This is a genomic window from Halorhodospira sp. 9621 (assembly GCF_022228055.1).
Classification (GTDB): domain Bacteria; phylum Pseudomonadota; class Gammaproteobacteria; order Nitrococcales; family Halorhodospiraceae; genus Halorhodospira; species Halorhodospira halophila_A.
Map to the genome: position 1 here is coordinate 1 of NZ_JAJNRD010000001.1, position 56624 is coordinate 56624.

Annotated in this window: 49 protein-coding genes, 2 tRNA genes and 1 riboswitch (1 of these 52 running past the window's edge); of the genes, 35 read left to right on the plus strand and 16 right to left on the minus strand. The window is 66.7% G+C overall.

Going from position 1 to position 56624, the window contains the following annotated elements:
* From LRF89_RS00005 to LRF89_RS00025, 5 genes are all read left to right on the plus strand, one after another.
* Positions 1–1957: DNA methyltransferase (locus LRF89_RS00005; RefSeq protein WP_338018507.1), on the plus strand; the 1957-nt coding region annotated here is incomplete at its 5' end.
* Positions 1958–2170: 213 nt separating this feature from the next.
* Positions 2171–3049, plus strand: coding sequence for a hypothetical protein (locus tag LRF89_RS00010; protein WP_238636389.1), 879 nt, complete (start codon positions 2171–2173; stop codon positions 3047–3049).
* A complete protein-coding gene (locus LRF89_RS00015; RefSeq protein ID WP_238636390.1) occupies positions 3049–3681 on the plus strand; it encodes a hypothetical protein in 633 nt (210 codons plus the stop codon). The genes LRF89_RS00010 and LRF89_RS00015 overlap by 1 nt, the downstream gene beginning before the upstream one ends.
* Before the next feature lie 495 nt (positions 3682–4176).
* Positions 4177–5034 carry a hypothetical protein gene (locus tag LRF89_RS00020; protein ID WP_238636391.1) on the plus strand — a complete coding sequence of 286 codons (858 nt, stop codon included), beginning with the start codon at positions 4177–4179 and terminating at the stop codon, positions 5032–5034.
* Positions 5035–5057: 23 nt separating this feature from the next.
* A complete protein-coding gene (locus tag LRF89_RS00025; RefSeq protein ID WP_238636392.1) occupies positions 5058–5828 on the plus strand; it encodes a DUF3825 domain-containing protein in 771 nt (256 codons plus the stop codon).
* 1083 nt (positions 5829–6911) lie between these two features.
* Here LRF89_RS00025 and LRF89_RS00030 read toward each other — a convergent pair.
* From LRF89_RS00030 to LRF89_RS00040, 4 genes are all read right to left on the minus strand, one after another.
* Entirely contained in the window at positions 6912–7067 is a 156-nt protein-coding gene (locus LRF89_RS00030) for a hypothetical protein (protein WP_238636393.1), read from the minus strand.
* Positions 7064–7192: a hypothetical protein gene (locus LRF89_RS13440; protein WP_274522046.1), complete on the minus strand. Its 129-nt coding sequence runs from the start codon at positions 7190–7192 to the stop codon at positions 7064–7066. The genes LRF89_RS00030 and LRF89_RS13440 overlap by 4 nt, the downstream gene beginning before the upstream one ends.
* Positions 7193–7967: 775 nt before the next feature.
* Entirely contained in the window at positions 7968–9122 is a 1155-nt protein-coding gene (locus LRF89_RS00035; protein WP_238636394.1) for a site-specific integrase, read from the minus strand.
* 92 nt (positions 9123–9214) lie between these two features.
* Positions 9215–9289 (minus strand) — tRNA-Val (locus LRF89_RS00040).
* A gap of 121 nt (positions 9290–9410) precedes the next feature.
* Here LRF89_RS00040 and gltX point away from each other — a divergent pair.
* Positions 9411–10829 (plus strand): glutamate--tRNA ligase, encoded by a 1419-nt coding sequence (gene gltX / locus LRF89_RS00045; RefSeq protein WP_201167075.1) that lies wholly within the window; start codon positions 9411–9413, stop codon positions 10827–10829.
* Positions 10830–10892: 63 nt separating this feature from the next.
* Positions 10893–10968, plus strand: a tRNA-Ala gene (locus tag LRF89_RS00050).
* An 85-nt stretch (positions 10969–11053) separates the two neighbouring features.
* Here the strand turns inward: LRF89_RS00050 and LRF89_RS00055 are convergent.
* The gene (locus LRF89_RS00055; RefSeq protein ID WP_238636395.1) at positions 11054–11596 is read right to left on the minus strand and encodes a CIA30 family protein; all 543 of its coding nucleotides are present in this window, start codon (positions 11594–11596) and stop codon (positions 11054–11056) included.
* Between the two features lie 202 nt (positions 11597–11798).
* Between LRF89_RS00055 and LRF89_RS00060 the strand changes: the two genes are divergently transcribed.
* The 4 genes from LRF89_RS00060 (at position 11799) to recD (ending at position 21494) form a co-directional block, all read left to right on the plus strand.
* A complete protein-coding gene (locus LRF89_RS00060; RefSeq protein WP_201167079.1) occupies positions 11799–12176 on the plus strand; it encodes a thiol-disulfide oxidoreductase DCC family protein in 378 nt (125 codons plus the stop codon).
* Between the two features lie 75 nt (positions 12177–12251).
* Positions 12252–15746: an exodeoxyribonuclease V subunit gamma gene (recC, locus tag LRF89_RS00065; RefSeq protein WP_238636396.1), complete on the plus strand. Its 3495-nt coding sequence runs from the start codon at positions 12252–12254 to the stop codon at positions 15744–15746.
* Positions 15733–19455, plus strand: coding sequence for an exodeoxyribonuclease V subunit beta (gene recB / locus LRF89_RS00070; protein WP_238636397.1), 3723 nt, complete (start codon positions 15733–15735; stop codon positions 19453–19455). Before recC ends, recB begins: the two co-directional genes overlap by 14 nt.
* Positions 19452–21494: an exodeoxyribonuclease V subunit alpha gene (gene recD / locus LRF89_RS00075; protein ID WP_238636398.1), complete on the plus strand. Its 2043-nt coding sequence runs from the start codon at positions 19452–19454 to the stop codon at positions 21492–21494. The genes recB and recD overlap by 4 nt, the downstream gene beginning before the upstream one ends.
* 234 nt (positions 21495–21728) lie before the next feature.
* Here recD and thiC read toward each other — a convergent pair whose 3' ends face one another.
* Positions 21729–23339, minus strand: coding sequence for a phosphomethylpyrimidine synthase ThiC (gene thiC / locus LRF89_RS00080; RefSeq protein WP_238636399.1), 1611 nt, complete (start codon positions 23337–23339; stop codon positions 21729–21731).
* Positions 23340–23428: 89 nt separating this feature from the next.
* Positions 23429–23533, minus strand: a riboswitch (TPP riboswitch).
* A gap of 74 nt (positions 23534–23607) precedes the next feature.
* On the opposite strand from thiC, the gene LRF89_RS00085 reads away from it, so the two are divergent.
* Together LRF89_RS00085 and LRF89_RS00090 are read left to right on the plus strand one after the other, a co-directional pair.
* Positions 23608–24876 carry a glycerate kinase type-2 family protein gene (locus LRF89_RS00085; protein WP_238636400.1) on the plus strand — a complete coding sequence of 423 codons (1269 nt, stop codon included), beginning with the start codon at positions 23608–23610 and terminating at the stop codon, positions 24874–24876.
* A gap of 93 nt (positions 24877–24969) precedes the next feature.
* A complete protein-coding gene (locus LRF89_RS00090) occupies positions 24970–25299 on the plus strand; it encodes a 4a-hydroxytetrahydrobiopterin dehydratase (RefSeq protein ID WP_201167095.1) in 330 nt (109 codons plus the stop codon).
* Here the strand turns inward: LRF89_RS00090 and moaC are convergent.
* Together moaC and gpmA are read right to left on the minus strand one after the other, a co-directional pair.
* On the minus strand, positions 25296–25811 hold the full coding sequence (gene moaC, locus LRF89_RS00095) for a cyclic pyranopterin monophosphate synthase MoaC (protein ID WP_201167097.1): 516 nt from the start codon (positions 25809–25811) through the stop codon (positions 25296–25298). The two genes, LRF89_RS00090 and moaC, sit on opposite strands and share 4 nt — an antisense overlap.
* 28 nt (positions 25812–25839) lie before the next feature.
* Complete coding sequence (gpmA, locus tag LRF89_RS00100) at positions 25840–26532, minus strand: 2,3-diphosphoglycerate-dependent phosphoglycerate mutase (RefSeq protein ID WP_238636401.1); 693 nt, start codon at positions 26530–26532, stop codon at positions 25840–25842.
* 139 nt (positions 26533–26671) lie between these two features.
* Between gpmA and LRF89_RS00105 the strand changes: the two genes are divergently transcribed.
* From LRF89_RS00105 to LRF89_RS00125, 5 genes are read left to right on the plus strand one after another with little or no spacing between them, the layout of a single operon-like run.
* Positions 26672–27148 carry a CYTH domain-containing protein gene (locus LRF89_RS00105; RefSeq protein ID WP_201167104.1) on the plus strand — a complete coding sequence of 159 codons (477 nt, stop codon included), beginning with the start codon at positions 26672–26674 and terminating at the stop codon, positions 27146–27148.
* Entirely contained in the window at positions 27133–27678 is a 546-nt protein-coding gene (locus tag LRF89_RS00110; RefSeq protein WP_201242493.1) for a L,D-transpeptidase, read from the plus strand. The genes LRF89_RS00105 and LRF89_RS00110 overlap by 16 nt, the downstream gene beginning before the upstream one ends.
* Positions 27679–27704: 26 nt before the next feature.
* Entirely contained in the window at positions 27705–28745 is a 1041-nt protein-coding gene (gene nagZ / locus LRF89_RS00115) for a beta-N-acetylhexosaminidase (protein ID WP_201242494.1), read from the plus strand.
* A 50-nt stretch (positions 28746–28795) separates the two neighbouring features.
* The gene (locus LRF89_RS00120; RefSeq protein ID WP_201242495.1) at positions 28796–29389 is read left to right on the plus strand and encodes a hypoxanthine-guanine phosphoribosyltransferase; all 594 of its coding nucleotides are present in this window, start codon (positions 28796–28798) and stop codon (positions 29387–29389) included.
* Entirely contained in the window at positions 29389–30120 is a 732-nt protein-coding gene (locus LRF89_RS00125) for an S-methyl-5'-thioinosine phosphorylase (protein ID WP_201167117.1), read from the plus strand. Before LRF89_RS00120 ends, LRF89_RS00125 begins: the two co-directional genes overlap by 1 nt.
* Before the next feature lie 71 nt (positions 30121–30191).
* On the opposite strand, the gene LRF89_RS00130 is transcribed toward LRF89_RS00125, so the two are convergent.
* The 5 genes from LRF89_RS00130 to LRF89_RS00150 form a co-directional block, all read right to left on the minus strand.
* Positions 30192–30893 (minus strand): CsiV family protein, encoded by a 702-nt coding sequence (locus LRF89_RS00130; RefSeq protein WP_201167127.1) that lies wholly within the window; start codon positions 30891–30893, stop codon positions 30192–30194.
* Positions 30894–30982: 89 nt separating this feature from the next.
* Positions 30983–34426, minus strand: a complete 3444-nt coding sequence (gene mfd, locus LRF89_RS00135; protein WP_238636402.1) for a transcription-repair coupling factor — start codon at positions 34424–34426, stop codon at positions 30983–30985.
* 4 nt (positions 34427–34430) lie between these two features.
* Positions 34431–34817: a DUF4870 family protein gene (locus tag LRF89_RS00140; protein WP_201167132.1), complete on the minus strand. Its 387-nt coding sequence runs from the start codon at positions 34815–34817 to the stop codon at positions 34431–34433.
* Between the two features lie 64 nt (positions 34818–34881).
* Positions 34882–35760 carry a carbon-nitrogen hydrolase gene (locus LRF89_RS00145; protein WP_238636403.1) on the minus strand — a complete coding sequence of 293 codons (879 nt, stop codon included), beginning with the start codon at positions 35758–35760 and terminating at the stop codon, positions 34882–34884.
* Positions 35757–36869, minus strand: coding sequence for an agmatine deiminase family protein (locus LRF89_RS00150; RefSeq protein ID WP_201167136.1), 1113 nt, complete (start codon positions 36867–36869; stop codon positions 35757–35759). The genes LRF89_RS00145 and LRF89_RS00150 overlap by 4 nt, the downstream gene beginning before the upstream one ends.
* A gap of 124 nt (positions 36870–36993) precedes the next feature.
* On the opposite strand from LRF89_RS00150, the gene sfsA reads away from it, so the two are divergent.
* Genes sfsA through lolD form a run of 3 tightly spaced genes read left to right on the plus strand, consistent with a single transcriptional unit; the run spans position 36994 to position 39677 of the window.
* Entirely contained in the window at positions 36994–37719 is a 726-nt protein-coding gene (gene sfsA / locus LRF89_RS00155; RefSeq protein WP_201167138.1) for a DNA/RNA nuclease SfsA, read from the plus strand.
* Between the two features lie 4 nt (positions 37720–37723).
* Complete coding sequence (locus LRF89_RS00160) at positions 37724–38968, plus strand: lipoprotein-releasing ABC transporter permease subunit (protein ID WP_238632611.1); 1245 nt, start codon at positions 37724–37726, stop codon at positions 38966–38968.
* Entirely contained in the window at positions 38961–39677 is a 717-nt protein-coding gene (gene lolD, locus LRF89_RS00165; RefSeq protein WP_201167141.1) for a lipoprotein-releasing ABC transporter ATP-binding protein LolD, read from the plus strand. Before LRF89_RS00160 ends, lolD begins: the two co-directional genes overlap by 8 nt.
* Before the next feature lie 3 nt (positions 39678–39680).
* Here the strand turns inward: lolD and LRF89_RS00170 are convergent, their stop codons facing one another.
* Positions 39681–40241, minus strand: coding sequence for a DUF2062 domain-containing protein (locus tag LRF89_RS00170; RefSeq protein ID WP_201167143.1), 561 nt, complete (start codon positions 40239–40241; stop codon positions 39681–39683).
* 155 nt (positions 40242–40396) lie between these two features.
* Here LRF89_RS00170 and LRF89_RS00175 point away from each other — a divergent pair, with 155 nt between their 5' ends.
* The 7 genes from LRF89_RS00175 (at position 40397) to LRF89_RS00205 (ending at position 47723) form a co-directional block, all read left to right on the plus strand.
* On the plus strand, positions 40397–42487 hold the full coding sequence (locus LRF89_RS00175) for a ComEC/Rec2 family competence protein (RefSeq protein ID WP_238636404.1): 2091 nt from the start codon (positions 40397–40399) through the stop codon (positions 42485–42487).
* 63 nt (positions 42488–42550) lie between these two features.
* Positions 42551–43183: a MotA/TolQ/ExbB proton channel family protein gene (locus tag LRF89_RS00180; RefSeq protein WP_201167161.1), complete on the plus strand. Its 633-nt coding sequence runs from the start codon at positions 42551–42553 to the stop codon at positions 43181–43183.
* Complete coding sequence (locus LRF89_RS00185; RefSeq protein WP_201167163.1) at positions 43180–43602, plus strand: ExbD/TolR family protein; 423 nt, start codon at positions 43180–43182, stop codon at positions 43600–43602. Before LRF89_RS00180 ends, LRF89_RS00185 begins: the two co-directional genes overlap by 4 nt.
* A gap of 10 nt (positions 43603–43612) precedes the next feature.
* Entirely contained in the window at positions 43613–45433 is a 1821-nt protein-coding gene (msbA, locus tag LRF89_RS00190) for a lipid A export permease/ATP-binding protein MsbA (RefSeq protein ID WP_238636405.1), read from the plus strand.
* Positions 45434–45437: 4 nt separating this feature from the next.
* The gene (lpxK, locus tag LRF89_RS00195; RefSeq protein WP_201167165.1) at positions 45438–46421 is read left to right on the plus strand and encodes a tetraacyldisaccharide 4'-kinase; all 984 of its coding nucleotides are present in this window, start codon (positions 45438–45440) and stop codon (positions 46419–46421) included.
* Complete coding sequence (gene kdsB, locus LRF89_RS00200) at positions 46418–47194, plus strand: 3-deoxy-manno-octulosonate cytidylyltransferase (RefSeq protein ID WP_201167166.1); 777 nt, start codon at positions 46418–46420, stop codon at positions 47192–47194. The genes lpxK and kdsB overlap by 4 nt, the downstream gene beginning before the upstream one ends.
* Before the next feature lie 58 nt (positions 47195–47252).
* Complete coding sequence (locus LRF89_RS00205; protein WP_201167169.1) at positions 47253–47723, plus strand: low molecular weight protein-tyrosine-phosphatase; 471 nt, start codon at positions 47253–47255, stop codon at positions 47721–47723.
* Positions 47724–47790: 67 nt separating this feature from the next.
* Here LRF89_RS00205 and rne read toward each other — a convergent pair whose 3' ends face one another.
* A complete protein-coding gene (gene rne / locus LRF89_RS00210) occupies positions 47791–50601 on the minus strand; it encodes a ribonuclease E (RefSeq protein ID WP_201167172.1) in 2811 nt (936 codons plus the stop codon).
* Between the two features lie 409 nt (positions 50602–51010).
* On the opposite strand from rne, the gene LRF89_RS00215 reads away from it, so the two are divergent.
* Together LRF89_RS00215 and LRF89_RS00220 are read left to right on the plus strand one after the other, a co-directional pair.
* Positions 51011–51988, plus strand: a complete 978-nt coding sequence (locus LRF89_RS00215; RefSeq protein WP_201167175.1) for an RluA family pseudouridine synthase — start codon at positions 51011–51013, stop codon at positions 51986–51988.
* Entirely contained in the window at positions 51985–52935 is a 951-nt protein-coding gene (locus LRF89_RS00220; RefSeq protein ID WP_201167178.1) for a S49 family peptidase, read from the plus strand. The genes LRF89_RS00215 and LRF89_RS00220 overlap by 4 nt, the downstream gene beginning before the upstream one ends.
* A 111-nt stretch (positions 52936–53046) precedes the next feature.
* On the opposite strand, the gene LRF89_RS00225 is transcribed toward LRF89_RS00220, so the two are convergent.
* Positions 53047–53628, minus strand: a complete 582-nt coding sequence (locus LRF89_RS00225) for a Maf family protein (RefSeq protein WP_201167181.1) — start codon at positions 53626–53628, stop codon at positions 53047–53049.
* A 92-nt stretch (positions 53629–53720) separates the two neighbouring features.
* Between LRF89_RS00225 and LRF89_RS00230 the strand changes: the two genes are divergently transcribed.
* The 5 genes in view from LRF89_RS00230 to fabD are tightly spaced (at most 58 nt apart) and all read left to right on the plus strand, a layout consistent with a single transcriptional unit that may run on beyond the window.
* The gene (locus LRF89_RS00230) at positions 53721–54236 is read left to right on the plus strand and encodes a YceD family protein (RefSeq protein WP_201242508.1); all 516 of its coding nucleotides are present in this window, start codon (positions 53721–53723) and stop codon (positions 54234–54236) included.
* 50 nt (positions 54237–54286) lie between these two features.
* Positions 54287–54466, plus strand: a complete 180-nt coding sequence (gene rpmF / locus LRF89_RS00235; RefSeq protein WP_201167188.1) for a 50S ribosomal protein L32 — start codon at positions 54287–54289, stop codon at positions 54464–54466.
* A gap of 58 nt (positions 54467–54524) precedes the next feature.
* The gene (gene plsX / locus LRF89_RS00240; protein WP_238636406.1) at positions 54525–55556 is read left to right on the plus strand and encodes a phosphate acyltransferase PlsX; all 1032 of its coding nucleotides are present in this window, start codon (positions 54525–54527) and stop codon (positions 55554–55556) included.
* Entirely contained in the window at positions 55553–56524 is a 972-nt protein-coding gene (locus LRF89_RS00245; protein ID WP_238634816.1) for a beta-ketoacyl-ACP synthase III, read from the plus strand. The genes plsX and LRF89_RS00245 overlap by 4 nt, the downstream gene beginning before the upstream one ends.
* Positions 56525–56557: 33 nt before the next feature.
* Positions 56558–56624, plus strand: partial view of an ACP S-malonyltransferase gene (fabD, locus tag LRF89_RS00250; protein ID WP_201167194.1) — the 5' portion only. The gene runs 887 nt beyond the window's last position; the window shows 67 of its 954 coding nt (coding positions 1–67); the start codon lies at positions 56558–56560; its stop codon lies off the right edge, out of view.

A 56624-nucleotide genomic window follows, 5' to 3' on the forward strand; every position in this document is an offset into this window, starting at 1 on the left:
CGTAGAGCACCTATTGAATGAGCATGGGGAGCCGGTCACGATTTGGGATGGTACGACCAAGCCCTCGCCGGTCACGGGTGAGCCAATCCCCGATGAGAACTGTCGCAGTCCCGTCTACCGATACATTAACCCTCGCCGAGGTGAATGGCCGGATTCGGAGTTCATTGTTGGCAATCCGCCGTTTATCGGAAACAAGCGGCTAAGATTCGCTCTGGGTGATGGTTATGTAGAGGCCCTGCGATCCGTTTACGAGGATGCAGTCCCTGAATCGGCGGATTTTGTAATGTACTGGTGGCACATCGCAGCCGAGAAGGTGAGGTCACGCAGCTCATCTCGCCTTGGATTGATTACAACCAATTCACTTTGCCAGCCGTTCAACCGCCGCGTAATAGAGAGGTACGTTACCGGAAAAAATCCGATAGCGCTTAGATTTGCCGTACCCGATCATCCGTGGGTTGACAGTGCCGATGGAGCTGCGGTCCGCATCACCATGACTGTGGCCTCGCCAGGGCCCTCTCACGGCAGTCTTTGGCGTGTTGCGGACGAGCGCCATAGTAGTGGGGAGGGCCCGGGAGTTTATTTCGAGGTCCGCCAGGGCCTTATTCATCCAGACCTGAGTATCGGCGCCAATTTAGCTGCCGCGCGCGCCCTGCGCGCCAACCAGAATTTGAGCAGCCGGGGTGTCATCCCCCATGGCGCCGGATTTATGGTGACCCCCGAGCAGGCCGTGGAGTTGGGCCTGGGCAGCCGCCCCGGTGCTGAGCAGTATATCCGCCCCTATCGCAATGGTCGTGATATTACACGCAGCCCGCGCGGCGTAATGGTCTTAGACCCCTACCCGTTGTCACGTTCCGAACTCAAGGGATCGTTCCCTGAGGTCTATCAATGGCTCCTGGACCATGTGAAGCCGGAGCGAGATCAGAACAAACGTCGCACCTACCGGGAGAAATGGTGGACTTTTGCAGAGCCCAGGAAAGAATGGCGGCGAATAATAGAAAACGTACCAAGATATCTCGCCACGCCCCAGACTGCAAAGCATCGATTTTTTGTGAATTTGGGCGCTGAGGTGCTGCCTGATGATAAACTCATTGCCATAGGGCTTACTGGCGCTGAGTATCTTGGCATTCTCTCATCCAGAATCCACGCTCTGTGGGCGCTATCAGCCGGAAGCCGTCTGGGCGTGGGCAACGACCCAGTGTACAACAAAAGCTCATGTTTCGATGCATTCCCCTTTCCGCACCTTGAAAGCCACATTGAAGAAGAGATCCGAGCTATCGCTGAGCGCCTGGATGCGCACCGCGCCGAGCGTCAGTGCGAACACCCCGGCGTCACGTTGACGGGCATGTATAACGTCTTGGAGAAAAACCGTGCTGGGGAGACACTGACGAAAAAGGAACGCACGATCCACGAGCAGGGTCTGGTCACGGTACTTGGGGAGCTACACGATGAACTCGACCGGGCAGTATTCGAGGCTTATGGCTGGGGCGATCTCGCAGACGTGCTAGTGGGTCGTCCCGGTGCAACCACGCCGCGCTCGGACAAGCCCGAAGACCAAGAAGAAGCCGAGCAGGAGCTACTGCAGCGCCTCGTAGACCTCAATGCCCAGCGGGCCGCTGAGGAGGCACGCGGGCATGTGCGCTGGCTGCGTCCTGAGTTTCAGGCGCCAGACGAGGCGGGTGACCAGACGAGTGAGAGTAGCGGGCACGAGGCGGACCAGACCGAGTTGGCGACGGTATCAACCACCGCAGATACGGCGGGCAAGAAGCCGACCTTCCCGAAGAATACGGGTGATCGCATCCGGGCGGTTCGCCAGGCTCTTGCGGAAGGTCCCCAGACCACTGACAGCATCGCGGCCCGCTATACGCACCGGCCTCGCAAGGCCGTCCAGGCTGCCCTAGAGGCCCTCGAGGCTATCGGTATGGCGAGCCATGAGGGGGAGCTGTGGTGGGAGACCTAAAAAGAAGCATAGGGTGCTGCTCCATCGGCAAGTCCGGCAATTTTATACCAAGAAAAGAAACTTGACCAAATGATCGGCAGTGACTCAGGCCTCTTTTCTCCCCTGCGCTATAAAGAACAGACTCTACGTAGATCTACGTAGTCGCGATTCTGTGTATACCATGTTTCGACCACAGAACTCTAGTGTTATCTGGCAAACCTCGGGGGGCGTGATTTGGAGCGAAGACTAGTCATTGAATTCGAAGGCGTGCTCGCCCCTGACAATCGGGTCACTGTGCGAACGCTGACGAAAACGTTATCCCCTGTGCAACGAGCAGTCGACTGTATCGTCTACTACGAGCACTTCGGCGTTGTTCGGAAGTTCTCGATTTTACCCCGTGACTTCTACGACAGCGCCGATTTATATCTAGGTGCGCCTGAGGCTAACTGCGTTAGTGTTCCCCTGCTCAAGGAAAAGGGGCGCCAAATAACCCAAAGGTTGCGCAACTTTCTCGAGACACCCTACGCCAAGGCGGCAGAGGAGGTTCAGCCGCCTTCGCCGCTTAGCCGAGATATCGTCAATGCTCAAAACAATATTGCTCACGACAACGTCGAAACCACAACCCATGAAAAGCTGGTGGAGCATAAAGAGCAGCGAGAGCGAGAGTACATCGAAGCGAAGGTTGTAGAGCAGATAAATAAGTCACTCTCGCCCATCAGATCTTCTTCCGTTGGCGGAGATGACTATATTTCCTTGGAAACCTTCGACGAAGCGGGGACGACTCGGTTCGAATTCTCGCCCGCCCGCGCCAAGCGGTTCAACTCAATTGCCACAAATAAAAGGCTAGGACCGATTGCCTTCTTCGAAGGTACCCTGCACGGTCTGCTCGAGAACAACAGTCAAGTCTTCCCTTTCGTTGGTGAGTTCAGGAGTAACGCCACGGGAAGGAAGCACAATCAAAAGCTCCTTATCCCGCATGAGGAGCTAGCATTTAAGTTGAGCCCTGCCAATTTGACGAAGAAAACGATCCAATTCTATGCCGCCCCGCTCACCAGTTATGGCGCCTTTGATGAAGTTCGCGGTGACATCGTTCTAATCCAGGTGGTTAACTAATGCTCAAGGAGCGCCTCCTTGCTCAAGTCGACCGTGTCATAGGGCCGCGTCTGCGGTTTTGGCGCCTCATGTCCTTCTCGGTGGTCGTGGTGCTGGAGGGTATGGCGCAAGCTAGCGTGACCGTCTCCGAGGCCAGCAGGTGGCCTACTGCACAGGGCATAGAAAACGTGCTGGGGCTCGTGGGTGATATGCCCCTTGGGCATCTGGTGCTGATATTCGTTGCCGTTTTTTTTATTGGCCCAAAGGTTGCGGCGCTTCTTCTGTCACAGGGCGCGGCCTGGGCTATGGCATTCGCTGAACCAATGTTTGACACCCTCTACAGCAGAATGACCAGCGACAGCGAGCAGCCTACTGCTGAAGAGTTAGGGCGATGGATCCGCTGCAAACACGAGGCCTTACGCTGGGCGGATGCTATAGTCGACGCCTTCGAGATGGCGGTTGTGCTAGGGCTCTGGGTAGTTTGGCCAGGCTCCGTGATAGAGTTTGGCGTGATAGGGCTTCTCTTAGCATTCGCGGTTTTCGTTGTAGTGTGGCTCTGTGCCGCCTACTCCTTGAACTACCTCATCGTCACCCGTGTGGTTCCATGTGATCTGCTTCAGCAGAAGCACGCTGAGTGCGGTCGAGACGCGTGACATGGCATCGTAACCGAACAGTACGCTCGGAGCCGAGGCCAGCAACCTAGCACGGCTCAGCTTCGTCGTTGGGCACCCTGGGAGAGCATATCATTGACGGTCGGATTTCGAAGCCACAAACAGACCGCTTCGCCAATCGTATGAATCACAGCCGTCTGTAGCAGGGTAGCACCTGGCGATCTTGCCCCACGCGACCACATTTTGCTCAGGGGCCGAATGACATGACGGGCCATTCAGCACATAACCTTGGAAAACGCTACGCGGGAGTAGAGGGGTTTGAAATCAGGGCGCCTATGGGTACTGTGGTATGGACGCGTGCCTTAGGTTGACGGATAGGTACGGCCTCAACAGAGAGCTAGCCAAAGTTAGACCGGGAAAGGGATCCCCACCAAATGCCCTGTATTGGCTCAGGCCTCCCTTGCGCTCCGCTATCCAGAATTAGCTTAAGCCCGGGAATGCCGATTCCGTAGTTACCGCCTTTAGCTATGAGAAAAAATGACAGATATAAACAAACTGAAGTCCGTCAAAAAACTAAAAGAACGGCTTGTATTGCATCTGCCGTATGCTCCGAATAACAGAGAATCCAAGGAATATCTCTTGTCGTTAGACGTTGGAGACGTCGTCCATATCTATGACTTTTGGCGAAAGCGGCTAATTGAACCCCGGCCTAGGGAGGTTGTAGTAAGCTGCAGGGTCAGAAATAGTGGTGCCTATATCCGAAACAAGAGCAAGATAGAAGAACTGTTTAAGCGGGTGCGTAGTGGTCTGGATATAAGTGGCTATCTCTCCAACAAAGCGCATAAAGCTACCTTTGATGTGGACGAATTCAGGAATAGCGGCAGTTTTAACTCCTTCCGGGATGATATTTTAATATGTGAAGGTTTTTATCATATACACCTTGAAGAGCGCCCCAATAGAACTGATGAGGTTTTGATCGTCTACATAACACCACGCCTGTTTGAAGTTGTTCAGGTTGCTAAACATAACCTATTCGACAAAGACCCTGCCGCACTGCTGGAATACAGGGAGTTCGTAAAAGATTTTTTGCGTTCTAAAATCCCTGCAGGTGGGGTAATCATTGGGGGTGCGGGTGGCGGGATACAGAACCTTGCAGGAAGCTCGATTGAATCTACGTTTAGGCAAATCAAGGTGAGAAAAATAATCCAAAATGTTGAGATCAATAACGGCGGGATTGATACTTATGTGAAGTGCCTTTATAGGTATTTCGAGGAGAGGGCGCCAAAATACGTCAAACCCGAGTGGCAAATCGTCAACAGAGAACTCGTGATTTATGACAAAAAGAACAATACCATGTTTAATGAGGATAGGCTGTCGCTAGCGTTAGCACCCTAGTCGGAACAAAAAAAGGAGTAAAAATGCCTGAATGGCCGGATAATTTTCATGATCTAATATTCTTTCCTCGAGTCGATGAGCATATCGACGCGTTGGCGGCCTTGGCCGAACCGGAGGAGTGGAATTATCAAAGTCGTAAATCGGAGCATAGTAAGCCGATCCTTTATAACTATGTAAAATATACATACAAAAGGCTTGCAGAAGAAGAAAAAATTGCAATAGCCGACAATGAGCGTGCTTTGACGTTTAATACTGGACTCGTTACTCCCTCCCAGGAGCCGCTGTATTGTTATTGTACGCCGAACAATATGGAAGACACACAAACACCTTGGCACTTTGTTGGATGGAAGCGCCAAGGAGAGCGCGTTCTTTCTGCATTTTCCGAGCTCCCGGAGATGGCACATTACTTCGAGGACCCAAAAGTGCTTGTCCTGGATCCCAGAAAAGAAATTCGAACAAATGTAGAGCATGTTGTCGAGGATAATCGTCACCGTTTCCCCGAGCCGTATAGGTCCATGGATTCTTACGCGCTTCAAACGTTCTTGAAAGGTTCTATTGATAATGCCAAAGAACGTGTTAAGAGAAACTACAAGACGGCTATCCCGCAATATTACCGTGGCCGAGTTCAATTAATGCTTCCACTTTGCATCGGTAGCCCAGAGGTCGCCGATCTCGCCTTAGTGGTAGAAGATCACGGCGACTTCTATCGGGCATCCACGTGTCTCACCTTGGAAATGGCATACAACAACGCAAGACAACTAGCGAGGCCTGATCGGGACTGGTTGAGGCCGTGAAGAGGCTCTAACAAAAGTTTCAACACGGACCGACGTTCTGCCCTGGCGCTCGAGAGCGGGGTAGTTACGTAAGAAGTACCTGGGTTGTGTATTCCAATGGCTAAAGATATATCGCGACCAAAGATTAGGCTTATAAAAAAATTCAACGGAGAGGTTAGGCGCGCGCGACATCTGGAAGATCTAATAATCCGCCGAGGGTACTATACGAAAAAAGGGCGGAAAGGGCCGTTCCGCAGGCTCCGCGTGACGGAGCAGCGCGATATTGCAGAGTACATAGCGTTTGAGGCAGCAACCGGATTTGAACACTTTTCGCGCGAGGTGTTTATTTTGGCTGCCCGAAAGCAGTTTGGAGTACAGCCATCACGAGCTGAGTATATTATGGGAACGATTGACCGAGGGCTCAACGGCGTCAATGGCTGGGGAGCCCCAGCACAGGTCAAAAAGAGAGCGAATGCACTATTTGGCCGACGTCATTTTATCGCGAAACTCGACAGTGAGCTTCCGCGAGGTTGCTATGATGTGCTACTCCACGCGCACAAGATTCGAAACCGTATCGCTCACCAAACCGGCCGGCAGTCGCCAAAAATGGTGAACACATACAACTATGTGGGTGTACCGCCGGGGACCCGGAGCGGTCTGAGTATGGGTAGGTTATTGCTTGACTATTCCGCGCCAGCTCCTGTGGAACGGCAGTTATTGAGGGCAATACTATGCTCGTATCGGGCATTCAGCGCGCTAGTGGCGAAGAGGCTGTAATCTAACTGACCACTCAAGCGAACGCGGCAAACGGTGTAGATCAGTGAGAAGGTCACAAGGTGGGCGTATCGATGGCCTGTTCAGGGATTGCGTCGAGGTTGGCAGTCGATTGAGTATATCGGTTCTCGTTGAAGTGAACACGCGAGCAGCGGCCATGACCGCCGATGAGAAAGTAGGGTGAAGGCTCAAGGAGCGCTTCAGGGGGGGGGGGGGTAAGGTGCACCGTCGCTAGAGCGTCCCGCAGGCCCATTCGCGTAGCGCGGTCCCGATGATGGATCCGACGACGGGGAAGACGAGGAACACGGCCAGGCCGATGCCGGCAATCTGTTAGAGGTAGTGCCGGTGGGTGAGGGCGTGGCGCCGCTTGCCCAGCGCATCGAGGCCCATGAAGGTAGCGAGCCCCACGGCGAAGGCCGGGATCACGGTGGCGGCGGTCAGCGCCCAGGCTAGGCCGTCATCAAGGATGCAGTCGACCCCGGTCATAGGCCAACCATCAGGCCGAAGACCAGCGCCAGGATGAGGACGTTGAAGAAAGCCATCCGGCCGGGCCGATCCTCGTTGACCCACATATTCCAGATGATGAAGCCAACCACAACGAGGAACTCCATGGCGTCCTCCTGGTGGTGCGTGAGGCGTTGTGTAGGCGGGAGCTACCCTTGAGGATAGGGCCCGTTGCGGGGAAAATCTTCTGCAATACGCGCTCGTAGGTTATTGATTCCAATGGGTCGCAATGGGACATTTTGGACCATTTTTAAGGTCAGAAAAGGACCGTAAGCGCATGAGTGATAAGGATAAAGGTAGGATAATTTTAGTGTGCATGGGCAATATCTGCCGCTCGCCGACCGCGGCAGGGGGCGCGCGGTCTCTACATCGGTGATCTGCGTCCCTGACACGTCGATCTACGCGGCTTCGAGGCCTACGATCTGATGCCTGGCCATGGATGGATAAGTCGAACCTAGGCATCGTCCAGGCCGATTCCCCGCCTAAGCACGCGGACAAGCTCGGGCTCAGGCTCGATGTCATCGAAAAAGCCTCGCATTGGCTGATCGATGGGGTCCGCCTTCCTTCGATCCCCTGGCCTGCGACTCAGTCCCGCACGCCGAAACTAGTCGAAGCTGGGTTAGTGTGCATTCCGGCACCGTGGCCGATGATTCTGCAATCCGTCTCGGAATTGGTCACGACCATCTGAAATAAGCGCTGAGATGGGGAGGTGTGCCTCTGCCCCCACATTCGGGCGTCCAAAGCGCGTTGGAGCAGTGCATCTCCCCTGTAAGTACCCTCTCACCTCGAAGACAGCCATCGACGATCAGCTCAGTTCCGAGCCCTCAGCGGCCTCGATCGCACCCTGCTGGTGGGACGCGGAGAGCGCTATAGCACAATTCTCTAGATGCGCGGGGATTGCCCTGGTTGGCTGGATGTCGCCGCCCCGGTGAGCGCCGGATCATGGGCGGCCATCCGCTCCGCCAGTGTGGCCGCGTTCATGTGAGTGTAGCGTTTGAGCATTCGAAGGTCCTTATGACCTGTGACGCTGCTGACTTCCATCACCGAGAAGCCGCGCTCGAAGAGTCTGGATGTGGCCTCGTGGCGGAGGTCATGGAACCGCAGGTCATGAAACATTCGTGGATCAGGGGCGATTCCCGTGGCGGCGCAATCGAAGTCGTAATTGGCTCTCGCTCGCTTGCAAGCTCTTTTCCAGGCCTTCTTGATGGTTTCGCCATCAAACGGGAAAACCTTCCCCTCGCTCGACCGCGGAATGGTGGAGAGGGTGCTCATGACGCGCGGGGAGAGTGGAACGGATCGTGTCTCGCCGTTTTTCGAGTCGAGGATGGTTGCAACCCGGGTGTCTTTATCAATCGTGGACCAAGTCAGCTTGACGATCTCGCCTTGGCGCATACCGGTTTCGAGGGCAACGATGACTACCGCTTCGAGATAGGCATTGCGGGTGGGGGGATTATATCGGCCACGCTGCGGGGTCGGGCGGCATGCCTCGAGGATGCGCTCTTCTTCACCGGGCAACAGGCGGCGCGTGCGGGCGTTGCTTGAGTTGCCGCGTTTGGGTCTCCTCGCCCGAGCCACAGGGTTCTCCGGGAGCGTGTAACCCCACTCGTTGCGGGCATGTTCGATGACCTGCTGCAGGAGCCCTCGTTCACGGCGCACCGTGTCTTCTTTGACGGTTTGCGCGCGCTGTTCGAGCCAGGCGGCAACGTCCGAACTGCGCAAGTCAGCGAGCGCGACATCCCGAAGCGGATTGCAGCGCTCCCAGGCGGCCAGCCGGTAGGACTCTGCTTCGGCTCCCTTGTGTTGGGGCGAAACCTGCTTCCGGTAACGAGCGAAGAGTTCGCCGAGGAGCACCGTGGACGACGCCTTCGTATCAATGTACCGCCCGGCCCGCATCTCAGACTCGGTCTTGAGGGCCCACTGCTGAGCATCGGTCTTGCGATCAAAGGTGGCGGTGCGTTGAGGGTACCCCTTGATGCGTACCTGCACGTGATAGATGGACCGCCCGGAGGGCCCGGGGCGCTTTCGAATCGTTGCCATGGTGAACTACTCCCGCTGTGCCATAGGTGTGCCAAAAGAACCTATGGGGGAGTAGGGAGGGATGTGCAGGCGAGCTAAGCTGCTGATTTATTTGGTGGGCGGCGCTGGGATCGAACCAGCGACCCCTGCCGTGTGAAGGCAGTGCTCTCCCGCTGAGCTAGCCGCCCAACTCTTGAGCTGCGCAGTGTACCGGCGCCGTCTCCCTTCGTCAAATGGGGCGCGTGGGCGGTGGTGCATTTGGTAGCATACGCGCCTTCAGCACGGGGAGAAGAAGGAAGACAGGCCACCATGACCATGATCCGCACGCGTTTCGCGCCCAGCCCGACAGGCTACCTGCACATCGGCGGTGCCCGGACCGCTCTCTACTCCTGGCTGCACACCCGCCGTCACGGGGGCCGGTTCGTGCTGCGGATCGAGGACACGGATCGCGAGCGCTCCACGCCGGAGGCGGTCAACGCCATCCTCGAGGGCATGGCCTGGCTCGGGCTCGATTACGACGAGGGCCCCTTCTACCAGACCGAGCGTTATGACCGGTATCGCGAGCACCTGCAGACGCTGCTCGACTCCGGGCAGGCGTACTACTGCTACTGCACCAAGGATCGGCTGGAGCGGCTGCGCACCGAGCAGCAGGCGCGCAAGGAGAAACCGCGCTACGACGGCCGGTGCCGGGATCTGGATGGGCCGCCTTCCGAGGACGTCGCCGATGAGCCGGTGATCCGCTTCCGCACGCCGCTGGAAGGTCACGTGGTGGTCGAGGACGCCATCCGCGGCAAGGTCCAGTTCCTCAATTCGGAGCTCGATGATCTGGTCATCGCACGCGGCGACGGCTCGCCGACCTACAACTTCACCGTGGTGGTCGATGACCTGGAGATGGGGGTGACGGATGTCATCCGCGGTGATGACCATCTGAACAACACGCCGCGCCAGATTCACCTCTACCAGGCCCTGGGGGTCGAGCCGCCGCGCTTCGCCCACGTGCCCATGATCCTCGGTGAGGACGGCAAGCGCCTGTCCAAGCGCCACGGCTCGGTCAGCGTGCTGCAGTACCGCGACGAGGGGTATCTGCCCGAGGCGCTGCTCAACTACCTGGTGCGGCTGGGCTGGTCCCACGGCGATCAGGAGGTCTTCGGTGTTGAGGAGCTGATCCAGCTCTTTGACATCAACGACGTCAACCACTCGGCGTCGACCTTCAACCCCTCCAAGCTGCAGTGGCTCAACCAGCAGCACATCATGCGCGCGGCGCCGAATCACATCGCCCGCCACCTGGGGCCGTTCCTCGCCGAGCGGGGCGTGGACCCTGCCGAGGGGCCGTCGCTGGAGGCGGTGGTGCGCACCCAGCAGGAGCGCGCCAAGACGCTGGTGGAGATGGCCGACAACAGCCTGTTCTTCTACCGCCGCCCGGAGGCCTACGAGGAGAAGGCCGCGCGCAAGAACTTCAAGGAGGGCACCGCCGAGATCCTCGAGCACTGCCAGCACCTCTTTGTCGGGCTGCCGAGCTGGGATGCCGAGTCGATCCACGGGGTGGTCACCGAGGCGGCCGAGGCCTTCGAGGTGAAGATGGGTAAGGTGGCCCAGCCGATTCGGGTGGCGGTCTCCGGCGGTGCCGTCTCGCCGCCGATCGATGCCACGCTGGAGCTGCTCGGGCGCGAGGAGACCGTGGCGCGGCTCAGCGCGGCCGTCGACTGGGTTCGAGAGAATGTGGGGTAAATGGCTCCGAGGGGTGTTGACGACCCCCGGGGCCATCCCTAGAATACGCACACATAACGCAACGGGGCCATAGCTCAGCTGGGAGAGCGCCTGCATGGCATGCAGGAGGTCGGCGGTTCGATCCCGCCTGGCTCCACCAAACAAGCAGGGCGATACAGTCCTCCGCAAAGCCCCGAGTCGGTTTCCGGCTCGGGGCTTTTCTTTTTTTGGGCGCCCGCCGCGGCTCAGGGGTGGGCCGCGCTAAGCTCCAGCCGGGCGACCTCCACCCGCGCCTCGAACGCTGCCCCGTAGGCCACCACGGCCACCGACGTGAGCCGTGCCGGATCGAGGTCCGCCTGCAGTCCCCGTGGTTCGAAGGCCGTGAAGGGGACCACGACCTCCTGCCAGTCTTCCGTGACGGCCAAGGGGGCGCGGTAGTGCTGCCACGGTTGGTGGGTGTCGGCGCTTCGCACGTGCAGGTAGTACGGGCCGGGCGTTCCGCGCACGGTGACGCCGAAACCCGACCATGCGGAGGCGTCGAAGCTTTCACCGGATGGGGCGAGGGGCAGTCGGCTCTGGATGAACCCGCCGTTGTTCTCGAGCCGGACCTGGCCGCTGAGCCGGAGGGCCGGCCCCCGGTCCGTCTCGACGATGCCGGCGTGCATGTCCGAGCGCCCGCCCATGACCCGGTCGGTGAACCCTTGCCAGGCGGTGCCGATCGCCGCCCGGCCGTCCGCGGCCGTGAAGTCGTCGAGCAGATAGGCGGCGGGTGATTCCGTTCCGGACATGGCGGGCTCCTTCCGGGGCTGGATGGCTGCGGGCCAGTGGTCCGCGATGGTGATCTCAGCTTATCCGCGGGCGTGGCCGATGGCCAGGGTGGCCCGGCGGCCCTCGGCGCGCCGGCAGGGTAGATGCCCCGTGTTTTGTGGGCTGTCTGATGCTAGGCTGAGATCTAGAATTGTTCCAGACAAACACGGCGAGGAGCCCACGATGACCGCATCCACCACACGACCGGTCGTATTCTTTGATGGGCAGTGCCCCGTCTGTAGTCGCGAGATCGGCCTCTATCAGCGCCTGGATACCGCCGGAGCGGTGGAATGGCGCGATCTGCACGCACCGGGGGCGCTCGACGACACCGAGCTGACGTGGGATCAGGCCATGCAGCGCTTCCACTGCCGGGACGCCGATGGCGTGATGCGCAGCGGCGTGGACGCCTTTGCCCTGGTCTGGTCCTATCTTCCCTACTGGCGTTGGGCGTCGCGGGTCGTGCGCGGGCTGGGGCTGGTCAGGCCCATGGAGCCGCTTTACGATTGGTACGCACGCCGTCGCTACAGCCGGAGCTGCTCGGTACAGGGGGACTGCCGCTAGGCGGAGGGGCCTGGACCGCACCCGGGTGGGGCAGGCGCGGGTGCGTGTTTAGACTCCGGCGGAAAGGAGCCCCGCTTGGCGGCCGAGGAGCCCATCGAACCTGGTTTTCTGACCATCCATGGCAATCGCCTGGAGGACCTGCGGCAGGTGGCCGTGGAGTGGGTGCAGCGCCACCCGCTGGCACCACTCGAGGACGAGGTCTTCCTGGTCCAGAGCAATGGCATGGCGCAGTGGTTGCGCCTGGCGCTGGCGCGACACCCGGAGGCGGAGCAGGGCGGTTGCGGGATCGCTGCGGCGGTCTCGATGCAGCTACCGGCGCGCTTTCTCTGGTCGGTCTACCGCGCGGTCCTCGGCCCGGAGGGCGCCCCGCGCGAGTCGCCCTTCGGCAAGGATCCGCTCCTCTGGCGGCTGGCCCGCCTGCTCCCCGCACTCGGTGATCAGCCTGGGTTTGAACCGCTGCGCGGCTTCCTGGCCGACGACCCGGATGGGCGCAAGCGCTACCAGCTCGCGGCACGCATCGCCGATCTCTTCGATCAGTACCAGGTCTACCGTGCGGACTGGTTGGCGGACTGGTCGCGGGGCGAGGACGTCTGCCGCGATGCGCGGGGACAGGCACGCGATCTGGCCGAGACGCAGCGCTGGCAGGCCTCGCTCTGGCGCGCCGTGTGCGCGGAACTGGCCGAGGTGGCGGGTGAGGCGGGCCAGGCCACGGTCCATCAGCTCTACCGCGAGCGCATCGCAAGCCTGGACACCGCGCCGGCCGGTCTGCCGCGGCGGGTGATCGTCTTCGGCATCTCGTCGCTACCGCGCCAGACCCTGGAGGCGCTCCAGGAACTCTCGCGTTTCGCCCAGGTGCTCGTTTTCGTCCACAACCCCTGCGCCTTCTACTGGGCGGATATCATCGCCGATAAGGATTTGCTGCGTGCCGGCCCCGGGCGGCGGCCGCGCAAGGCCGGCATGCCCGAGGTGCTGGAGGCGGAGGAGCTGCACAACCACGCCCACCCCCTGCTCGCCGCCTGGGGCAAGCAGGGCCGCGACTACATCGGTCTGCTGGACGCCCACGAAGACCCCCAGGCCCATCCCCACCGGGCCCTGGCCCAGGCGGGCGAGCGCATCGATCTCTTCAGTAACCCGGAGACCGGATCGCTGCTCGGCCAGCTCCAGGACGATATCCTCCAGCTGCGGCCGCTGGCCGAGACCCGGGAGGTCTGGCCGGCGGTCGGGTGCGAGGATGCGTCGCTGCAGTTCCATCTCGCCCACAGCGCCCAGCGCGAGGTCGAGGTCCTCCATGACCGGCTGCTTGCCGCATTCTCGGAGGATGCGTCGCTGCGCCCGCGCGATGTGATCGTGATGGTGCCGGATATCGACGCCTACGCCCCGCACATCGAGGCCGTCTTCGGCCGTTTTGATGCCAACGATGCGCGCCATATCCCCTATACGGTGGCCGACCAGGGCGAGCGCGGGCTGGATCCGCTGCTCATCGCCGTGGAGCAGCTTCTGAGCCTGCCCGAGTCGCGCTGCGGGCTGAGTGACCTGCTCGATCTGCTCGAGGCGCCGGCGCTGCGCCGGCGCTTTGGGATCACCGAGGCGGATCTGGCCACCCTGCACGGTTGGGCGGAGGAGGCCGGGGTCCGCTGGGGGCTCAACCGCGATCAGCGCGCCGGGTTGCAATTGCCCGAGGGGCTGGAGCAGAACACCTGGCGCTTTGGCCTGCGCCGTATGCTGCTCGGCTACGCCGTCGGCGCCGGCGAGGCGTGGTCCGGGGTCGAGCCGTATGCGCAGGTGGGCGGGCTCGACGCCGCCCTCGTCGGGCGTCTCGAGCGGCTGGTCGGTGCCCTGGAGGCCACCTGGGGTGAGTTGCGCGCGGAGGCCACCCCACAGCAGTGGGGCGAGCGGCTGCAGCGGCTGCTGGGGACCTACTTCGAGCCCTCCGGCGAGGGAGAATCGTTGACCCTGGAGCGGCTGCGCGATGCCCTGGAGAAGTGGCAGCGGGACTGCGAGAGCGGGGCGTTCGCCGAGCCGCTGCCGCTGAACGTGGTGCGCGAGCATTGGCTGCAGGCGCTGGAGGATACGCGACTGAGCCAGCGCTTCCTGGTCGGGGCGGTGAATTTCTGCACCCTGATGCCCATGCGCGCGATCCCCTTCCGCCACGTCTGCCTGCTGGGGATGAACGATGGCGACTACCCGCGCAGCCCCACGCCCCTGGATTTCGATCTGATGGCCGACGATTACCGGCCTGGGGATCGCTCGCGCCGCGAGGACGATCGCTACCTCTTCCTCGAGGCGCTGCTCTCGGCCCGGGATCGGCTTTATATCAGCTGGATCGGACGCAGCGTACGCGATAACGAGCCGCGTCCGCCCTCGGTGCTGGTTGGTCAGCTGCGCGATCACCTGGCCGCCGGCTGGCGCCTGGCCGACGATGAGCACGGCGGCGGTCTGCTCGAGGCGTTGACCGTCGAGCACCCGCTGCAGCCGTTCAGCCGCCAGAATTTCCAGACCGACCCCTCGGCGCGCCACTACACCTACGCCCGCGAGTGGTGGGCGGCCCATCAGGGCGATGAGAGCGCGTCCGAACCTCTGGTCACGACGCTGCCCGAGCGGCCGGTGGAGGAGCCGCCGGCGCCGGTCACGCCCGAAACCTTGGGGGCGCTGCTCAAGCAGCCCGTACAGACCTTCTTCAACCGTCGCCTGGGGGTCCATTTCGACGACGATCCGCTGGCCAGTGAGGACCAGGAGCCCTTCGGCCTCGACGGGCTGACCCGCTGGCAGATGCGCGAGGCGCTCTTTCTGGCCGGGCGAGAGGCCGCCGGCGATCCCGAGATGCGCCGCGAACGCCTGGCCGCCGAGGCGCAGCGGTTGCAGCGCACCGGCGCGCTGCCGCTGGGCCCGGCCGGCACCGTCTGGGCCGAGACGCTCCAGCTCGAGGCCGATGAGCAGCTGGAGCGCTACCACCGGCATCTGGCCACCTTCGCCCAGGAGCTGGAGCCGCTGCAGCGGCTGACGCACCGCCACGGGGATTGGCAGCTGGAGGGCGGGGTGGATGGGATCCGCAGTGATGGGCAGCGGCGTGTGCGCCTGACCCACCACCTCAGCCGCCTGGCGGTCAACCGCCGGGAGGTGCACTGGCGCTTTGACCTGCTGGCCGCACCCTGGGTCACCCACCTGATGGCCAACGCGGCCGGCGAGCCGCTGACGACCGTGGTCGTCGGGCACGACCTCGACGTGGCCCTGGCGCCGCTGGAGCCGGGGCAGGCCGGCGAGCACCTGAGCCAGCTGCTTGCTGGCTGGGCGCAGGCGCAGCGCCGGCCGCTGCCGGTGCCCTGCCAGCCAACCTGCGCCTGGCTGACCGCGCAAAACGAGGAGCGCGGTGATCCGGCGGCCGCGGCCGAACGGGTCTACGTCGGCGATAACTACACCCGGGCGGCCGCCGACGCCCACGACCTGCGCGCCTTCCCGCGGGCGGCGGACTGGCTGGAGGATGAGGGCTTCCCGGTCTGGCGCGAGGCGCTCTACGCGCCGCTTTTGCGGGCGGTCCAGGCGTACACGGAGGACGGCGATGGGCACGGCTGACGACGCTAGCGCGCTCGAGCCGCTGCGCTTCCCGCTGCAAGGGTCGCGGCTGATCGAGGCCAGCGCCGGGACGGGCAAGACCTACACCATCGCCGCGCTCTACCTGCGCCTGGTCCTCAACCACGGGGGTGAGGCCGCGTTCGGGCGATCGCTGACCCCGCCGCAGATCCTCGTGGTGACCTTCACCGAGGCGGCCACCCGCGAGCTGCGCGAGCGCATACGCAGCCGCTTGGCGGAGGCGGCCGCGGTCTTCCGGGATCCGGAGCAGGCCGCGGAGGTGGATCCTTTCCTCGATGGGCTGCTGCGGGCGTATCCGCAGCACTCGGAACGGGCCCAGGCCGCCCGGGTGTTGGAGCTGGCCGCCGAGTGGATGGACGAGGCGGCCGTGGCCACCATCCACGCCTGGTGCTATCGGATGCTGCGCGAGCACGCCTTCGACAGCGGCAGTCTGTTCACCCAGGATCTGGAGACCGACCCCGGCGATCTGCTCGCCGAATCGGTCCGCGATTACTGGCGGACCTTCGTCTATCCCCTCGACCCGGCGGCCTTCCAGCTCTTCCGGCACGCGGTGGGCGCGGCGGACCCGGATGCCCTGCAGCGGGCGCTGTCGCGCCTGATCGGCGCCGATGAGGAGTTCGTCGACGACGCGGACGGCCGCCTGCTCGAGCCCCACGGCCTGGCCGAGCGCCTGGGCGCCTGGCACGAGGCGCTGGAGGCGATCAAGGCGCCCTGGCGCGAGGAGCGCGAGGCGGTGGAGGCCGAGTTCCTCGATCTGCACCGCCGGGTGCTCAACGGCAACAAGTACAGGAACCCGCACCGGTTGCTTGAGCGCATGGCGGCCTGGGCGGACGATCCGGCCCAACCGGTGCCTTTGAATGATCAGGGCAAGCCCGACCCGGGTCTGCTCGAGCGCATGAGCGCCGCCGGCCTGGCGGACCCGTCGCGACACAAGAAGGGCCAGAGCCTGCCGGCCTCGCTCCATCGCGCCTTCCAGGCGCTGGATCGCCACGCGGAACTGGATGCACCCGGGGTGGCGATCCTGCGCGCCGCCGCCTGCTGGATCACCCGGCGCTTCCAGGCCGAGCAGCGCCGCCGGGCGCAGCTCGGTTTCCAGGATCTGCTCACCCGGCTGCGCGATGCCCTGCGCGGCCCCGGCGGCGCCCGTCTGGCGCAGACCATCCGCAGCCAGTTCCCGGTGGCGCTCATCGACGAGTTCCAAGACACCGACCCGGTCCAGTACGAGCTCTTCGAGACGGTGTACCGGATCACGGACAACGACCCCGGGCTGGGGCTGTTCCTCATCGGGGATCCCAAGCAGGCGATCTACGGCTTCCGCGGGGCGGACATCCACAGCTACCTGCGCGCCCGGGCGGCCACCGCGGGGCGGCACTACACGCTGCCGCGCAACTTCCGCTCCAGCGAGGCGCTGGTCGGCGCGGTCAACCAGCTCTTCGCCCGGGCCGAGGAGAGCTGGCCCGCGGGCGCCTTCGCCTTCCGGGGTGGCCCCGGGGGCGGGTTGCCCTTCCACCCGGTGCAGGCCCAGGGGCGCGCCGAGTGCTTCGAGGAGGCGGGGGCGGAGCACCCGGCGCTGAACCTCTGGTGCCACGACCCCGGCGTGTCGGTGGCGAAAAACGCCTACCTCCCGGTCTACGCCGAGGCGTGTGCCGCGCGCATGGTGGCGTTGCTCAACGGCGGTGCGGCGCGGCCGGCCGTCACCGGGTTCCGCCACCCGGACGGTCGCCTGGAGCCGGTGCGCCCGCGGGATATGGCGGTGCTGGTGCGTGATCGCCACGAGGCGCGCGCCATCCAGGAGGCGTTGGCCGCCCGTGATGTGCGCAGTGTCTACCTCTCTGATAACGACTCGGTGCTGGCCACCGCCGAGGCCGACGATCTGGTGCGCTGGCTGCGCGCCTGTGCCGAGCCGACGGATGAGGGCCTCGTACGGGCGGCCCTGGCCACGCCCACCCTGGGGCTGGCCCTGAGCGAGCTCGACCGGCTGGTCACCGATGAGCTGGCCTGGGAGCGGCGCATCGAGCAGTTCGGCGGGTATCGCCGACTCTGGCGCAGCCGCGGGGTGCTGGCGATGCTCCACCGCCTCCTGCACGACTTCGGCGTGCCGCAGCGGCTGTTGGCCACCGGCGGCGGCGAGCGCTCGCTGACCAATCTGCTCCACCTCGCCGAGCTGCTGCAGCAGTGGGCGCGGGAGCACGACGGTGAGCAGGCGCTGATCCGCCATCTGGTGGAGCTGCGCCAGCAGGGGAGCGACCGGGCCGAGGACCAGATCCTGCGCCTGGAAAGCGACGAGGATCTGGTCAAGGTGGTGACCATCCATAAGTCCAAGGGGCTGCAGTATCCGCTGGTCTTCCTGCCTTTTGCCTGCACCTTCCGCGCGGTCAGCGCCGGGGACGCGCCCCGCCGGGTGCCGGATCGGGATGGGCGGCTGCGCTGGCGTTTCGAGCTCGATGCGGAGGACGTCGAGGTGGCCGAGGCCGAGCGCCTGGCCGAGGACCTGCGGCTATTCTACGTCGCCCTGACCCGCGCCCAGCACGCCTGCTGGGTCGGCATGGCGCCGATCACGGTGCGCAACACCAAGCGCAGCCTGCTCGAGCGCAGCGCGGCGGGCTATCTGCTCGCTGGACCGGATGGGGTGGAACCCGGGGGCCTTGAGGCCGTGCTAAAGCAGGCCGCGGCCGTCGATCCGGGAATCACCGTCAGCGAGCCGCTGCTCGATGCCCCGAATCGTTTCGTCGGGGATCCGGCGCTGCCGCCGCTCGGCGAGCCGTGTCGGCCCCGGCGGCGGGCCGCGGATGCCTGGTGGATCGCCAGCTACAGCGCCCTGGTTCGCCACGATACCGGTGGGAGCGCCCACTCGGCGCCGGCGAGCGCGGCCGAGGACGTGCTGCGCGAGGAGTCGGGGCAGGCGCCGGCCCAGGAGGCCGGGGGGACGGCCGGCTCTTGGCACGGCTTCCCGCGCGGTCCGGATGCCGGCACCTTCCTGCACAACCTCCTGGAGTGGGCGGCGACCCAGTTGGGGCTGTCCGTGGCCGGGTCGCAGCCCGAGGGGCTGGATGCCGAGGTGGAGCGGCGCTGCCGCTTTCGCGGTTGGGAGGATCACACGGCCACGGTGCAGGGCTGGCTGCGCGCGCTGCTCGGCGCCGAACTCTCCTTTCCCGGTGCGCAGACGCCCCTGGCGCTGGGACGGCTGCAGACCTATCAGGCGGAACTGGAGTTCCTGATCGAGACCCAGCCGCTGCGCGCCGAGCGGCTTGATGAACGGGTGTGCCAGCACCTGCTGCCGGGCCGGGCCCGTCCCCCGGTGGCCCCGGCGCGGCTCAACGGCATGCTCAAGGGCTTCATCGACCTGGTCTGCTGCCATGAGGGGCGCTACTACGTCGCCGACTACAAGTCCAACTGGCTCGGCGGTGGCGATGGACACTACGCCCCGGAGCACCTGGAGGCCGAGGTGCTGGAGCGCCGCTACGACCTGCAGCTGGTGATCTACACCCTGGCGCTGCACCGGCTCCTGCGTGCCCGCCTGCCGGATTACGACTACGACCGCCACGTCGGTGGCGGCTTCTATCTCTTTCTGCGCGGCGTACAGGCGCCGGGGCAGGGCGTGTTCCACGCCCGTCCGCCGCGGGCCCTGATCGAGGAGCTCGATGGGTGGCTGCGCGACGGGCCGGATGGGCAGCAGGAGCAGGCGTCGTGAGCGAGCGCTTCGATCAGCAGGCGATCCTCCAGTGGCTGCGCGAGGCCGAGGCGCTGGGCTGGCTGCGCCCGCTGGACGGGGCCCTGGCGGAGTTCCTGCGTGAGCAGGTGCCCGATGCGCCGCCGTTGCTGCTGCTGGCCGCGGCGCTGACCAGTCATCAGGCCGGCCGTGGCCATGTCTGCCTGGATCTCGATCAACTCTGGGAGCGGGCCGAGCCGGTCCTCAGCCTGCCGCCGGAGACCGCCGAAACCCCCGAGCCGGTGAGGCCTCCCGGGGAGCTCCTGGCCGCCGCCGGCGGTCGGGATGCCTTTGAGCGGCAGCTGGCGTGCCCGGAATTGGTGGGCAGTGGCCCCGGATCCACACCGCTGGTGCGCGACGGACCGAGGCTCTACCTGCGCCGCTACTGGGCCTGCGAGCGCACCATCGCCCAGGCGGTGCGCCAGCGCGTCGATGCAGCGGCGCAGTGGCGCGCGCAGCTCGACCCGGCCGCGGTCCGGCGCTGGCTGGATGGGTTGTTCGGCGCGCCGGCGGACGGTGGCCCGGATTGGCAGCGGGTCGCCTGTGCCGTGGCCGCCGGGGGCGGTTTCAGCGTGATCACCGGCGGACCGGGGACCGGCAAGACCACGACGGTGTTGCGCCTGCTGGCGTTGCTGCAGGGGCTCCACGGCGGGGCCCTGCGCATCCGTCTGACGGCGCCCACCGGCAAGGCGGCGGCGCGGCTGAACGCGAGCATCGCCGGGGCGGTGGACCGGCTGGGCCTGGAGGCGTTGGAGGGCGGCGCTGAGCTGCGCGCGCGGATCCCCACCGAGGTGGTGACGGTCCACCGGCTGCTGGGCGCAGGCGGCGGGCGGCGCTTCCGCCACCACGCCGGGGAGCCCCTGGCCGCCGATGTGGTGGTCGTGGATGAGGCGTCGATGATCGATGTGGAGCTGATGGCGGCGCTGCTGGAGGCCCTGCCGGATGGGGCCCGGCTGGTGCTGCTCGGCGACAAGGATCAGTTGGCCTCGGTGGAGGCCGGCGCCATCCTAGGCGAGCTCTGCGCCCGGGCGGATCAGGGCGGTTATCGGCCCGAGACCGCCGAGTGGCTGGAGGCGGTCAGCGGTCAGCGCATCCCGCCGGCGCTGATCGATTTCGACGGCGGGGGGATCGACCAACACGTCGTCATGCTGCGGCACAGTCACCGTTTCGGTGCCGACAGCGGCATCGGCCGCCTGGCTCGGGCGGTGAATGCCGGTGACCAGGCGGCGGTCGAGGCCTGGGGCTATGGGCACGAGGGCGACCTGGCGCGGGTGAAGCTCAGCGACGCCGAGCACGATCCGGCGCTGATCGACTGGGCGGTGGACGGCGGGCAGACCGGGGTCGGGCATGCGGCCTACCTGCAGGAGATCCAGGCGCTGCGGCCGGACCGGGATGCGTCCGCCGCGGCCTACGCCGACTGGGCCGCGCAGGTGCTGGGGACGCACGGGGCGTTCCAGTTGCTGGCGGCACTGCGGCGCGGACCGTACGGGGTCGAGGCCCTGAATGAGCGCCTGGCGGCAGCGCTGCGCCAGCGTGGTCTGATCCACGGGGAGGGGGCCTGGTACGAGGGGCGGCCGGTGATCGTCACCCGCAACGACTATGGCCTGGGGCTGATCAACGGGGATATCGGCATCGCCCTTCGGGTCCCGCGTTCGCTGGTGCAGGGGCCCCAGGCGCAGGGCGCCGAAGAGGACCGACAGGCGGTGCTGCGGGTTGCCTTCCGCGCCGCCGATGGCAGCGGGCGGATCCGCTGGATCCCGCTCCATCGGCTGGAGTCGGTGGAGACGGCTTTCGCCCTGACGGTGCACAAGGCCCAGGGCTCGGAGTTTCGCCACGCGGCGCTGTTGCTGCCGGATCGGCCCAGCCCGGTGCTCACCCGGGAGCTCCTCTACACCGGCATCACCCGGGCCAGTCAGTGGTTCACGTTGCTGGAGTCGCAACCGGGCGTCCTGAAGGCGGCGGTGCGCCAGCGTACGGTGCGTGGCGGTGGCCTGCGGGCCATGCTCGAGGACTTCGGCTAGGCGGCAGCCGGTGAGGGCGCACAAAAAAAAGCCGCCCCGGAGGGCGGCGAACGTCATCGTCATGTGGAGTCGGAAACGCTGGTGGCGGCTGGGGGCGGCCGCCGATGTTGCGGAGGACCGTTGGCGATAGCTCGAACGTTACGGTTCCTACCTTAAGCATCGCGCCCCGATGCGTACAGTCTTTAATCTGAACCGCTGTGATAGCACAAACCTATTGGGGCGCCGCGGTCCGGCTCACAGCTCCTGGCTGATCGCCATGGCGCAGTGGCGGGGCCCGCACATCGAGCAGAAGGCCGCCTCTTTGTGGGAGGCCTTCGGCAGCGTCTCGTCGTGATAGGCACGGGCCCGCTCCGGGTCCAGAGAGAGGTTGAACTGGTCCTCCCAGCGGAACTCGTAGCGGGCGCGGGAGAGCGCATCGTCCCGATCGCGTGCCCCCGGGTGGCCGCGCGCCACATCCGCCGCGTGGGCGGCCGCCTTGTAGGTGACGATGCCGGTGCGCACGTCATCGGCGTTGGGCAGCCCCAGGTGCTCCTTCGGGGTGACGTAGCAGAGCATCGCCGTGCCGTGCCAGCCGATCTGTGCCGCGCCAATGGCCGAGGTGATGTGGTCGTACCCCGGCGCGATGTCGGTGACGATGGGGCCGAGGGTGTAGAACGGGGCCTGAAGGCAGGTCTCGCTCTGCAGGCGCATGTTCTCCTCGATCTGGTTCATCGGGATGTGCCCCGGTCCCTCGATGATGACCTGCACGCCGCGCGCCCAAGCGCGTTCAGTGAGCGCACCCAGGGTCCGCAGCTCGGCCAGCTGTGCCTCGTCCGAGGCATCGGCCACGGAGCCCGGCCGCAGGCCGTCACCGAGGGAGATGGTGATGTCGTAGCGGGCCAGGATTTCGCAGATCTCGTCGAAGCGCTCGTAGAGGAAGCTCTCGGCCTGGTGGTGGCTGCACCACTTGGCCATGATCGAGCCACCGCGGGAGACGATCCCGGTCAGCCGCTCACGGGCCAGATCGACGTGGCTGGCGCGCACGCCGGCGTGGATGGTGAAGTAGTCCACGCCCTGCTCAGCCTGCTCGATGAGAGTGTCGCGGAACAGCTCCCAGGTCAGGTCCTCGGGGCGGCCGGCCTTCTCCAGCGCCTGGTAGATCGGCACGGTGCCGATCGGCACCGGCGAGTTGCGCAGCAGCCAGGCGCGGGTCTCGTGGATGGCCTCGCCGGTGGACAGGTCCATGACGGTGTCGGCGCCCCAGCGCACGGCGTGGATGAGCTTCTCGAGCTCTTCCGGGATGCCGGAACTCAGCGGCGAGTTGCCGATGTTGGCGTTGACCTTGACCTTGAAATGGCGGCCGATGGCCATCGGCTCCGCCTCGGGGTGGCGATGATTGGCCGGGATCACGGCCCGGCCGCGGGCGATCTCGTCGCGCACGAACTCCGCCGACAGGCCCTCGCGCAGGGCGACGTACTCCATCTCCGGGGTGATGACGCCGGCACGCGCGTGGTCGAGCTGGGTGGGGGTCCTGGTGCCGCGCTCGGCGATCCAGGGAGCGCGGACGGGGTGGATGCCCCGGGCGGGGTCGAGCTTGGCCTCGGCATCCGTGTAGGGGCCGCCGGTGTCGTAGACGCGCAGGGGCGGGTTCTCGCGCGGCCCGTCGCTGGTCTGGGTCGGGCTCTGGACGATCTCGCGCATGGCCACCCGGAGATCCTCCCGGCTTCCCTGCAGGTAGACCCGGTGCGAAGCCGGGAACGGGCCGGCGGCTGCACAGGCACGCTCGCGGACGGCTTGGCTGAGCGGACAGTTGCTGGTGTCGCGGGTCTGATCCGGGGTCGGCGGACGGGTGGTTGCGGAATCCATCTCGTTCAAGGCTCCATCTCCCTTGTCATTGGCCGTTTGGAGACGGAGCGGGGCGGGTGTAGAGCGTGCGGGCTCAGCCCGAGGCTGGCGCGCACCACCCGGAAGCTCCCTACGCCGGTACGAACCGGATCAGGTTCCAAGGGACTCTCTCAGCCCCCCGGCCGGCTGGCCGGGGGGCACCCCCGCTTCCGTCTTGAGCCGCATTAGAGCATTTGCGGATCAGGTGTGCAAAGATGCCCCCTAGGGCCTGCAGGAAGCGGAGGTTGCCATGGGAGCGGAGCGCCAGGACCCTCGGGTGTGGCTTGAGCGTTGGTTCCAGGCGGCTTTGGCGGCGGTGGATCCGGCCCGTTGTCTGCCCCCCATGCTCCCGGAGCCCGGGGCGGGCAGGACGGTGGTTGTGGGCGCTGGCAAGGCGGCTGCCTCGATGGCAGCAGCCGTCGAAACGAACTGGACTGGCCCGCTGAGCGGCACCGTGATCGTGCCGTACGGACACGCCATGGCTACCGGCAGCATTGTGGTGCGCGAGGCCGGCCATCCGGTGCCGGACGAGGCGGGTGTTGAAGCGACGCAGGAGCTGCTCGGCCAGCTCGACGGCCTGGGGTCGGACGACTTGGTCCTGGTGCTGCTCTCCGGGGGTGGGTCGGCGCTGCTGACCGCCCCTGCACCGCCGCTGACCCTGGCTGGGAAGCAGGCGACCACCCGGGCCCTGCTGCGCAGCGGTGCACCGATCGATGCCATCAACACCGTCCGCCGTCACCTGTCGGCAGTGAAGGGCGGGCGCCTGGCTGCGCGCGCCCACCCGGCACGGGTCGTCACCCTGCTGATCTCCGACGTGCCGGGAGACGATCCGGCGACCATCGCCTCCGGCCCCACCAGCCCGGATACTTCGACACCGGAGGATGCGCGCCGAATCCTGGATCGTTATCAAGTGCCCTGCGACCCCTCGGTCACCGCAGCGCTGGAGCAGGCGCAGCCACCCCCGCGGCCCGATGATGCGCGTCTGCGGCGCGTGTCATGCCATGTGGTCGCCGGGGCTCAGGCAGCCCTGCAGGCCGCGGCGCAGGCGGCCCGGGCGGATGGTGTGACCCCGCTGGTACTGGGCGACACCATCGAGGGCGAGGCCCGCGAGGTGGCGCGCGTACTGATTGGCATGGGTCGCTCCTGCCGGCGTTGGGGCGCGCCGGTGCCGCCGCCCTGTGTGCTGCTCTCCGGTGGCGAGACCTCGGTGACCGTGCGCGGTTCGGGCCGGGGGGGTCGCAACACCGAGCTGGCCCTGGCGGCGGCCCTGGCTGCCGACGGGATCCCGGGCTTCCACCTGCTCTGCGCCGATACCGACGGCATCGACGGCAGTGAAGACAACGCCGGCGCGCTGGTCGATCCGGCCACCCTGGAACGCGCCTGTGCCCAAGGGCTGGACGCCTGGGCGCACCTGGCGGAGAACGACAGCTACGGCTTCTTTGAGGCCGTCGGGGGGCTGCTGCACACCGGGCCGACGCTGACCAACGTCAACGACTTCCGCGCGCTCCTGGTCCCGTAGGCAAATCCCGCGGGCCGTTTAAGGTGTCCCGGTTCCCGGGAGGGGACCTACACTGGACGGGAAGGGCCGTGGTCAACCGTGGAGGTAGTCGAGATGAGTCTGACCGAGAAGACGTGCGTGCCGTGCCAGGGCGGCGTGGCGCCCATGGACCGGGAGCAGGCGGAGGGCATGCTGGCGCAGGTCCCCGAGTGGTCCCTGGATGCCGATGCCCGGATGATCTACCGGCGTTTCAAGTTCCGCAACTTCATTGATGCTCTGGCCTTCGTCAATCGGGTCACGGAAGTGGCCGAGGCGGAGGATCACCACCCGGACATCCTCCTCGGCTACGGCTACGCCGAGGTGCAGATCCAGACGCACAAGATCGAGGGGTTGCACGAGAACGACTTCATCCTCGCCGCCAAGGTCGATGCCCTGGGCGCCTAGTCCGGATCGTCGCCCCAGTGCCCGGAGCGTCCGCCTCGCTTGTGCACGAGACGGACGCCGCCAATTTCCATGCCGCGGTCGAGCCCCTTGCACATGTCGTAGACGGTCAGCAGGGCTGTCTGCACCGCGGTGAGCGCCTCCATCTCCACCCCGGTGGCGCTGGTGGTTTCAACCCGGGTGCGGCAATGGACCCGGTGGCTTTCCGCCTGCAGGGTCAACGTAACCTCGGCGTGACTCAACGCCACGGGGTGGCACAGGGGGACGAGTTCTGCCGTGCGCTTGGCGGCCATCAGCCCGGCGATGCGGGCCGTGGCCAAGGCGTCGCCCTTTTTCAGGTTGCCGGCCTCCAGGGCCGAGAAGGCCGATTCCGACAGGGCGATCCAGCCCTCGGCGACGGCCACCCGTCGCGTGGCCGCCTTATCGCCGATATCGACGATGTGCGCCTCGCCGCTACCTGTCAGGTGGGGCAGCGGTGAGGCGGCTCGATCCTTGTGGCCAGACCCGTCGCCCATGGGCGTGCCTCCTCGGCGGGGGCTCCGGTCAATCCTGGACGTAGTAGCTGCGCTGCGCGCCCAGGTTGTCGTCTAGCTCGTAGACTAGCGGCCGTCCGGTGGGAATCTCGACCTTCATGATCGCGTCATCAGCCAGCCCGTCGAGGTGCTTGACCAGCGCACGCAGGCTGTTGCCGTGGGCGGCGATGAGCACGCAGTCGTACTGGCGCAGCGCCGGTGCGATCTCGCGCTCCCAGCAGGGGAGCACGCGCTCCAGGGTCAGCTTGAGCGACTCCGTACCCGGCAGCTGCTGCGGATCCAGATCGGCGTAGCGCGGATCGTGGCGCGGGTGGCGTTCGTCGTCCGGCTCCAGGGCCGGGGGCGGGGTGTCGTAGCTGCGCCGCCAGATGTGGACCTGCTCGTCGCCGTACTGCTCGGCCGTTTCCGCTTTGTTCAGGCCGGTGAGTGCACCGTAGTGGCGCTCATTCAGCCGCCAGTCCTTGATCTCGGGGATCCACATGCGGTCGAGTTCGGCGAGGCTCAACCAAAGGGTGCGAATGGCCCGTTTAAGCACCGAGGTGTAGGCGACCTGCGGGGTGATCCCCGCCTCGCGTAGGGCGACGCCTGCCTCCCGGGCTTCGTCGATCCCCTGATCGCTCAGGTCGACGTCGTACCAGCCCGTGAACCGGTTCTCGAGATTCCAGATGCTCTGGCCGTGACGCAGTAGGACGAGTTTCGGCATCAGGTTCACACCCTCCGTGACGGAAAGGGCCGATAGTGTAATGCCTCGGGCCGTCCTCGGCGAGGGGGGGCGCCGTTGTGACGGCGCACGCTACGGGTTGTATGGTAACGCCATTCACGTGGTTCAAGTGGAGGATGAAGTGGCGCAAGAAATCGAGCGCAAGTTTCTGCTCAGCGGCGATGATTGGCGTGAGCATGCCGATACCGGACAGCGCATGCGCCAGGGGTATTTGGTGGGGGCGCAGCGCGCCTCGATCCGTGTGCGCGTCGCCGGAGAGCAGGCGTGGCTGAACATCAAGAGCGCCACCCTGGGAGTGGAACGCCGTGAGTACGAGTATCCGATCCCGCTGCGGGATGCCGAGGAGATGCTCGCGGAGCTCTGCGAGCGGCCGCAGATCGAGAAGGTGCGCTACGAGGTGCCGTGGGCGGGGCATACGTGGGAGGTTGATGTCTTCGAGGGCGACAACGCGGGACTGGTGGTTGCCGAAATCGAGCTCGGCGATGCCGATGAGGACTTCGAGTGCCCCCCTTGGGTCGGCGAGGAGGTCTCCGATGACCCGCGCTACTACAACGTCTGCCTCATCCAGAACCCCTACTCGCAATGGGCCGCGCGGTGAGCCGTGCCCTGCCGCAACGCTGGCTGGGTGTTGATCTGCCGGCGCAGCGGTTGACCCTCCACAAGGGGGAGGCCGCGCTGCGCGTGTTCCCGGTGGCCACGGCTGCCCGCGGTCCCGGGGAGCGCCATGGCGGTGGCGGGACCCCGCGCGGCTGGCACTCCGTGCGGGCCCGCATCGGCGCCGATCAGCCCTGCCGGGCGGTGTTCGTGGCCCGGCGCCCGACCGGCGAGGTGTGGACACCGGCCCTGCACCGAGAGCACCCGCAGCGTGACTGGATCCTGAGTCGTATCCTGTGGCTATCCGGCCTGGAGCGCGGGGTGAATCGCCTCGGTGCGGTGGATACCATGAAGCGGTTCATCTACATCCACGGGTGCCCGGACAGCGAGCCTGTCGGTGTGCCGTGCTCCCACGGATGCATCCGCATGCGCAACGCGGACGTGATCGAGCTGTTCGACGCGGTGGATGCGGGCACCCCGGTCTGGATCGGTTCGCGCTGGCCGAGCCGGCCGATGCCGACCCGGGGCGGCTGATTCGGGGCGACAGGGAGGGGCACGCCATGCTGGGCCCGTTGATGATCGGTATCGAGGGGGTGGAACTCCCCGCGCAGTCGCGGGAACTCCTGCGCCACCCGGCCGTCGGTGGCGTCGTCCTCTTTGCCCGCAACTTTCAGAATGTGCAGCAACTGCATGATCTTACGCGGGACATCCACGCCGTGCGCGAGCCGCCGCTGTTGATCGCGGTGGATCAGGAGGGTGGGCGCGTGCAGCGATTCCGCGAGGGGTTCACGCCGCTTCCCCCCGCTTCTTGGCTGGGTCGCCTGAACGATCTCGACCCGCATCAGGCTCGGCTGACCGCACAGAGGACCGCGTGGGTCATGGCTGCGGAGCTCCGCGCCTGCGGAGTGGATCTGAGCTTCGCCCCGGTGCTGGATCTCGATGGCGGGATCAGCCGCGTCATTGGCGCGCGCGCCCTGCACGGGGATCCGGCCACGGTGGCGCGGTTGGGGCATGCCTGGATGCGCGGTATGCGCCAGGCGGGTATGGCGGCGGTAGGCAAGCACTTCCCGGGGCACGGCTCGGTTGAGGCTGACAGTCACGTTGCGCTGCCGTGCGATGGGCGGCCATTGGCAGAGATCGCGCGCCGGGATCTGGTACCCTTTCAGCGCCTGGCCGCCGCCGGGCTGCCGGGGATCATGGCGGCGCACGTGGTCTACCCCGAGGTGGACGACCGGCCCGCCGGGTTCTCCCGGCGCTGGATCGGTGACATCCTGCGTCGTCGCGTGGGCTTCCTCGGGGCCGTTTTCAGTGACGACCTCGGTATGCGCGGGGCGGAGACGGCCGGCACCATGCTGGAACGGGTGGATGCGTGCCTCGGGGCCGGCTGCGATGCAGCGCTGGTCTGCGATCCGCCGCAGGCCGAGGCGCTGCTCGGCGAGGTCGCGGCAGACCGCTGGCTGGAACCTGCATCCGGACTGCGTATGGTGCGTATGCATGGTCGGCCGGCCCCGGCATGGTCCGAACTCCAGGAGGATGCTGCCTATCAGGCAGCGGTCCGCGAGCTGACTGAGGGGATCCCGGGCTTCGAGGCGCCGGGGTGAGTCCATCGAAACCGACAACGGTAAAAGACAACGGTACCAGGAGGGCTGCGATGCCTTGGGACGATGCCCCGGATCTGCGCGGGGCCGAACTGATCCATGACCGGCGGGCCATCGAGCGGGCCCTGGACCGCATGGCCGCGGAGATCACCGAGGATCTCGGCGGGCGCAACCCGCTGATCCTGGGCGTCATGATCGGCGGGATGATCCCGGCAGGGCGGCTGCTGCCGCGCCTGGAGTTCCCGCTCGAGGTCGACTATGTCCACGCCACCCGGTACCGCAACGAACTCAGCGGCCAGGATCTGGTGTGGCATGCGCTACCCACGACGCCGATGGAGGGGCGAGACCTGCTGATCGTCGATGACATCCTGGATGAGGGCCATACGCTGGCCGGGATCATCGAGGCCTTCCGCAACGGCGGGGCGCGCTCGGTGCGAACCGCCGTGTTGGTCGATAAGCGCCACGATCGCAAGTTCGAGGGGCTGTGCGCCGACTACGTCGGGCTCGAAGTGGAGGACCGCTACGTCTTCGGCGCCGGGATGGACTGCCGGGGGCTGGGGCGCAACGCCGATGGCATCTACGCCATCGATGCCCGCACCGAGCAGGCCGCAAGGTCGCAACAGGAACCGGATACGGAGGAGCGTTGATGAGTGTTGGCATTATCGGCGGGACCGGGCTGACCTCCCTCGAGGGGCTGGAAATCACCCGTCGCGAGGTGGTCCGGACTCCGTTCGGCGAGCCATCGGCGCCATTGATCCACGGCACATTCCGTGGCCACGATGTCACCTTCTTGGCGCGCCACGGCCACAGCCACAATATCCCGCCGCACCAGGTCAACTATCGCGCCAACATCTGGGCCCTGCGTCACGTCGGCGTTGACCGGGTGATCGCCGTCGCGGCGGTCGGTGGCCTGGGGGAGGAGTACGCGCCGCGCCGGGTCGCGATCCCGGATCAGATCATCGACTACACGCACTCGCGTATCGCCACCTTTTACCACCAGGATCTGGATCACGTTACCCACATCGATTTCACCTATCCCTACGACGGCACTGTGCGGGAGTGGCTGCTCGGCGCCGCGCGCGAGGCCGGCGTCGATGCGATCGATGGCGGCACCTACGGCGCCACCCAGGGGCCGCGCCTGGAGACGGCTGCGGAGATCCGCCGCATGCGCCGGGACGGCTGCGATCTGGTGGGGATGACCGGCATGCCGGAGGCGGCGTTGGCGCGCGAGGCCGAGTTGCGCTACGCCCACTGCGCCGTGGTGGCCAATTGGGCCGCCGGCATGGGCGACGGGGCGGAGCTGTCCATGGACGAGATCCGCGATCACCTCCTCCACGGCATGGAGGCGGTGCGCAGGATCATCGCGGCGCTGAGCTAGACGACCGGCCCAGACGGAAGCCGGCGACGCGCAACGCGTCGCCGGTCGGCCCCCGAACGGGGCGCCTTCGGTCAGCCGTCGGGCGGTTGGTCGGCTGGGTGGATGATGATGAGCACGCCCAGAGCTGGATGGTCCAGGTAATGGAGCTCGCCGCTGCGCATGCGGCGGTTTTCTTGCATACGGTGGAGCGGGGCCCGAATCTGCTCGGCCTCATCGATCTCCCGCCCGACCGCTCGCCAGTGCAGACGCAGATCGACTGCGGCGTGGAGGAAGCGCTCCCGATAGATGCGGATCAGCCCGAAGGCCGGGGGCTGATACTGTGGGTCGCGGAGTTCCTGGTTCCGGGCCTCGGCCTCGGTGGGCGGCGTCCAGTGGTAGGGCACAGGGACCGCTACGGCCCGGTCCCGCCCGACGCCCGGCTGCAGCCAGGCGAGGTGGTACAGCGGCTGGTAGGCGTCGGATCGGGTCAGGGCTCCCCAGTGGGCGGTTAACCGCCGCCGCTCGGCGGGCAGGCAGTGTAGGCGGGTCTCTTGGGCGTCCAGATCGTCGGTCTCGATTTCGGCCGAGGCCGGGTCGTCCTCGATGCCGAGTTCCCGCCGGCTCGCCTGGTCGCTTCCACATCCGGCCGGAATCTGCCAGAGCGGGTAATGGGGGAGGTCGGCGCGGGTTGGCCAGCGCTCGGCGTGGCGCCCGCCCTGTTCCCACTGCCGGAAGACGATGACCTCCACCTCGTACCATTCATCCGCCTCGGCCGCCTGTGCCGACACGGACACGCCCGCGCCCCCGGTGAGCAGAAGCGTCGCGCTCAGTACCACGCCCGCAAGCCCGCGCCGCGGTCTCCGCGTGCCGGGAGTCACCCCTCTCATCCTGCCACCTCCTCGCTGGCGTGAAGCCTCTCCAGAAGTCGCTCGATCACTTCGAAGCGGGTCTGCTCATCGCTGAGATCGGCACGGACGTGGAGACGCTGCTGCCCGTCCAGGCGGTACTTGTCGGGCTCCTGCTGAACCATCTGAACCAGGCGAGCCGGATCGATTTGGGGCTGTGGGCCGAACTGGATGGTCCCGCCGGAGGGGCCGGCCTCGATCTTGCGAATGCCCAGCGCCTCGGCCCGAAGCTTGAGGGCGGCCGTCCGGAAGAGGTTGCGTGCTGCATCGGGCAGCAGGCCGAAGCGGTCGATCATCTCCACCTGGAGCTCTTCGAGGTCGGCGTCGCTGCGGGCGCTGCTGATCCGCTTGTACTGCACCAGGCGGGTGTGGACATCCGGCAGGTAGTCGGCCGGGAGCAGGGCGGAAAGGCGCAGGTCCACCTCCACACCGCTCTCCAGCTCGGCCTCCGGTGCCGGATCGCGTCCGGCCTTGAGATCCTTGACCGCCCGCTCGAGGAGCTGACTGTACAGCGTGAACCCGACCTCCTGGATCTGTCCGCTCTGCTCATCGCCGAGCAGCTCACCGGCGCCGCGGATCTCCAAGTCGTGGGAGGCAAGCGCGAAACCGACGCCGAGGTCCTCGAGCTGAGAGATAGCCTCCAGACGCTTGAGCGCGTCGGCGGTCATCGCGCTCGGCGGCGGCGCGAGCAGATAGGCGTAGGCCCGGTGGTGGGAGCGCCCGACGCGGCCGCGAAGCTGGTGCAACTGGGCGAGCCCAAAACGATCGGCCCGATGGATAATGATCGTATTGGCGGTGGGGATATCGATCCCCGATTCGATGATCGTGGTACACACCAGGATATCGAAGCGTTGGTGGTAGAAGTCGAGCATCACCTGCTCGAGTTCCCGCTCGCGCATCTGGCCGTGGGCAACACCGATCCGCGCTTCCGGCATCAGCTCACGCAGATGGTTGGCGGTGCGATCGATCGTCTTGACGTCGTTGTAGAGGAAATAGGCCTGCCCGCCCCGCTGGAGTTCCCGCTGGCAGGCCTCGCGGATGAGGCCGTCGTTCCATTCGTGGACAAAGGTCTTCACCGCCAGGCGTCGCTCCGGCGGCGTGGCGATGATCGACAGGTCCCGGATACCCGCCAGGGACATGTTTAGGGTGCGCGGGATGGGCGTGGCGGTCAGGGTCAGGACATCGACCTCGGCGCGGAGGCGCTTGAGCCGTTCCTTCTGCCGGACGCCGAAGCGCTGCTCCTCGTCGATGATCACCAGCCCCAGGTTCTTGAACTGGATCTCGCTGCCGAGCAGCTTGTGGGTGCCGATGACGATGTCGGCTTGTCCGTTGGCGATCCGATCCAGGGCCTGCTCGTTGCCCTTCTTGCCCGTGAAGCGCGACAGCGACTCGATGCGCACGGGCCAGTCGGCGAAGCGGTCGGCGAAGTTCTGGTAGTGCTGCTGCGCCAGCAGGGTCGTCGGCACCAGCATGGCCACCTGGCGCCCGGCCTGCACACCGGCGAAGGCGGCCCGCATGGCCACCTCGGTCTTGCCGAAGCCGACATCGCCGCAGACCACCCGGTCCATGGGCTGATCCGAGCGCAGATCCTGAAGGACCGCCTGGATGGCCGCTTGTTGGTCCGGTGTCTCTTCGAAGGGGAAGGCGGCGGCGAAGGCCTCATAGGCCTCGTCGTCGAACAGACAGGCATCGCCGGCCCGGGCCTGACGCCGCGCGTAGAGGTCGAGCAACTCGGCGGCCACGTCGCGGGCGCGCTTGGCCGCCCGGCGCCGCGCCTTATCCCACTGATCGCTGCCCAGGCGGTGCTGCGGGGCCTCATCGGCGTCGGCCCCGGTGTAGCGCGAGATCCGATCCAGCGCGGAAACCGGGACGTAGAGCTTGTCGCCGCCCGCGTACTCGAGGGTGAGGAATTCGGTGGTAACGTCCCCGACGGTGAGGCTCTGCAGGCCGACATAGCGGCCGACCCCGTGGTCCTCGTGGACCACCGGGGCGCCCTCGTGCAGGTCGGAGAGGTCGCGGATCACCGCCGCCGGGTCGGTGGAGGCACTGGAGCGCCGGCGCCGGCTTTGCCGGGCGCGCTCGCCGTAGAGCGCGCTCTCCGGAATGATAGCCATCCCGTCAATGCGCGCGCCGCTCTCCAGCGGGGCGACGGTGATCGCCGCCGTCGCGTCGCCGTCGAGGAATTCGCGCCAGCCACGCACCGGCTCAGCCTCGATGCCGGCTCGGGTCAGCCGTTCCTGCAGCCCCTGGCGGCGTCCGGCGCTCTCGGCAGTGAACAGGACCCGTCCGTTGTGTCCGGCGTGGAAGTGCTCGAGCCGTTCCAGTGGTCTTTCCGCCTGGGGCCGGGCGGCCAGCTCGGGCAGGGCGCTGACTTCGGCCTCGGCGCCGCGCCCGGGTTCGGTGTGCAGCGCCACCTGGGGGCAGCGGTTGAGGCCGGCGCGTAGCTCGTCCCCGTCGAGGAAGACTCGACGGGGCGGCAGTGGGGGACGGTCCATATCGCCAGTGCGCTGCTCGTAACGGTCCTGAACCTGCCGCCAGAAGCTGTCCGCCGCTTCGTCGACCCCCTCCAGACGCACAGACAGGGTCCCTTCCGGCAGGTAGTCGAACAGCGTGGCCGTCTCCTCGAAGAAGAGCGGTAGGTAGTACTCGATCCCCCCGGGGATGCGGCCCTCGCTGACGGCGCGATAGAGGAAGCTGCGCCCCGGATCGCCCTCGAACTCGGCCCGAAATGCCTGTCTGAAGCGGGTGACCCCGTCCTCATCGGTGGGGAACTCCCGGCCCGGCAGTAGCTCGATGGCGTCGACCTTCTCGGTGGTGCGCTGGGTCTCGGGATCGAAGCGGCGCAGGCTCTCGACCTCGTCGTCGAACAGGTCGATGCGATAGGGCGTTTCGCCTCCCATCGGGAAGAGATCGAGTAGGGCGCCCCGGACCGCGAATTCACCGTGTTCGCCGACCTCGGGGACGCATCGGTAGCCGGCGGCCTCCAGACGTCGGCGCATGGATTCGATCTCCAGCTGGTCGCCGGGACGCAGCATCAGCGATCGACCCTCGAGCCAACCGCGCGGCGGCAGGCGATGCATGAGGGTTGCCACCGGAACCACCAGAACGCCGCGGTCCATCCCCGGCAGGCGGTAGAGCCCGAGCAGACGCTCCGAGATGATGTCCTGATGCGGGGAGAAGACGTCGTAGGGCAGGGTTTCCCAGTCCGGAAAGCCGAACACGGACGCGTCGTCTCCCAGGAAAAAACCGAGCGCCTCTTGCAGGGCGGCGGCCTGCTGCGGCGTTCCGGTAACTGCGATGACTGGTCCGTCATGCTGCCGGGCGGCTTCCGCGATGGCTAGCGGCTGGGCCGCGCCGAGCAGCCCGGACCAGTCCCGCCGCTCGGCGGGGCGTCGGGGTAGGGGCAGATCGCCGAGCAACACGCCGCTAACCGCTCCGGCTCCAGCCGAACAGCCAGGTCTCGGGGTCGGGGATCGGCTCCCGCGCATTGAGCTGACGCATGCCGTAGATACAGCGTACGAGCAGCCAGATGGTCAGGAACACGCCGAGCAGGAAACCGAGGCCGTAAAGGGGCATGGTGATGATGGCCACTGCGAAGATCAGCAGACCGATCCAGAAGGTGTTGATCTGGAATTGGTAGTGGCTCTGGACCCAAGGCGCTGCGTCACGGCGCTGCATATAGGCGATGATCACCCCGATGACCGCCGTCAGGCCGATGAACAGACTACCCAGGTGAAGGATGTAGACCGCCCACGGGGCGACGCCGGGGGGCGTGTCGGCGGGCGGCTGCTGGCCGTTTTCCGTCTCTTGCATCGGTTCGCCTCACACTAGCGGATACCAGAGGCTGAGCATATTACCAGCCCGGCGCGGCGCCGTCCTACGCGTCTCCCGGGGTGTCGAGGTAGCGCCGGGCGAGGCCTTGGTAGGCTTCAATGCGCCGGTCGCGCAGGAACGGCCACATGCGCCGGACCTCCTCGGTGCGGTGGAGGTCGAGGCGGACAACGAGGACGGTCTCTTCCTCGCCGCCGCGGGCAAGGATCTCGCCCTGTGGGCCGCAGACGAAGCTGCGGCCCCAGAAACGGGCGGCCGGCTCGGTGCCCACCCGGTTGCACGCTGCCACCGGTAGGCCGTTGGCGATGGCGTGACCGCGCTGGATGGTCTCCCAGGCCTCGAGTTGCCGCGCCTGCTCATCGGCGGGCTCCTCCGGGGCGAAGCCGATGGCGGTGGGGTAGAGCAGGATTTCGGCCCCGGCGAGGGCCATGAGCCGGGCTGCCTCCGGGAACCACTGATCCCAGCACACCAGCACGCCCAGCCGCCCGGCGGAGGTGTCCACGGGGGTGAAGCCGCCATCGCCGGGGGTGAAGTAGAACTTCTCGTAATAGCCCGGGTCATCCGGAATGTGCATCTTACGATAGGTGCCGGCCAGCGTGCCGTCGCGCTCGAGCACCACCGCGGTGTTGTGGTAGAGCCCGGCCGCCCGGCGTTCGAAGAGCGAGCCGATGACCACCACGCCGTGTTCAGCAGCCGCCCGGCCCAGCCGCTCGGTCCCCGGGCCCGGGATGGGCTCAGCTGCGTCGAAATGGGCCGGGTGCTCCTCGTAACACGGGTAGTGCCCGCAATGTAGCTCCTGAAGCAGGACCACATCGGCCCCCGCCTCGGCGGCGCGGGCAATCCCCGCCTCCGAGCGTTCCAGGTTCTCTTGCCGGTCCGCACCGCACGGATGCTGGACCAGACCGAGCGTGGTTTGGCGGCTCATGCCTCGTGAACCCTCCCTGCGCCCGCAGTTGGCGCGGCCAGACCATCGACGATGACGCCCTCCGGCAGCTGCATCGTGGCGCAGTGAATGCTGCCGCCCTGGCGAATGAGGTCCCGCGCCGGCACCCGGACGATATCGCGATCCGGGCAGGCCTGGGCGAGCCGCGCGCAGGCCACTGCATCCGCAGGGTCGTCGTAGACCGGCACCAGCACGGCGCCATTGATGAAGACGAAATTGGCGTAGGTCGCGGGGAGGCGGTTGCCATTTTCGTCATGGATCGGGGCCGGGAGGGGCAGCTCGATCAGCCGGTAGGGCTCGCCGTGGAGGGTGCGTGCGGCGCTCAGCTCGGCGCGCAGCGCCTCCAGCGGTGCATGATGCGGGTCATCGCGGTCCTCGCAGACCGCGTGGGCGATGGTGTGGCGGTCGACAAAGCGGGCCAGCATGTCGACATGGCCGTCGGTGTCGTCGCCGCAGAGCCAGCCCGACTCCAGCCAGAGTACACGGCGGACGCCGAGGCGTGCGCGGAGCTGGGCCTCCACTTCCTCGCGCCCGGAATCCTTGTTTCTATTGGGGTTGAGCAGGCAACGCGAGGTGGTCAGCAGGGTGCCGGCGCCGTCGCTGTCGATGCTGCCGCCTTCGAGGATCCACTCGATGCGCCGGTAGGACTCCCCCCCGACGACGCCCTCCTCGGTGAGTCTCCGCGTCAGGCGGTCGTCCTCGGCGGCGGCATAGCGCCCGCCCCACCCGTTGAAGCGGAAATCGAGCAGCTGCGCCCGGCCGCCCGCGCGCAGGACGGTGATCGGGCCGTGGTCCCGTGCCCAGACATCGTCGGAAGGCGCTTCGCTAAAGATCAGGCGCTGCGCCGGAACCCCCGCGGAGCGCAGGCGGTTGCGCACGCGGCCACTGGTTCGGCTGTCGGGACAGACGACAAGTACGGGCTGGTACTGCGCCGCAGCCGCAGCCAGGCGCTCGAGATTAGCCTCGGCGGCGGCGAGGTGTTCGCCCCAGTCGCCGCCGGAGTGGGGCCAAGTGAGCATCAGCGCTGCCTGGCGCTCCCATTCGGCGGGGAGGCGCGGATGTTGGCAATCGGGGTGAACGGGCGCGGACATGGCGTTGGTCGGATCCCGAAAAGGCGACACGGACTATACCCGATCACCGAGTCATGTAAAGGGTATGAGCGATGTGCCGCGGACGCGTAGACTGAGCGCGGATCAAGCCCGGGGGAGCCGTGTCGTGGAATTCGAGCAGGGGTTGACGGAGGCGCGACTGGTCCGCCGTTACAGGCGTTTTCTTGCCGATGTGGAGGACGCTGGCGGCCGACAGTGGACCGTGCACTGCCCGAATACCGGCTCGATGCTCGGTTGCACCGAGCCTGGCTCGCGGGTGTGGCTCAGCCACTCCGCGCGCCCCGGTCGGAAGTATGCGCACACCTGGGAACTGGTCGAGCTGCCGGGGTCGATCGTAGTGGGGGTCCACACTGGGCGCGCCAACGCGCTGGTCGGCGAGGCGCTGGATGCCGGATTGCTGCCCGGGTTGTCGGCTTACGCCACGCGTCGCCGCGAGGTCCGGGTGCCGGACGCCCCCATGCGTGCCGACTGGCTTCTGGAGGACCATCCGGGCGGGGAACCGCCGTGCTTTGTTGAGGTCAAGAACGTGACAGCGGCGGTGGAGCACGGCCGGGCGCTGTTCCCGGATGCGGTCACCGAGCGCGGGCGGCGGCATCTGGAGGTCCTTGCCGACTGGGTCCGCGGTGGTGGCCGTGCCGCCTTGATCTTCTGCGTGCAGCGCAGCGATGCGCTGGAGGTGCGTCCGGCCGAGTCGATCGACCCGCGCTATGCCGAGGCGCTGCGCGAGGCCGCAGCGGCGGGCGTCGACCTGCGGGCGATCCGGCTGCATCCGAGCGCCACCGGGATCCGCCCCGACTGTCCCCTGCCGGTCCATCATCAAGAGGAGCCGTAGTCCGTTGTTCCGACCTGTAGAGCTGTTCATCGGCCTTCGCTACACCCGGGCCCGCCGGCGGGGGCACTTCGTCTCGTTCATCTCCATGACCTCGATGATCGGCATCGCCCTGGGCGTGGCGGCCCTGATTACCGTGCTCTCGGTCATGAACGGGTTCGAGCGTGAGCTGCGCGAGCGGATCCTCGGCATGGTCTCGCACGCCGAGGTGCATGGCGCTCAGCGCCAGGTGGATGATTGGCCTGGGGTGCTGGAACGCGCCGAGCAACATCCCCGTGTGGTGGGGGCCGCGCCGTTCATCGACGGAGAGGTCATGGTGACCCGCGGCGGCCAGGTTAGCGGGACGCTGATCCGTGGCGTGGATCCGGATCGGGAGCCTCGTGTTTCCGATGTGCTGGATCAGGTCATCGCCGGGGATGCGCAACTGGAAGCCGGGGAGTTCGGGCTGATCATGGGCTCGGCCCTGGCGCGCGAGCTCGGCGCACGGATCGGCGACCGGATTACCGTGATCACCCCGGAGGCCCGTGTCTCTGTCGCCGGCATTACCCCCCGCATGCGGCGTTTCACGCTGACCGGTATCTTCGAGGTGGGGATGCACGAGTACGACCGGACCCTGGCCATCGCCCATATCGGTGATATGGCGCGGGTCCAGGGCATGGGCGACGCGGTCAGCGGCATCCGGCTCAAGCTCGACGACATGATGGCCGCGCCCTGGCTGGCCCGCGAGGTGGCCAACGAATTGCCGGGGCACTACCGGGTGGTGGACTGGACCCGCCAGCACGCCAATTTCTTCCGGGCGGTGCAGACCGAGAAAACGGTGATGTTCGTCATCCTGGCGCTGATCGTGGCGGTGGCGGCCTTCAACATCGTCTCGACGTTGGTGATGGTCGTCCGCGATAAGCAGGCCGATATTGCCATACTGCGCACCGTCGGGCTGAGCCCCGGCAGCGTCATGGCGGTGTTCATCATCCAGGGGGCGGTGATCGGCGTCGTCGGGACCGCGCTCGGGGTCGCCGGGGGTGTATCACTGGCGCTCAACGTGGAGAACATCGTCCCGGCGGTGGAGCAGCTGCTCAATTTCGAGTTCCTGCCCGCCGATGTCTACTACATCAGCGATCTGCCCTCCGAACTGCGTGGCGAGGACGTGGGGCGGATTACGGCACTGGCGCTGGTGCTGTCCCTGGTCGCCACGCTCTACCCGGCGTGGCGGGCGGCACGCACCGAGCCTGCGGAGGCGTTGCGCTATGAGTGATGCCCAGGTGGTCATCGACTGTCGGGGGGTGGCCAAGCGTTTTAGCGAGGGGCCGCAGGAGATCGAGGTCCTCAGCGGTCTGGATCTGCGCGTGCGCGCCGGTGAGCAAGTGGCCGTGGTCGGGCCATCCGGCTCCGGCAAGAGCACCCTGCTGCACATCCTCGGCGGTCTTGACACCCCTTCCGCCGGCGAGGTCCACGTGGCCGGCCAGCGGATCTACGACCTTAAGCAGGCGGCCCGCGGGCGCCTACGCAACGAGGCGCTGGGGTTCGTCTACCAGTTTCACCACCTGCTGCCGGAGTTCACGGCTCTGGAGAACGTTGCCATGCCGCTTCTCATCCGGCGCGAGCCAGCGGCACGGGCGCGTGCCACGGCGGCCGGGCTGCTCGAGCGGATCGGGTTGGAAGCGCGCATGAGCCACCGCCCGTCGGAACTCTCCGGAGGTGAGCGGCAGCGGGTGGCCATTGCGCGCGCCCTGGTGACGCGACCGAAGTGCATCCTCGCCGATGAGCCTACCGGGAATCTGGATCGTCATACGGCCGAGCGCGTGTTCGGGATGCTGCAGAGCCTTAACGAGGAACTCGGTACCGCGCTCGTCTTCGTGACCCACGACCTGGACCTGGCGCACCGCACCGAGCGGGTCTACAAACTCGAGGACGGCCACCTGCTGGCGCAGCAGGGGCGGTCGCAGGAGCCGGCGTCGGGCTAGCGGTCAACGCTTGTCGCCGCCTTGCTCCTGCGCGGTGATACTACGGCGTCGGTGAGCGATGCGGATCCGGCGCTGGTTGCGCTCGCGGTGGACGGCGTAGCGCCAGATCAGCAGGACCGCAATGTAGGTGATGACCCCGGCAAGCGCCCCGAGCACCAATGATCCGGTTAGCACCGGCTGCCAGGCCTGGTTCAGATTGCCCAGGAACCACTGCACGGTGTTGTCGTAGTCGAACTGTTCAAACTCCGCGCCGAGCAGCCACGCGCCAGTGCGGTAGCTGGCGTAGATCATCGGCCCCATGGTCAGGGGATTGCTCACCCAGACCAGAATCACGGCGAGGATCAGATTAACGCGGACCAGGATGGCGATGACCGCGGCCAGCAGCATCTGCAGCGGGATGGGCAGGAAGGCCACGAACACCCCGATCGCGACACCGCCGGCCGTCGAGCGGCGGTTTAGGTGGAACAGGAACGGATCCTCAAGCAGTCGGCCCAGGAAGCCGAAGCGCCCCTGCTGCTTGAGCCGCTGCAGATCCGGTAACGTTCCCTTGAGCCACCGTCGCATGAATGTTCCTCGATACCTGCCTGACCGGGCCGCTGTCCAAGCCGGGGCGCTGGCGCCCCGGCGGGGTTCTCAGCTAGCCTAACCGACCACGCATACGCCAAGGATGGCTGATGCGAGCCGGATCGCTTGCTTTCGCGGCCGGAATCGTACTGGTCGTGAGCTTGTTACGGGAGCCCCCCGGCGTCCTGTCGGTCGTGGCGGCGACTGCCACCGCGCTCGGGTGGGCCCTGATCGCCCCGCGTGGTTGGCGCTGGCCGGCTGCCGGTTTGCTGGGTTGCGCTTGGGCCCTGCTCAGCGCCTGCTGGCTCTTGGCCCACGAGCTCGACCCGGGCCTGGATGGTACGGACGCCTGCCTAGAAGGGCGGATCGTCTCCATCCCCGAGGTTGAGAGTCATCGAACGCGTTTCGAGTTCCGTCCGGAGCGGCAGGTCGAGGGCAAGCTGACCGATCCGTTGCCGCGTCGGGTTCGCGTGGACTGGTACGGTGCGGGGGAGGGCCAGCCGGGCCCCGGGGAACGTTGGCACCTCTGCCTGCGCTTGCGCGCCCCGGACGGCTTCCTCAACCCGGCGGGTTTCGACTACCAGCGCTGGCTATTCCAGCACCGCATCGGTGCCACGGGCTACGTGCGGGATGCGGATCGCGCCGAGCGCCTGGCCGGCCGCTGGCAGATGGATCGGCTCCGAGCGCGGATTGCCGAGGTGATGGCCGAGCGGCTCGGCGATTCGCGGTATCTGGGGCTGGTCCAAGGGCTCGGCGTCGCGGTGCGCGCCGGAATCAGCGACAATCAGTGGGACGTGCTCTCGGTTACCGGGACCGCCCATCTGTTGGCCATCTCCGGGCTGCACATCGGTCTGGTCGCCGGATTGGCCGGGATGCTGGCTGGCGTGCTCTGGCGCTGGATCCCGCCACTGGTTCGCCGGGGGCCGGCGGTGGTCGCCGGCACCCTGGCCGGAGCGCTGGCTGCTGCGGGCTACGCGGCCCTGGCCGGTTTCACCCTGCCCACCCAGCGCGCGCTGGTTATGGTGCTGGTCTTCGCGGGGGCGCTCGCCCTGCGCCGCCCCCTGAGCCCTTGGCACAGCCTCACCGTGGCCGCGGCCGCCGTCCTGGCCGTCGACCCCTGGGCGCCCCTCGGGGCCGGATTCTGGCTTTCATTCGGGGCCGTGGCCATCATCCTGGCGGCTACGACGGGTCGGCCGGTGCAGCGCGGCCCGCTGCCCTGGCTGCGCATTCAGACGCTGGTGGGCATCGGCATGTTGCCCGCGACTGCCGTCTGGTTCGGGCACTTGCCGTTGCTCTCGCCGCTGGCCAATCTCTTGGCCGTGCCATGGGTCAGCCTGCTGGTAGTGCCCCCGGTGCTGGCTGGTATCGCCCTGCATCCCCTGGTGCCTGCCTGGGGCGGCTGGTTGTGGCAGGCCGCGGAGGCCTCGCTTGGCCTGCTCATGTCGGTGCTCGGCTGGATGGCCCAGGCCTTCGGGGCCGTCGAGGTGCCTGCCCCCTCGGCGGGCGCCGTGGCTCTGGCGGTTTTCGGGGTGGCGCTGGTGCTCGGTCCGCACGCCTTGCCCGGGCGCTGGTTGGCCGGTCCGTTACTAGCCCTGCTGCTGCTCGGCCCGGGCGACCACGGGGGTGGGCAGACTGCGCGGGTGGTGGTCTTCGACACCGGCTCCGGGCTGACCGCGCTGCTCTGCGACGGGGAGCGCGCGGTGGTCTATGGCGGCGGCCCCGGCGGAGGGCTCGATGCGGCGAGCGTGGCCGTGGAGCCGTTTCTCGAGGCCCGGGGGCTAACCCTCGAAGCGTGGCTGGTACCGCGCAAGCAGTCCCCCTGGGACGGGGCCGTGGCCGAAGCGCGGCAGCGCTGGGCGGACGCCGAGTGGTTGGGAGCCGGGCGCGAGGCGGAGACCGATGGGTGGTCCATCACCCTGGGCAGTCTGACGCTGCGGGCCACGCCCCTCGACGAAGGGGCATGGGGGCTCGATGTGGAGGGCCGGGCGGATGACCTGTCTTTGCGACCGGAACTCGATGCCGACACTGCCGGATGGGTCGTGGGGGCGGCTGGCTGCGCCGAGGACCGAGGTACGTGCAGCGCGGCCGTCGCGCCAGAGGATGGCCGGATGCTGCGCACCGACGAGCACGGGGCACTAATCCTTAGCGACGATGGGCGCACATGGCAGCTGCGCAGCGAGCTGCAGCGCAGTGGCCGGATCTATCATCGGGGCGGTGCGGCTGCGTCGGCGGGCGGGATGCTTTAGAATCCGCCGCCACGCCCACCCGTTTCCGGACTGCGCGCCCTTGACCGACCCCGGGGAGTGATCATGCTTGAGCTCATCCAGGCCGGCGGCTGGCTGATGGTGCCGATCCTGATCGGCTCCGTGCTCGCCCTGGCCATCATCATCGAGCGTTTCTGGACCCTGCAGCAGCGGCGGATCCTGCCCCAGCCGCTGCGCGGTCGGGCCTGGCGCCTGGCGCAGGAGCATGAGCTCGAGGCCCATCACCTAGAGACGCTCAAGGAGAGTTCACCGCTGGGCCGGATCCTGGCGGCCGGTCTGGCCAACCGGCACCACGGCCGCAGTGTGATGGCCGAGGCTATTGAGGATGCCGGCCGACACGAGGCGCACCGTCTCGAGCGCTACCTGAATACACTGGGCACGATCGCTGCGATCAGCCCGCTGCTGGGCCTGCTGGGTACCGTGATCGGGATGATCAAGGTGTTCGGTGCGATCAGTGCCGAGGGGCTTGGGGACATGCAGGCGCTCTCCGGGGGTATCGCCGAGGCGTTGATCACGACGGCCTCCGGGCTGACGGTGGCCATTCCGGCGCTGATGGCGTACCGCTATCTGCGCGGGCTGGTGGATGACCGCGTGGTCGAGATGGAACAGGAGGCCATGCTGCTGCTAGAGGCCAGCGATCCTGAGCGCTCGGCACAGCGCGATCGGGGGACAGCTTGAACCTGCGACGCCGCCAACGCCGGGACGAGCCAGATCTCAATCTGACGCCGCTGATCGACGTCGTCTTCCTGCTGCTGATCTTCTTCATGGTGACCACCACCTTCGTCGATCAGGTCGGCCTCGACATCACACTGCCCGAGGCCGAACAGGAGACCGAGGAAGCGCAGCCCCGTTTGCTCGAGATCGGCATCAGCGCCGAAGGGGAGTACTTCGTCGACGGCAGCCCCCTGGTCAATCGGGAGATCGACACCCTGGTCCGGGCACTGGAGGAGGCGCGGGAGGCCGGAGACGTTGCCGGAATCGTGGTCCGCGCCGACGCTGATGCTCCGCACCGGGCCGTGGTCCGTGCGCTCGATGGGGCCGGCCGGGTCGGTATCGATCGCGTTTCCATCGCCACCACACGCTCCGACGACCCGTGAGGGAGACGGTTTGAGCACGCAAGCACAAGCCCCTGGGCAGCCACTGCCCGACAGCGCTCAGACGCGCAAGCTGGATCGCCGGACGTGGCCGACGTTCCGTCGGCTGTTCGTCGGGTACGTCCTACCGCACTGGAAGGTGGGAGTGGTGGCGATCCTGGCGATGCTGGCGCTTGCCGGCACGCAGACCGGCGTGGTGGCGTTGATCCGGCCGCTGCTCGATGACGGTTTCGTCGAGCAGGATGCAGCCACGATCCGCTTTTATGCGTTGCTGCTGATCGTGTTCATCGTTTTCCAGGGCGTTGCTCACTTCACCTCCCACTATCTGATGACCTGGATCGGTCGCCAGCTGGTCAAGCGTTTGCGGCTGGACGTTCACGACCGGCTGCTGGTCATGCCGAATTGGGTCTTCGACCAGCAGTCCTCGGGCCGGTTGGTTTCCAAGCTCACTTATGAAGCCGAGCAGGTGGCCGGTGCGGTGACGCGTGCCGTCTTGAGCCTAATCCAGGACGGCGCGCGGGTGGTCTTTCTGCTGGGCTACATGACCTACCTCTCACCGTGGCTGATGCTGATCGTGCTCGGGGTTCTGCCCGTGGTCGGTGGGATCATCGCCTACATCACCAAGCGCTTCCGCAAGATCAGCAAGCGCATCCACCACGCCGTCGGTGGCGTGGGCAGCGTAGCCGAAGAGAGCGTGCACGGTTATCAGGTGGTCAAGGCCTTCGGGCAGGCGGATCGCGAGCGGCAGCGTTTCGAGCGCGTGAACGAGCGCAACCGCAAGCAGTTCATGAAATTCATGGCCACCAAGTACGCCTCGGTTCCGCTGATCCGCCTGGTTGCCGGCATCGCCCTGGCGGTGGTGATCTACCTTGTCACCGTCGATGCGGTGGTTGAGACCATAACTGTGGGTACTTTTGTCTCGTTTGCCGGCGCTATCCTGTTGCTGAATCCGCCGCTCAAGTCCCTGGTCGCTGTCAACGCGACCATCCAGAAGGGGCTGACGGCTGCGCAGAGCATCTTTGATGTGGTGGACGCCCCGCAGGAGCCGGATCATGGTACACGGGGCATTGATCGCGCCGGGGGGCACGTCGAGCTGGAGGGTCTACGGTTCTCCTACGACGGCGAGCGGGAGGTCCTGCGCGGGATCGATGTGGATGTGCAGGCCGGCGAGACCGTGGCGCTGGTGGGGCCGTCGGGCAGCGGCAAGACGACGCTGGTCAATCTGCTCCCGCGCTTCTACGAGCCGACCGGCGGTGAGATCCGCCTCGACGGGCTGCCGCTGCAAGAGTACCGGCTGGCCGATCTGCGCCGACAGTTCTCGATGGTCGGGCAGAATGTGATGCTGTTCAACGCCTCGGTGGCCGACAACATCCGCTTCGGGGCCCAGGGGGCGGTGAGCGATGACCAGGTCCGCGCGGCAGCGGATGCCGCCAACGCAACCGGCTTCATCGAGGCCCTGCCGCAGGGCTTCGAGACCGAGGTGGGTGAGGATGGGGTGCTGCTCTCCGGCGGGCAGCGCCAGCGCATCGCCATAGCCCGGGCGGTGCTCAAGGATGCTCCGATCCTGATCTTGGACGAGGCGACCTCGGCGCTGGACACGGAGTCCGAGCGACACATCCAAGGGGCGCTGGAGCGTCTGATGGAGGGCCGGACGAGCTTTGTCATTGCCCACCGGCTCTCGACGGTCGAGAACGCGGATCAGATCCTCTTCCTTGACGGCGGACGAATCGTCGAGCGCGGTACGCATCGCGAGCTGCTCGAACGCGGCGGGCGATACGCCGGGCTGTACCGGATGCAGTTCGAAGACCGCACCGATCTTCCGGTGGAAGGGTAGGCTGATGTCCGTCCCGCGCTTCTGGCTGGAAGGCGGTCCGGCAGCGCGCGCTCTGGCGCCGCTCGCCGCGTTCTACGGGGGTGTGGTGGCGTTGCGTCGGGGACTCTACCAGCGCGGCTGGCTTGGCCGTCCGGTATCCCCCGTGCCGGTGATCGTGGTCGGCAACCTCTTTGTCGGTGGCACGGGCAAGACCCCGCTGGTGGCGTGGCTGGTCGCGCGGTTGCGGGAGCAGGGTTGGCAGCCGGGGATTGTAGCGCGCGGTTACGGCGGTCGGGCCGGGAAGGGGCCGGTGACCGTGACTGCGGAGTCGGACCCTGGGCAGGTGGGTGACGAGCCGGTGTTGCTTGCGCGGCGTTGCGGGGTGCCGGTACGGGTCGGTGCTGATCGCCCGGCCGCGGTACGCGCGGCCTGGCAGGCGGGCTGCGATGTGGTGGTCAGTGACGACGGGCTACAGCACTACCGGATGCGGCGAGCCGCCGAAATCGTGGTTCTGGATGCGCGGCGCAGGCTGGGCAACCGGCGACTGCTGCCGGCCGGGCCGTTGCGGGAACCGGCCGGTCGGCTGGCCACAGTGGATATCGTTGCGGTGAACGGCGACGCGGTCCCCGAGGGCGATAGCGTGTTTCGTCTGCGTCCGGGCTCCCCCCTTGCCGTGGATGGCAGCGAGCGGCCCTGGCCGGATGGCATGGCCCACGCCGTGGCCGGTATCGGCCATCCCGAGCGGTTCTTTGCTTCCCTGGAGGAGGCGGGGATCCGCGTGGCGGAACGTCACGTATTCCCAGACCACCACGCCTTTTCACCGGGGGACTTTGCCTTTGTCGATGAGCGGCCTGTCGTGATGACCGAGAAGGATGCCGTGAAGTGTCGAAACCTGCCCGGGGTAGACCGCCTCTGGTACCTGCCCGTGGAGCTGGTTCCCGGAGCGAAGCTATCCGCAGCGGTGACCGGGCTGATCGACCGGCTCGGTACCCGGGAGGAGCGGCCATGACCCCCCCAGCGTTCACCGTCGTCATACCGGCTCGCTTCGGTGCTTCCCGGCTGCCCGGTAAGCCGCTGGCCAATCTGCTCGGCGAGCCGGTGATCCGGCATGTACACCGGCGGGCGGTCGAGAGTGGCGCGGAGCGCGTTGTGGTGGCTACCGACGACCGGCGCATTGAATCGGCTTGCCTCGACTTCGGGGCGGAGGTTTTATTAACCGCCCCGGATCACCCAACCGGCACGGACCGCATTGCCGAGGTGGTCGATCGGTTGGCGCTAGTCGATGACGCCATCGTGGTCAATCTGCAAGGCGATGAGCCACTGATGCCGCCGGGGTTGGTCACTTTGGTGGCCGAACGACTCGGGGCCGATCCCGGAGCCGCCATCGCCACGCTGGCAACCCCGATCTCGGAAGCCGGTGAGCTTTTCGAGCCCTCGGTGGTCAAGGTGGTGCGGGACCGGCGTGGCCACGCCCTGTATTTCAGCCGGGCGCCGATCCCCTGGGACCGGGAGCGCTTCGGCGCGATCGATGACACGACGGTGGCGGCCGGCGGGTGGCTCAGGCACTTGGGGCTGTATGCTTACCGCGTCGCCTTCCTGCGCCGCTTCCCGGGGCTGGAACCGGCGCCGCCGGAGCAGCTTGAGTCGCTGGAACAGCTCCGGGCACTGTGGCACGGTTTTGCGATCCAGGTTGCCGTCACCGAACAGCGTCCGGGTCCCGGCGTCGATACGCCGGCCGACTTGGAGGCAGTGGCTCGACGACTGCAGTCACCTCAACCGTAAAAAGGTGCGGTCTCTGTAGGGTGCAGGTTTCGTGGAACCGACTGATCAGGAAAGCAAAATGAAGATACTTCTAGTTTGTATGGGCAATATCTGCCGTTCGCCGACAGCGGAGGGGGTGCTGCGCCAGCGTCTGCGCGAGGAGGGGCTTGACCACCACGTGGACCTCGACTCCGCGGGCACCCATGACTTCCACGTCGGCAAAGGGCCGGACCAGCGCGCCCAAGAGGCCGCGCGGCGGCGCGGGGTCGACATCAGTGACCTGCGTGCCCGCCAGGTGGAGCGCTACGACTTCCAGGAGCACGATCTGATCCTGGCTATGGACGAGGCCAACCTCGGCATCCTCCAAGCCGATTGCCCGCCGAAGCACAAGCACAAGCTCGGACTCTTTCTCGATTACGCCCGCACCCGCAGTGAGCGGGAGGTGCCCGACCCGTACTACGGCGGTGAGCGCGGTTTCGAGCACGTGCTCGACTTGATCCAGGATGCCGCCGATGGGCTGATCGACGAGGTACGCCGGAACCAGGGCTAGTCACGAAAGACTGCGGGCGGCGTGACGCCGCCCGCAGTCAACCGTTATTGGGCGGATAGGGCGGCGGTTACTCGGCCTTTTCCGCCCCTTCACCTTCCGCGTGGGTCGAGGTGCGATCATCGCTGGTTGGTGATGATGCCTCGGTTCCGGATGTAGAAGCCTGCTTCGGTCGGCGCGGACGCCCCGAGCGGACCTGTTTGCGCCCGCCGTTGCCCTGGGCCGCATCGTCGGCGCTTCCCCGGGGCGCGGGGCCAGCAGACGGCTGTGAGGGCTGTACATCCCCGGTCTCCGCGCTCGGGGTAGGGGCGGTCTTCTCCGCTTTCGCCTCCGCGTGGGTGGCGGGCTTCTGTTCCGCGCGCGCCTTTCCGTTGTCCCCCGGTTTCCGGTTCCCCTTGTCTGGCCGCGGGGCATCTTGCTGCCCGCCCGCGCTCGGGGGCTGTGTATCCGCCCGGTCCGGCGCGTTTGCAGGTTTGTCCGGCGTCTTCTCCGCATCCGCGCCCGCCGGCGTGGAAGTGGCGGGCGATGCGGCAGCCGCCGGGTCAGGTGCCGGGGATTCCGGCCCCGTGTCGCCGTTCTCCTCCGCGCCTGAGGCGGTGGTGGATCCGTCGGCGTGCTCGTTGCCGTTGCTGGAGCGACGGCGCCGGCGACCCCCGCGGCGCCCGCGGCGGCTGCGACCGCTGCGGGCGGAGCGGGCTTCGGCGTTGCGGGAGGTGTCGTCCTGACCCGCTGCCGCCGAGGGGGTGTCCTGCCGGGTGCTGCCGCTGTCAGCGTCCGTGGTCTGGGCATCGTCCTCCGGGGGCTCGGCGGTGGCCTCAGCCTTGCCGTTGCCACCGGCATTCTTGCGCTTGCCGCCCGTGGAACGCCCTTTGCCGCCGTTGCCACCGTGCCCCTTGGTCTCATCCGGGGCGCGGGGCGCTTCGCTCGACGCGCCCTTCGACGGGCTCTCCTGCTCGTTTTGCTGCTGACCGTTGCCGCCCTCGCTGGCACCACCGCCGGGGCTGCGTCGACTCCGGCCGCCGCCGCGGGAGCGGCCACCGCGCCGGGTTCCCCGTCTGTTCTGGCCGGTGCTGGAGCCGTTGCCATCACTGGAGCTCCGCTCGCTCCGGGACCGTGGCTTCTTCTCGCGTCCGGAATCCCCCTCTTCGGTGCGCTCGTCGCCGGGCGCGCTCTGGAACAGCAGGCCGCGGAGACGGCGGAAGATCGAACTCAGCGGGGCATCCTCCTCCTGGTGGCCATCCCCGGCTGCAGCGTCCGATGTTTGTTGCGATTCCGGCGCGGGCGCCGGCGCGCTGGGGGTTACACCCTGCACGGCGGGTGCCGGTGGCCGGCTGGCCGGCAGGCCCGCTTCGATGACGGTCGGCTCCGGCGCGGGTGTCGCCAGGTTGTAGCTGGAGCCGCTCTGCTCGAGCCCCTCGTCGGTACGCACGCGCTGGACGTCGTAATGCGGGGTCTCCAGGTTGCGGTTCGGGATCAGCAGGACGTGCACGCCGTAGCGGTGTTCGAGCTCGGCGATCTGGGCCCGCTTTTCGTTGAGCAGGAAGGTGGCGACCTCGATCGGGAGCTGGGCGAGCACGCGCCCGGTCTTCTCCTTCATCGCCTCTTCCTCGATGATGCGCAAAATCGACAACGCCAGGGACTCGACGCTGCGCACCGTGCCCTGGCCGCCGCACCGACCGCAGACCTCTTGGTGGGCCTCACCAAGCGAGGAGCGCAGGCGCTGCCGGGACATCTCCAGAAGGCCGAACCGGGAGATTCGCCCGATCTGCACCCGGGCCCGATCCGCCTTGACCGCCTCACGCAGCCGATTCTCCACCTCCCGCTGGTGGCGCGGCGGACCCATGTCGATGAAGTCGATCACGATCAGGCCACCGAGGTCGCGCAGGCGCAGTTGCCGGGCGATCTCGTCGGCGGCCTCGAGGTTTGTGTTAAGCGCCGTCTCCTCGATGTCAGCACCCTTGGTGGCGCGCGAGGAGTTGATGTCGATGGAGATCAGCGCCTCGGTATGGTCGATGGCGATCGCACCGCCGGAAGGGAGGCGCACGTCCCGCTGGAACGCCGACTCGATCTGGCTCTCGATCTGGTAGCGCGAGAAGAGGGGCACCGGGTCGGTGTATTGCTTGAGCTTCTGCCGGTTGTACGGCATGACCTGCTCGATGAAGTCGCGCGCCTTGGCGAAGACCTCGTCGTCATCAACCAGGATTTCGCCGATGTCCGAGCGGAGATAGTCGCGCAGGGCGCGGATGATGACGTCGCTCTCCTGGTAGACCAGAAACGGAGCGGCGCGCTCGGCGGTGGCGTTCTGGATGGCGTCCCAGAGCTTGAGCAGGTAATCCAGGTCCCACTGGAGCTCTTCGGTGCTGCGCCCCACGCCCGCTGTACGCACGATCAAGCCCATGCCCTCCGGGACATCGAGCTGGCGCAGGCTTTCACGAATCTCGGCGCGATCGGAGCCTTCGATCCGGCGGGACACGCCGCCGGCCCGGGGGTTGTTCGGCATGAGCACCAGGTAGCGCCCGGCCAGGCTGATATAAGTGGTCAGCGCGGCGCCCTTGTTGCCACGCTCCTCCTTATCGACCTGGACGAGGACTTCCTGGTTTTCGCGCAGGCCGTCTTTCGGCGTGTTCCGCTGACCATCCGCCGAGGTGAAGTAGGCGGGCGCGATTTCCTTGAAGGGCAGAAAGCCGTGGCGCTCCGCACCGTACTGGACGAACGCGGCCTCCAGGCTCGGCTCAACCCGGGTGATGATCCCCTTGTAGATGTTCGCCTTTTTCTGCTCGCGGGAGGGCGCCTCGATGTCGAGATCGTAGAGGATCTGGCCGTCCACCAGCGCAACGCGCAACTCTTCCGGCTGAGTTGCGTTGATCAGCATTCTTTTCATGGGTGCGCAATCTCCGCAGCCCTGCCGCCATCGCTTCCAGGCCGCCGGACAGGACGGACTGGTACGTCGGCGTCGTATCTGGCCACGCCACCAAGGGCCGCTCGGGCGACATTGGTGGCGCCGACCAGGCGGCGAGCCAGACCATCCAGTGCGACAGATCCGTCCGTGTCATCCGCGCTCGACTCCTGTTGAAGGGGCGCAGGGCTTGTTGGTCGTGGTCAAGTGGCCCGCGCCGCGTCCGGGCGCGGGCCCGTTGTCTCGTTCTGGTGCTGCAATCAGTGCCGCACGAGGTGCGACACTGCATGAAACCCGTCGTCGCGGATCCCGGCTTAACCGGTCGCCACGTGCGGCTAATTGTATCAGTGACTTGCGTCACCCTTCAAATTTCTTCTTTTGCTAAAATTTCCGAATGAGTGCCTCTGATCCCAAGGTTCGACACCATCAGGTACTGGCCGAAGAGGCCGGGCAACGAATCGACAACTTCCTCCTGCGCCAGCTCAAGGGCGTTCCGCGCAGCCGGATCTATCGCCTGCTGCGCAAGGGGGAGGTCCGGGTCGACGGGGGGCGGGCGCGGCCCACGCGCCGCCTGAGCACCGGGGAGGTGGTGCGCATACCGCCGGTTTCGGGGCAGCGTCAGCCCGCTGAGGTCGCTTCCGGCGGGCTGCCCGACGGCCTAGAGGCGCGACTGCGCGATGGGGTCCTCTACGAGGATGAACGGCTGCTAATCCTGGACAAGCCGTCGGGGCTTGCTGTGCATGGCGGTTCTACCGTGCGTGTCGGGTTGGTCGAGGCGATCCGGGGTATTCGGCCAGACCTTCCCTTCGTTGAGCTGGTTCACCGGTTGGACCAAGAGACCAGCGGTTGCCTGATGTTGGCCAAGCGGCGCTCCACCCTGCGTCGGCTCCACGAGCAGCTTCGCCAGGGCAAGGTGGAAAAGCATTACGCCGCGCTTCTGGCCGGGCGGGTGCGTGGGGCGATGCCGGTGCGGGTGGACGCGCCTCTGGAGCGCCTGCCCGGCGCACCGCGGGATCGCCAGGTGCGCGTCAGCAAGCAGGGGCGGGCGGCGGTGACCGAATTCCGCCCGGTACAGCGGTGGGTGCGGGCGACTCTGGTCACTGCGCGGCTGGAGACCGGACGCACTCACCAGATCCGGGTCCACGCCCGCCATATCGGCCACCCGGTCGCCGGCGATGAGCGCTACGGCGATCGTGCGGCGAATGCCGCGCTGCGTGAGTGCAGCCTGCGCCGGTTGTTTTTGCATGCTTCATCGCTGCGATTCCAGCATCCGGACAGTGGGGAGCCCCTATGTATCGAGGCACCGCTGGGCGATGAGTTGCAGGCGGTGCTTGAGCGCCTGTCGCAATCCCAAGACGAGGAGTCAGCATGAGCGAAGAGACATCCGAGCGCGAAGCGCTACTGGAGCTGCTGAAGGAGAATATCCGCGAGCAGCGGCGGGCACGGCGCTGGCGCCTGATTACCCGCGGTGCCGTTCTGGCGGTGGTTGTCTTGGTGGCGATCTCCCTCGGGCGCCTTGATTTCGCTGCCGAAGAGGAGGTTGGCCCGCACACGGCTGAGGTGCGGATCGATGGTCCGATCATGTCGGATTCTGCGGCCAGCGCCGAGCAGGTGATCCGCGGCTTGGAGCGCGCCTTCGAGGCGGACGATGTCGCCGGGGTGGTGCTGCGCATCAACAGCCCCGGCGGGAGCGCCGTGCACGCCCGGCAGATCTACCAGGAGATCCGGCGCCTGCGCGACGAGCATGAAGACATCCCGGTCCATGCGGTCATCGAGGACGTCGGCACCTCCGGCGCATACTACGTGGCTGCCGCCGCCGACCGGATCCACGTCAACGAGTCGAGCGTCGTGGGCTCGATCGGGGTGATCATGGGCAGCTTCGGTATTGGCGAGGCGCTGGAGAAACTCGGCATCGAGCGGCGAATCTATACGGCCGGAGAGGACAAGGCCTTCCTCGATCCCTTCGCGCCGGAGAACGAGGACCATGTCGAGCACGTCCGCACTATGCTCGACGATATCCATGGCCAGTTCATCGCCGCGGTCCGTGACGGGCGCGGGGAGCAGATCGACGCAGCTGGAGCCGACGAGGAGCGCCTGTTCTCGGGGCTGATCTGGACCGGGCGGCAGAGTCTCGACAAGGGGCTTGCCGACGAGATCGGCAGTGTGCGCAGCGTTGCCCGGGACGTGATCGGCGAGGAGGAGCTCGTCGACTACACAGCCCGTCGGGACTTCCTCTCCCAACTCGCCGAGCGTTTCGGCACCGCCGTGGGGCAGGGGGTCTACCAGTCGTTGCAGAGTCTCGAGTATCAGCCCCGCTGATGTCGCGCTGCGGGCCGGCCCCCCGGGCGGGGCCCCCCCCCCCGGGGGGGGGGGGGGGGGCCCCCCCCCCCGGGCCCCCCCCCGGGGGGGCCCCCCCCCCCCGCAGGGGGATCAGGGCAAACGGTAGCCCTTGTCGCGCAGAAGCCGGGCGACGCCGATCAGCGGCAGGCCGATGAGCGCCGAGGGGTCGTTGCTCTCCACGGACTCCAGCAGAGCGGCACCAAGGCCCTCCGAGCGAATTGCCCCGGCACAGTCGAGGGGATGGTCGGCTCGGACGTAACGCTCGATGGTCTCTGCGTCGAGGCTCCGGAACCGGACCTGTACGGTTTCCAGCAGGTGTTCCTCGGCGCTGTCCTGGCATACGCAGACTGCGGTGAGAAAGCGCACGCATTGGCCGGAGTAGCGGCTCAGTTGCTCTCGGGCACGCTCTTCGCTTCCGGGCTTGCCGAGGATCTCGCTGCCGAGTGCCGCCACCTGGTCGCTGCCGATCACCACGGCTCCGGGGCGACGCTCGGCCACCGCCCGGGCCTTCTCCCGCGCTAGGCGCGCCACGGCGCCTTCCGGGGATTCGCCGCTGGCGATGGTCTCGTCAATAGAAGCGGCATCGATCTCAAACGGGATGCCCAGACGTTCGAGTAGCGCCCGACGATAAGGCGATGCGGAGGCCAGAATCAGCGATCCTGCTTCAGACATGGATTAAGACCCATTGGCTTGGAACGCCGTGCACCCTAGCGCCGTAAACGGCGCAGTGCCAGCACTTTACAGTATCCGGTGGCGGGGCTAGTATGCAGACCCTTATGTTGCCGGATGGGCTGGCTCCAGACGATTTTGGCACGCCGCCTCGTGTCCACCAGGGCACTCTGGCGCTGCCGACCATGCCGCGCCTGGCGCCGTTGCTGGCGATCCAGGAAGGGCAGGCGTGGGCTCGCCTGGAAGGCAGCCTGGATGACGCGGGCCGGCGGGAACTGGCGGGGCGCATCGAGGCGGACGTGCCGCTGACGTGCCAGCGCTGCCTCGGGGTTTATCATCACCCGGTGGTCGTCGCCTTCCGGGTGGTCATCGTGGCGACCGAGGAGGAGGGCGAGGCCCTGCCCGACGAGCTGGAGCCCTATGTCTGCGGCTCGGCGGTTCGGCCCCTGCAGGTCGTCGAGGAAGAGATCCTGCTGGCGCTGCCGGTGGTGGCGCGGCATACAGGGGCGGATTGCACGCCCCCCGAACACGAGGCCGGTATCGCGCGGGAAGCCCTCAGCCCGTTTGCCAGCCTGCAGGGCAAGGTCCGCCGCCACGAGGCAGATGACTAACCAGGGCCCCGCCAAAAACGAATTTCTGAACCGATCGGAGTGATTAGACAATGGCCGTACAACAGAATCGCAAGACGCCCTCCAAGCGTGGCATGCGTCGCTCCCACGACAGCCTGAGCAAGCCGACGCTCGCCACGGAGCAGAGCACCGGCGAGACTCATCGCCGTCACCACATCAGCGCCGACGGCTACTACCGGGGCCGCAAGGTGACCCGCGGGCAGGACGACTGAGCCGCTCCGCCGTGGTCGTCATCGCGGGGTATTGCCCAGTCGTCGAGCGGGTGAAGGCATGACGGGCCATATAATCCTTTCGCTGGACGCTATGGGCGGGGATCACGGACCCAGTGTCGTGGTCCCCGCTGCTTTGCGGGCGCTGGAACGCCACCCCCATCTCCACGTGGTGCTCGTGGGGCAGGAAGAGACCCTGCGCGAGCACCTCCGGGCGGAGAGGTACGGCGATGCCGAGCGCGTGAGCGTGCGCCACTGCACGCAGGTCGTGGCCATGGACGAGCCGCCTTCCCAGGCGCTGCGCTCCAAGAAGGATTCGTCCATGCGTGTCACCCTGGAGATGGTCAAGGCCGGGGAGGCCGATGGCTGTGTAAGCGCCGGGAACACCGGTGCGCTCATGGCGACCGCCCGCTACTTGTTGAAGACCCTGCCGGGCATCGACCGGCCGGCGATCATGAGCACCCTCCCCACGCTTGACGGTGCCACACACATGCTGGATCTCGGTGCCAACGTCGACTGCACCGGCGACCACCTCTTTCAGTTTGCTGTCATGGGGGCGGTGGCCGCGGAGGCTGTCCACGGGGTGGAGCGTCCGCGTGTGGGGCTGCTGAACATCGGGGAAGAGGAGATCAAGGGCAACGAGTCGGTCAAGCACGCCGCGGAGCTGCTGCTGGAGTCCCGGGAGATCCACTACACCGGTTACATCGAGGGCGACGGCATCTTCAAGGGCGAGGCCGACGTGGTCGTTTGCGACGGATTCGTCGGCAACGTGGCCCTAAAGTCCAGTGAAGGCGTGGCGTCACTGATCTCCGAGTACATGCGCAGGGAGTTCCGCCGCAACCCTCTCTCGCGGATCGCCGGGTTGATCGCGCTGCCGGTGCTGCGTTCCCTGCGCGGGCGTATCGATCCCCGTCAGTATAACGGCGCGAGCCTGCTCGGCCTGCGGGGGGTTGCCCTCAAGAGTCACGGTTCGGCGGACAGCTTTGCCTTTGGTCGGGCCATCGACACCGCTGTCCGGGAGGCCGAACAGGGGGTCCCGGACCTGATCAATGCGCGCATCGAGCGGCTGCTGGGGGCGAGAGAAGGGGCGTGAGCAACGCAAGGATAATCGGCACCGGGAGCTACCTCCCCGAACGTGTGATCACAAACAAGGATCTCGAGCAGCATGTCGAGACCTCGGATCAGTGGATCCGCGAGCGCACGGGGATCGGCGAGCGGCGGGTGATCGCCGATGAGGAGGTCTGCGGCGATCTCGGTCGGATCGCGGCGCAGCGGGCGCTGGAAGCGGCCGGAGTCAGCGGCGATGAGATCGATCTGGTCATCGTCGCCACCTGCACGCCTGACCGGATCTTCCCAAGTACGGCCTCGTCCCTGCAGCGCGCCCTTGGGGTGCGTCCCGGTGCGGCGGCCTTCGACATCTCGGCGGCCTGCTCAGGGTTTATCTACGCTCTGGGTATCGCCGAGCGTTTCGTGCGTTGCGGTGATGCGCGCCGTGCCCTGGTGATCGGTGCCGAGGCGATGACCCGCATCCTCAACTGGGAGGATCGCGGGACCTGCGTGCTCTTCGGGGATGGCGGTGGAGCTGTGGTGCTCGAGGCCTCGGACGAACCCGGTGTGCTCTCCACCCACCTGCACTGTGACGGTCGCTATGAGCCGCTGCTGTATGTCCCGTGGGGGCCGGGGCGGGGCTACGCCGCCCTCGGGGCCGAAAGCGGCTACATCCACATGCGGGGCAACGAGGTGTTCAAGGTGGCCGTGAACACCCTTACGCGGATTGTCGAAGAGACCCTGGACTCGGCCGGGGTCGACAAGGGCAAGGTCGACTGGCTCGTCCCGCATCAGGCGAATATCCGCATCATCCAGGCCACCGCGAAGAAGCTCGATCTGCCCATGGAGCGCGTGGTGGTGACGGTGGGCGAGCACGGCAACACGTCGGCTGCGTCGATCCCCATCGCCTTGGATACCGCGGTGCGTGACGGTCGCATCCAGCGCGGGGAGACCCTGCTGCTGGAAGCCTTTGGTGGCGGGTTTACCTGGGGGTCGGCGCTGGTCCGGTACTAGCCCTCCCGAGATGGATTCCGTGCAGGAGCTGAGATGAGCAATCACACCCCGGAATTTGCAATGGTCTTTCCCGGCCAGGGCTCCCAGGCGGTCGGGATGA

What these genes read in the sequence shown, in the direction of transcription:
- LRF89_RS00015 (WP_238636390.1), top strand. Translation starts at nt 3,049, where the DNA reads ATGCTCAAGGAGCGCCTCCTTGCTCAAGTCGACCGTGTCATAGGGCCG.
- LRF89_RS00020 (WP_238636391.1), top strand. Translation starts at nt 4,177, where the DNA reads ATGACAGATATAAACAAACTGAAGTCCGTCAAAAAACTAAAAGAACGG.
- LRF89_RS00025 (WP_238636392.1), top strand. Translation starts at nt 5,058, where the DNA reads ATGCCTGAATGGCCGGATAATTTTCATGATCTAATATTCTTTCCTCGA.
- LRF89_RS00030 (WP_238636393.1), bottom strand. Translation starts at nt 7,067, where the DNA reads ATGACCGGGGTCGACTGCATCCTTGATGACGGCCTAGCCTGGGCGCTG.
- LRF89_RS13440 (WP_274522046.1), bottom strand. Translation starts at nt 7,192, where the DNA reads ATGGAGTTCCTCGTTGTGGTTGGCTTCATCATCTGGAATATGTGGGTC.
- LRF89_RS00035 (WP_238636394.1), bottom strand. Translation starts at nt 9,122, where the DNA reads ATGGCAACGATTCGAAAGCGCCCCGGGCCCTCCGGGCGGTCCATCTAT.
- gltX (WP_201167075.1), top strand. Translation starts at nt 9,411, where the DNA reads ATGACCATGATCCGCACGCGTTTCGCGCCCAGCCCGACAGGCTACCTG.
- LRF89_RS00055 (WP_238636395.1), bottom strand. Translation starts at nt 11,596, where the DNA reads ATGTCCGGAACGGAATCACCCGCCGCCTATCTGCTCGACGACTTCACG.
- LRF89_RS00060 (WP_201167079.1), top strand. Translation starts at nt 11,799, where the DNA reads ATGACCGCATCCACCACACGACCGGTCGTATTCTTTGATGGGCAGTGC.
- recB (WP_238636397.1), top strand. Translation starts at nt 15,733, where the DNA reads ATGGGCACGGCTGACGACGCTAGCGCGCTCGAGCCGCTGCGCTTCCCG.
- thiC (WP_238636399.1), bottom strand. Translation starts at nt 23,339, where the DNA reads ATGGATTCCGCAACCACCCGTCCGCCGACCCCGGATCAGACCCGCGAC.
- LRF89_RS00085 (WP_238636400.1), top strand. Translation starts at nt 23,608, where the DNA reads ATGGGAGCGGAGCGCCAGGACCCTCGGGTGTGGCTTGAGCGTTGGTTC.
- LRF89_RS00090 (WP_201167095.1), top strand. Translation starts at nt 24,970, where the DNA reads ATGAGTCTGACCGAGAAGACGTGCGTGCCGTGCCAGGGCGGCGTGGCG.
- moaC (WP_201167097.1), bottom strand. Translation starts at nt 25,811, where the DNA reads ATGGGCGACGGGTCTGGCCACAAGGATCGAGCCGCCTCACCGCTGCCC.
- gpmA (WP_238636401.1), bottom strand. Translation starts at nt 26,532, where the DNA reads ATGCCGAAACTCGTCCTACTGCGTCACGGCCAGAGCATCTGGAATCTC.
- LRF89_RS00110 (WP_201242493.1), top strand. Translation starts at nt 27,133, where the DNA reads ATGGGCCGCGCGGTGAGCCGTGCCCTGCCGCAACGCTGGCTGGGTGTT.
- nagZ (WP_201242494.1), top strand. Translation starts at nt 27,705, where the DNA reads ATGCTGGGCCCGTTGATGATCGGTATCGAGGGGGTGGAACTCCCCGCG.
- LRF89_RS00120 (WP_201242495.1), top strand. Translation starts at nt 28,796, where the DNA reads ATGCCTTGGGACGATGCCCCGGATCTGCGCGGGGCCGAACTGATCCAT.
- LRF89_RS00125 (WP_201167117.1), top strand. Translation starts at nt 29,389, where the DNA reads ATGAGTGTTGGCATTATCGGCGGGACCGGGCTGACCTCCCTCGAGGGG.
- LRF89_RS00140 (WP_201167132.1), bottom strand. Translation starts at nt 34,817, where the DNA reads ATGCAAGAGACGGAAAACGGCCAGCAGCCGCCCGCCGACACGCCCCCC.
- LRF89_RS00145 (WP_238636403.1), bottom strand. Translation starts at nt 35,760, where the DNA reads ATGAGCCGCCAAACCACGCTCGGTCTGGTCCAGCATCCGTGCGGTGCG.
- LRF89_RS00150 (WP_201167136.1), bottom strand. Translation starts at nt 36,869, where the DNA reads ATGTCCGCGCCCGTTCACCCCGATTGCCAACATCCGCGCCTCCCCGCC.
- lolD (WP_201167141.1), top strand. Translation starts at nt 38,961, where the DNA reads ATGAGTGATGCCCAGGTGGTCATCGACTGTCGGGGGGTGGCCAAGCGT.
- LRF89_RS00170 (WP_201167143.1), bottom strand. Translation starts at nt 40,241, where the DNA reads ATGCGACGGTGGCTCAAGGGAACGTTACCGGATCTGCAGCGGCTCAAG.
- LRF89_RS00180 (WP_201167161.1), top strand. Translation starts at nt 42,551, where the DNA reads ATGCTTGAGCTCATCCAGGCCGGCGGCTGGCTGATGGTGCCGATCCTG.
- lpxK (WP_201167165.1), top strand. Translation starts at nt 45,438, where the DNA reads ATGTCCGTCCCGCGCTTCTGGCTGGAAGGCGGTCCGGCAGCGCGCGCT.
- kdsB (WP_201167166.1), top strand. Translation starts at nt 46,418, where the DNA reads ATGACCCCCCCAGCGTTCACCGTCGTCATACCGGCTCGCTTCGGTGCT.
- LRF89_RS00205 (WP_201167169.1), top strand. Translation starts at nt 47,253, where the DNA reads ATGAAGATACTTCTAGTTTGTATGGGCAATATCTGCCGTTCGCCGACA.
- rne (WP_201167172.1), bottom strand. Translation starts at nt 50,601, where the DNA reads ATGAAAAGAATGCTGATCAACGCAACTCAGCCGGAAGAGTTGCGCGTT.
- LRF89_RS00215 (WP_201167175.1), top strand. Translation starts at nt 51,011, where the DNA reads ATGAGTGCCTCTGATCCCAAGGTTCGACACCATCAGGTACTGGCCGAA.
- LRF89_RS00220 (WP_201167178.1), top strand. Translation starts at nt 51,985, where the DNA reads ATGAGCGAAGAGACATCCGAGCGCGAAGCGCTACTGGAGCTGCTGAAG.
- LRF89_RS00225 (WP_201167181.1), bottom strand. Translation starts at nt 53,628, where the DNA reads ATGTCTGAAGCAGGATCGCTGATTCTGGCCTCCGCATCGCCTTATCGT.
- LRF89_RS00230 (WP_201242508.1), top strand. Translation starts at nt 53,721, where the DNA reads ATGCAGACCCTTATGTTGCCGGATGGGCTGGCTCCAGACGATTTTGGC.
- rpmF (WP_201167188.1), top strand. Translation starts at nt 54,287, where the DNA reads ATGGCCGTACAACAGAATCGCAAGACGCCCTCCAAGCGTGGCATGCGT.
- plsX (WP_238636406.1), top strand. Translation starts at nt 54,525, where the DNA reads ATGACGGGCCATATAATCCTTTCGCTGGACGCTATGGGCGGGGATCAC.